This is a genomic window from Leeuwenhoekiella aestuarii (assembly GCF_004104055.1).
Taxonomy (GTDB): domain Bacteria; phylum Bacteroidota; class Bacteroidia; order Flavobacteriales; family Flavobacteriaceae; genus Leeuwenhoekiella; species Leeuwenhoekiella aestuarii.
In genome coordinates, this window is sequence record NZ_QOVJ01000001.1 from 1,037,429 (window position 1) to 1,095,099 (window position 57,671).

Below are 57,671 nucleotides of genomic sequence, written 5' to 3' on the forward strand. Positions count from 1 at the left end.
GAGCGGGACGACCCGTATTTTTCATACTGTGATACACCGGAATCTGCCCTACGTTGCGTGGCCAGCTGGCTGTTAACTTTCCGGAAGGATTGTAATCTCCAAAAACCACATCAGCAACCGCATTACCGGCTTCAATACCGGGATGCCAAACCTGTAAAATGCTTACCGCCAAATCCATTTCTTCGGTGATGACCAGTGGGCGGCCACTCATCAAGACAAGTACTACCGGTTTTCCGGTTTTTACGAGTTCGCGTATCAAATGCTTTTGACTTTCCGGAATTGTGATATCGGTGCGGCTTCCGGCTTCACCGCTCATTTCGGTGGCTTCACCTACCACAGCAACAACCACATCAGCATTGTTTGCTGCAGCTAACGCTTCAGCCAATAGGGCTTCCGGACTTTCCTGTGAGATTTCAATACGCGGACCGAATACGTTTACTTTTTTCGCGAAAGCGGAGTCATTAGAGATATTAGCACCTTTAGTGTAAGTGATTTGAGCATCTGGAGCTACATTTTTTAGTCCTTCTAAAATAGGAATTGAAAGTTGCGGGTCTCCGGTTGGTGCCCAGGTACCTAGCATATTGTTTTTGCTATTTGCAAGTGGACCAACCAATGCGATTTTAGCATTTTTAGCAAGCGGAAGCGTATTGTTTTCATTTTTAAGTAAAACGAAAGATTTACGCGCTGCCTCCCGGGCAACGACCTTGTTTGCATCGGTTAGAATATCGCGCTGAGGTCGTTTAGAATCTGAATATTTATAAGGATCCTCAAATAGGCCCAGTCTGTGTTTCGCTTCCAAAATGCGGCGGCAAGCGTTTGTAATGGTTTCTTCGGTTACTTTACCTTCTTCAACCGATTTTTTAAGGGTGGTTAAAAAGCCTTCACCTACCATATCCATATCCAAACCAGCATTTATAGAAAGTGCTGAAACGGCCTGTAGATCACCCATTCCGTGCGCGATCATCTCATTAACCGAGGTGTAGTCTGAAACTACAAAGCCGTCAAAGCCCCAACGGTCACGCAATAGCGTAGTCAATAACCATTTGTTACCACTCGCAGGAACACCGTCAACATCGTTAAACGAACTCATCACACTCTCGGCACCGGCATCAATCGCGGATTTGTAGGGAGGTAAGTATTCATTAAACATTTTTACGCGGCTCATATCGGTGGTGTTGTAATCGCGACCTCCTTCTGAAGCGCCGTAAAGCGCAAAATGTTTAACGGTAGCGATCATGGTATTTTCAGCAGTAAGATCGTCCTGCTGGTAGCCTTCTACCATAGCTTTGGCAATTTGAGAACCCAGATAGGGATCTTCACCGGCACCTTCAGCGATACGGCCCCAACGGGGATCGCGCGCAATGTCTACCATAGGTGAAAAGTTCCAGTTAATGCCATCTGCAGTAGATTCCTGAGCAGCAATCTGGGCGGTTTTCTCAATCAATTTCATATCCCAGCTGCTTGAAAGTCCCAGCGGAATTGGGAAAGTAGTTTTGTACCCGTGAATAATATCAGACCCAATAAGCAGCGGAATACCTAAGCGCGTGTTTTTTACCGCGATTTCCTGAGCCTGTCTGATTTTATCAGGACCTGAAACTCCAAAAAGACCGCCCACGTTTCCGGCTTTAATCTTTTCTTCTACGTTTTTACTTACCACAGAGCCGGTTGCGACACCGCCACCGGGAGTAAGCAAATTGAGCTGACCTATTTTTTCTTCAAGGGTCATTTTTTTTAATAAAGCCTCTACTTCAGGAATCGCCTGTCTTTTCTGACCAATCGCATGTACTGAAATACAGAGGAGTACTATTAAAATGTATCGGGAATGTATTGTCTTCATTTTCAATTTTTTTTGGACTTTCAATTTTTATTTGGTGTGACTAAAAAGCCACAAAAGGAAATCGGGCTCAGCAAAGGCCGGGTCCCAACTGTTGTGATTGGCGTTTTCGTAAACGGTAACTCTCGGTTTTGCACCTTCTTCGAGCATGGCTTCTGCCATTTGCAGGCTGTACGTTGGTTTTACCACATTGTCGTCTGCGCCATGAATTACCCAAAACGGAGTGTTTAAAGCATATTTTTGGACTTCGCTAGTGCTTCCGGCGCCGCAAATGGCAATGGCTGCAGCAAAAGTTTCCGGGTTACGCTGCACCATTTCATAAGTACCCATTCCGCCCATTGAGAGTCCGGCGATATACACTCTTGAAGTGTCAACCTTTCCTTCTTTTATGAAAGAATTTACCAGATCTGCAGCCATCTGTAAATGGGGTGTGGGTTTTTGATCGGGGTGAAAGGTGATGCCGATGGGATAGGTACTTCGGTCTACATCAACATTTGCCCAATAGGAGTCTTTAGGACACTGTGGAAAAATCACGATTGCAGGAAATGCATTGCGATTGCCAGTGTTAGTAAAAACCTGTGCTCCATGGGTAAGTTGTGTTTCATTGTCAGAACCACGTTCCCCGGCGCCGTGTAAAAACAAAACCAGTGGGTATTGTTTAGTCTCGTCGTAGTTTAACGGGTATTGAATGCGATACTGTAAACTATCACCATTGCTGTGATAGACGGCACGTTCAAAGGTATTCTGTGCCAGCATAACAGCTGAACCCAGGAACGCAATGATAAATGTAAGTTGATTTTTCATTGAATTTTATTGAGGTACGGTATAGTTGAAATTTAGTTTGTCAAGACCGGCCTGTACGCGTTCGTTTTGCATAAACAACCTCCAGAGGAGACCGCTTCGGTGATTTTCGATCATAACTAAAATTGGCCCCTGATCAATGGCTAGATAGGCTTCAGCTACTTCATAATTTTGAACCGCACTGAACGCATCATAAAATCCGGCAGGTCCCAGTAAAATATTCTTCAATTCATAAAACCTCCGTAAAGCAGCCATGGATTCTTCTGGTGTATACGGAAATGAACTTAGCGCTGCAGTTGGGGTGATTACCCCTGTGTCATTACCCGCACTGTGGGCGGTATACCCCAGACTTCCATCGCTATTGATGGTATAGCTGGCAGTTAGACCCCAAAGATCAGAACCATAACCCGGCCAGTTTTTTGGGTTTTCAACGCAATAGGCATAATTGCTCAAAGCGTGATTTACTGTAGCGGTCTCATAATTTACATAAGCATCTGATAAACCAAAAGGATTTAAACCCATATAGGAATAATGCGCCCAAAACAGCGGACCTCCGGTTTGCTCTGCTCCGGCGTGTTTCACTTCAAGCGGGTAACCGTAAACCACAGCTGAAGATTTGATACCGCCATTTTGTGCCCAACCCTGATTGTAGACTTCAGGCGCAATGGAAAAATCTTTGGAAGCAGCTGCCATAACATAGGTGATTAAGGTCTCATTATAGCCCTGTAAACTTAGATTTATGGCAAATTCATTATCAGGGCTCCAGTGCCAGTACAATACATTTTCGCCTTGTGTAAACCAATTCCACTCAATACCGTCTATGAGTTCAAAAGCTTTTTGGGCGAGAGCCTGTTCTTCGGCAGAACCGTTTTTGAAATATTCCCCAACAGTTATTAATCCTTGAGCAACAAAAGAAGTCTCTACGATGTCTGCACCATCATCTAATGTGCTAAACGGAATCACCTTTCCTGTAGTACCATTGATCCAGTGGGGCCAGGCACCGTGGAAACGGTCTGCTGTTTCCAGAAAATTGATGATTTTTGAGAGCCGATTAAAACCTTTAGTTCTTGAAATAAACTGTCTTTCAATCCCCACCAGAATTCCCATTAGTCCAAAGCCGGTCCCGCCCGAAGCAACAATATGCTGGTCCCGGGTAGGATTTGCAGGAATGTAGCGTTCTTTAGCGGCACCCGATTCGGCATTGGCATAATCCCAGAAATACTTGAATGTTTCCTCCAGCGTAAGATCTAAAATTTCTTCATCGGTCAAGTCAGGTTCTGTAGTGGGGTTCTCTCCACCATTTCCCTCGTCAGGAGTTTCATCAGGGATGTCGGCGACAGCATCGCTGCTGTCACTAGAACACCCTAATAGGCTCAATACAAATACTATGTGAATTAAATTTTTAATCCTCTTCGTTTTTTAGATACGGACTCTCAAAACCTAGTTTTCTAAGTCCGTTGAGTACTTCTTCATTTTTCATAAACAGATCCCAAAGTAAGCCGCTTCGATAGTTTTCGATCATCACCGGGATAGGACCTTGGTCAATCGCTAAATAGCGCGGTAAATACCAATCCTCTTGCAAGCTAAACGCATCATACGGACCATATTTTCCAACAAGAGAATCTAAATCGGTATACATATGGCGCAAAAAGGCTTTACTTTCTTTAGGGGTGTAAGGCATTGATGATAAGGCAGCTGTGGGGGATATGACTCCAAGGTCATTACCTGGACGATGCCCGGCATAACCATTAATAGAATAACTGGATGTCAATCCCCAAAGGTCGGGGCCATAGCCTTTAAACCCTTTTGGATTTTCAACAGCATATTCATATTGAATCTTCGCATGGTTTACATTGAGTTTCCAATAATCACCATATTGATCAGAAAGCCCTTTTGGGTTTAATCCTAAATAAGAATAATGTGCCCAGAAAAGTGGACCTACAGGAGCATCATCGTGTTCAAAATGATTTAAAACTGTATGCATTCCGTAAACGGTGGTGTCCTGAGCGATCTTACCATCAAGAGCCCAGCCTTTTTCATAAACAGCCTTTGTGATAGGGTGTGTAGGAGAAGCCGCTGCAAGAACATACATAATAAGCGCCTCGTTATAACCTCCTACGGGGAAGTTCATCTTCCAGCCTACATTAGGTGACCAGTGCCAGTAGAGCACGTCTTTACCTTGTGTATACCAGTCCCACTCAACTTCTTCCCACATTCTTTGAATTTGAGCAGCAAGCGCTTTCTCTTCTTCGCTGCCATCTTTATAGTATTCAGCAACGCTAAGTAATCCCTGAACCAGAAAAGCAGTTTCTACCAGATCGCCACCGTCATCATATTTACTGAAAGGTTTCACCTTACCGGTTGTCCCATCGAGCCAGTGTGGCCAGGCACCATGAAAACGGTCTGCATTATCTAAGAAATCAACCATTTTCTGAAAACGGACAAAAGCCGAATCTTTGGGAATGAAACCACGTTCTGCTCCGGCGAGAATTGCCATCAGGCCAAAACCGGTACCGCCTATGGTAACCACATTTTTATCATTTGATGGGTAAATGCCATCCATATGAATACGCTCAGGAGCGAGTCCGGAATTTGTATTGGCCCCATCCCAGAAATAATTAATGGTTTGTTTTTGTACCGAGTCTAGGAGACTCTCTTCATCATTAGAAGGAGAAATCTGGGAAGTGTCTTGCACTTCCCGTTTTTCTGCTTCAGAATCACGACCCTTACATCCTGGCAGGGATAGTAGGATCAACCCAATTAAAATATATCGCATAATTACTTTTTACTCGATGATCGAGATTAAAATTTATTGAATTAGTATCCCGGATTCTGTGTCATTTCAGGAGTTTGAACCAACTGATTGTTAGGGATCGGGAATAATTCGTGTTTACCGGTGATAAATGTCTTACCATCTGCTGCCATTGCAGATTCAGCCTGACCGGTACGCACAAGATCAAACCAGCGGTCGTGCTCCATAGCCAATTCCAGACGACGTTCCGTCCAGATTGCTTGACGTACGGTTCCCTGATCTGTAGAAGTTACTGCTGATAATTCAACACGAGATCTAACTAAATTGAGAGGTGCTAAAGCAGCACTGGTTTGTCCAAGTTCGTTTAAAGCTTCAGCGCGAATGAGGAGTACTTCCGCATAGCGCAACACTCTAATATTCTTGTCGCCGTCACTTTGACCAGCATTAGAAGAGGAGTACGCTTTCTCATTATAGCGTGGGTTTTCAACTCCTGCATCTACTTCACGACCGTCAAAAAGCGTTTCACCAGCAAAAATGATGGTAGCATCACGACGAATGTTGTCACCTGCTGCGTTAAACGCATCTTCTAAATTTTGAGAAGGTGTGTTGAAACCCCATCCCCAACCGCCGGTACCACGAGCACCTTGTGTTTGAGAATATTGTTGAACGCCATGCTGAGGTATTTCACCGCGCGCTTGGATTTCAAATAAAGAACCTGGTCCGTTTTCACCCATTTCTCTCCAGATATTTGCATAATCAGGATCAAGACTGTATTGATTAGAAGTGATCACATTATTGGCCATATCTGCAGCTGCTTGCCATTTTTCTTGATAGAGGTAAACTTTAGCCAATAAGCCTTGAGCTGCACCTTTAGTTGCGCGACCTAAGTCTTCTGTAGCATAATTACTTTTTACAGGAAGCGCATCAATCGCGTCTAATAAGTCTTGCTCAATATAGGCATATACTTCTTCTACTGGAGCGCGTTCTACAAGGTCAACTTCCTGAATAGGGATTGCTCCAAAAGACCGAACCAACCAAAAATAGTTAAGGGCTCTCAAGAATTTAGCCTCACCAATAACTCTAGAACCTGGCACTTGTGTTTGCCCTTCATAGTTTTGTGTGATCTCAATCGCCTGAGAAGCACGACCCACGGTTTTGTACCACTGTGTCCACATCGCGGTTACCGAACCTGAAGAAGAGGTGAAAGTCAAATCATCAAGTACTCTTTTATCTGCACCAGAATCGGTAGGCGAACTCCCTTTATCTGAGTTATCAGAAATAATTTCGGTGATTCCTAAGTAAGAGAATGCATAAGAGAAATCAGTATGCATCCCATAAACGCCGGTTAAAAACTCAACCGGTAAATAGTCGTCGCCATCTTCAGCGGTAGGATCTACAATGTCTACATCTTCAACAAAATCATCACAGCTGCTAAAGACAAGCCCGGTAAACAGGCTTAATAAGAGTGTTTTATATATAAATTTCATAGTGCTTTGTTTTTATAATTTGAAGTTTGCTCCAACAATGAACGAACGTGTATTAGGATATGCCGAAAGCTCGATACCTGTAGTATTTGTAGGGTCTCCATTTTGATTTAATTCTGGAGTAAATCCTGAATAATCGGTAAACATAAATGGGTTTTGAAGCGTTACATACACACGTGCACTGTTTATAAAAGAAGATATTTCAGGCAAGGTGTATCCTACAGTAATGTTGTTGATTCTAAAGTAAGAACCATCTTCTAAGTAATACGAAGAGGCTTCTACATCACGATCAGCTCCTGGATTCACATTGGTAGAACCCGGACCAGTCCATCTTTTGTTGAAAATTTCCTCTGAAATATTCTCTCCACCAAGTCTCGTGCTATATAATCCATTATAAACCTTGTTACCACCTACACCAAAACCAGAAACACTCAAGTCAAAGTTCTTGTAGTTTGCACCTAGATTGATCCCGTAGTTATAGGTAGGAATATATGAGCCAAAGTATTTCTTATCACGGTCATCTATAACACCATCTTCGTTTTGATCTACATAGCGTAAATGTCCGGGTGCAGCGCTACCTAAAGAAGTATTATTGTCGATCTCCTCTTGGGTTTGCCATACACCATCTGCTTCATACATCCACCACGCAAAAATAGGTTGACCTTCTGCAAGACGTTTGGTGATACGGCCGTTACCCAAGCTACCACCAATGGCACCATCATAGGCCGGTCTTACGTTTTGTACGCGGTTTTTGTTGGTTGAAAGGTTAACACCAATGTTATAAGAGAAGTCAGATCCTATTTGATCTCTCCAATTAACTAAAAATTCAAAACCAGAGTTAGAGATCTCTGCAGCCTCATCAAAGAAGTTTGCACTATATTCTGAGTTTAATAAGGGACGTACATTAAGAATTGCATTGGTATTTAAGCGGTTGTAATAATCAATAGTTCCCGAAAGTTTTCTGTTGAATAATGCAAAGTCAAAACCTGCTTCAAATTCTTCAGTGACCTCCCAAGAAAGTGGAATTGCAGGTGTTCCTAAAGCAGAACCTACAATCAAACTTTGTGTAGGACCAAAAACATAATTTGTGTTACGACTTCCAGAACCGGCGTTGATCGATTGCACATTGAATGGAATCGCCTGGTTACCCAATTTACCCCAACCTGCAAAGAATTTCAGGTTGTCTAACACGCCGTTATCTTCCATAAAGGCTTCGTTAGTCATCGTCCAACCTAAACTTACTGCTGGGAAATACCCAAAGAAGTTGTTGTCACCGGTGGCAAAATCACTGGTCCCGTCACGTCTTAGTACGGCGCGTACATAATAACGCTGATCATAGTTATATTCTACTCGACCAAAATACGACTGTAGATTGGTGCTTTGATACGTATCACCGTCTACGTTATCGTTAAATAACTGACTTGTTCTCAAGTTGAAATTACGCAGATTAGGATCTGCCTCCACATCATAAGCCTGAGACTCGGTAAATTCTCCACCTTGATAGTTCTCGCGGCTGATACCTACAGTTGCACTCAGGTTGTGCTTGTCAAACGACTTATCGTAAGTAAGGAAACTTTCAATATTCCAACGATATGATTCTGTGCGTCTTATGGTGTACGAGTTATTTGCATATTCTGTAGAAACTACACCGTCCTCATTAGGAACACGTTGTGCATCAAAAAAGGCTTCAGAACGGTTGGGGTCTGCATTTAACCACTGGTCTCTAATATCTGTAAAGCTTTTGCTTGTTGCGTAGTATTTAGTTGCACCAAAACGAGTGGTTAGCATCAAATCATCAGTAATGTCTAGTTCTGCAGCGATCTGACCTTGAAGGCTGGTTGTATTGATTTGCTGATCCTGATAATACACTTGAGAAACCGGGTTTCCGTGAGAATTTAAACGACCTAGCGTTTCGCCAGGCTGTGTAGTAAATCCTACAACTCCGGTAGATTGGTTTACAAAAGATTGTCCAAAAAGACCATTGTCATAACGCACAGGAACTAACGGAGACTGGCGATAGGCTGTACTAAAAGCTCCAAAAGGTTTAGGAGTTTCATTAGTATAAGCAACATTTAAGTTTTGTACAAAACGTAAACGGTCATTAAATAAATGATAGGTGTTGTTACTACGAATAGTACCACGGTTGTACTGCTGACCTTCTAAAATACCTTTCTCTTGATACAGGTTGTAGCTCAAGAAATAGTCTATGTTCTCTCCTGCTCCTGAAACCGAAAAACTATTGTTATTAATAGTACCCGTTTGTAGTAATTCATCATACCAGTCCGTATTATAGCGTTGATTTTGTTGAAGTAAAAAGCCTCCATTTGCAGCACTTTCTTCATTAAAATATTGCGTATACTGCTGCGCATTTGCCATCTTAACTGGATTTAATATGGTTTTAGCTCCATAATACGATTCAAAAGAGAATACTGTTTTACCTTGCTTACCACGTTTGGTAGTGATCAGAATAACACCGTTTGCAGCACGTATACCATAAATGTTGGCATAGGAAGCTCCCTTTAAAAAATCGATCGATTCAATGTCGTTCGGGTTGATGCTGGTAATATCAGACAATGGTTGGCCATCTACGATATAAAGAGGAGATCTACCTCCTTCTGCAGTACCCAGACCACGCATTAAAACAGTAGGTGTAGAACCAGGTGCATCGTTTGCGATAATATTAACACCGGCAACTTTACCTTGAACAGAGGTCAAAGCAGAAGTAGCAGGTTGCTTAGTAATCTCTTCACTATCAACAGAAACGATCGCTCCGGTAATGTCAGATTTTTTCTGATTACCATACCCTACAACAACTACTTCATCAAGTTCGCTCGACTGATCTTGCAACACTATATTATATGTAGCGTCATTAGTTATAGAAAATGTTTGAGCTTCAAAACCTAAATACGTGACACGTACTTGATCTCCGACTACAACTTCTAATGAAAAGTTTCCATCAAAATCGGTAACAGCATAGTTGTCTTTATCAACAACTTTAACTTCTGCTCCCGGTAATGGCACATCACGAGTATCTGTAATAGTACCCGTTACTGTTTTTGTATCCTGTGCTGTTACTCCAAAAGTAACGAGTGACAGAAATAACAGAAAAGTTATTTTAAGTTTCATACACACTAAAATTTGAATTGGTTTTTTATGATTTTGGGGTCAATATAGCAGAGGAATAAGTTAATATAGCTACATAAAAAATACATCAGAGTGTTAATTTATAGTAACTATCTCTAATTAAGTTATTTATAATTTATAAAATGTAATTATAACGTTTTCGTAAACTGCATTGATGTAGTGTTGAGAAAGTATTATTTAGTTAAAATAGCTATTGAAGTATAAGAATTTAATAATTTTTGATCAGGTATTTTGATAAATTCTTACCGCTTTTTAGACCTAATTTTTTACGTAATCTATACCGATGAATCTCTACTCCACGAACCGAAATTGCCATGAGTGGAGCAATTTCTTTGGTGCTTAAATTCATTTTTAAATAGGCACAGAGTTTTAAATCCTTTGAACTCAAATCAGAATGGTCTTCCAATAACTGATGAAAGAAATCATCGTTGATTTCTTTGAAAGTCGTTTCAAAAACCTTCCAGTTATCTTTTGCGTCGATGATGTGATTGATCTTGCTTTGAATGTTAGAAACCTTTTTTGGGTTGCTGCCTTTTTCTTTTACATCCTCCAGTTCATTTTTAATATCTATTAAGCTGCTGTTACGTTTTGCGGCCAGATAGGTTGTATTAGCAAGTTCTTTGCGTTTAGTATTGATCTCTTGCAGTAGTTTATTGCGTTCTGCGATTTGGGTTTTACGTTCTTGTTCTTTAACCAGACGTTCTTCAAGTTCCCTACGGTGTTTATTCAGTTTGTTTTTATTGATTACTGCAATTAGAAAGATGATTCCAAAAAGCAATAATACATAGATAACAATCATCATATTAGATAAGTACCAGGGTCTGCTGATCACAAAATCTATGGTAAGTGGCTTTTCTCCTTGTTTCCCGTTAACGAGAGGCCAAATGTTGAGTTTATAACTCCCGGACTGTAAATTCTGAAAAGATAGTGTTCCTTTTGAGTAGCCTTTATTTCCGTTAGAAAGGGTGTAATAAAATTCAGGTTTATGTAAAGATGGTGCAGCTACTTCAAAATCAATAGTTGCAGATTCATTATAATCTATTTTAAAGATTGATGCATTAATGTCTAATGTACTTTTTGAAGTAGAAACCAAACTGAGTAAGGGTTCTTGCATTTGTTCTCGAGTGCCGGCTTGTTTCAGTTGAGTAAGATTTAATCGCCCAAAACCTTCATTCAGCGTAATCAAATAAATACTATCGTTGCGCTTTATAATACGCTCATAGTTTTTTATAGATCTGCTTTCTAAAACAGGTTCATAAATGAATATACTGTCCTGAGTAAAATCTGTGTAAACAAGACCGTTTCCGTTTCGGTTTTTAAACCAATACGAGTTTTCCTGATTACTCAGTAAAGCATAAGAATTATAGGATTTTAGATCTTTAAAAAGTTCGAGATCTTTACTGATGCGGTTATAGCGATACCAATTACCGGCATTGTAAAAAGCGGTCTGACCTTCAATTTGATGTATAGTGGTTTTGTAAGCATCTAGTGATTCATGAGTTGTATAAAACTGCTGATTGCTGATTTTTAACTCCGCCAAGTCAAGATCTGCAGCATAAAAACCTTTATACGGATGTGCGGCCCAAAAGTGTGTTTTATCCTCAAAAATAATGTGTTCTACCGGTGCGCCGCCAGCTTCATAAAGCGGAAGATTTTCTAGATTTTCAGCTTGCATTTTATACCGCTTTAAGCCGTTGTATGTGCTGTTAATGTATTCCTGTGACTGAGGAATTTGCGTTAAACTAAAACTCCCCGAAGCTCCTGAAATAAGACTGAGTTGATCGTTTTTTAATTCAAACAGTCCCAGGTTGTGATTAATATATAACTGATTATTAATCGTGCTGAAACTCCATACCTGTCCTTGAGAACCGGGAATAAAAGACAGACCAGAATCTGTAATTTTATGCACCCCCGTATTGCTACCTACATAAAAAGCATCATTAAAATAGGCAATATCATAAACAGCTCCCAACTGCCCGGTGTTGTCTAAAAAATATTGAATGGGAGCATCAGGGATAATCTCATCTATGCCATTATCTAGACCCAGCCAGACTTTAGTATTTGATTTATGAAGTGATAATACGGTATTGTTTTGAAGACCGTTTTGGCGAAACTGATTTTTAAAGGTTTGTGTCTTGGGGTTGTAATATAAAATACCTCCTTTGATAGTCCCGATAATAAGGAGACTTTCATTAAAAGGCTCAATTTTGTTGAGTTCGTTTGTGTTTAAAAATTCACTTAGGTTTGGGTTCCCCCAGGGAATGAGTTGTTCATCTTTAAAACTGAATATTCCGTTGATACGTGTTCCGGCGAGTAGTTTTCCCTTGAAAGAAGTAAGCTCAATGATAGCACTAGAATTATTGGTGTTGAAAGTGACCGCTTTAAATGTTTCAGCTTGAAAACGATAAATCCTTCCATCATTAGCGCCCAGAAAAAGTTGATTTTTAAAGAAGGTCATTGCGGTAATTACAAAATCTGGCTGAAATGCGGAGATCTTGTTGTTTTCATAACGGTACAGCTTTCCGAAGGATCTAAAATAAACTGTATTTCCTACCGAATAAATTTGCCAGAACTCTTCATTTTGAAACGTAGTATCAATAAGGTGCGTAAGTGAGGTGTATTGTAAACCGCCAACGCGTGTTTTTGTCCAGTATCCAAACTCCTCATAAGAGCCGGTATAAATACGATCTCCCAGACAGAAAACAGAGCGTATGATGGTCTGGTTAGGTAATGTAAAAACTTCCCATCGCTGACCGTCAAAACGCAATAACCCTTCGTTATTCGCTGCATATAAAATACCGTCTGCATCTGTGCTCAAGCCCCAGTTTTGACTTGCCGCATTATATGTGTTACTGCTGTAATTGGTTACCGGTGGAAAAAAGTTTTGCGCATAATTTGATGTTCCGGAAAGAAGCAGGACAACGAGAATGAATCTATTTAAATATTTTGAGAACATATGTGGTAGGCTAGATACGATAACGTTTGCAAGTCTTAAAAATACCGAAGCTAAAAGCTTAACGCGTACCTTTTAATTGGATACTGTAAAAGTATTAAAAAGTAAATTGCATTGGTGTAACCTGAGCCGCATTTACACCTAAACTTACCCCAATTATTGAGTTCGTTATAAAAGTTATGCAGTAACTTCTTTTATTGCAGGAATGTTGCCCAAACGTTGTGAATTTAAAATAGCAATGACCAGCATGCCAAATAAGGTGAGCATCAGATACGGGAACGCAACCCCCTGGTCAATTAAAAAACCGATAAGCAGCGGTGCCAGTGCTGTGCTTAAAATCATACCCATAGAAAACAAACTGTTTACTGCACCCAACTTTGCGGTCCCGTAAACTTCGGCTAATACTGCAGATTTAACTGTGCCGGCAACGCCTGTGCTTATGCCGGTCATTATGAGAAAAATAAGCGCGCCTGCAATACTATCCATAAATGCAAAGGGTAGAAGTCCTAAGGCTTGAGGAATTAAGAAAAACCGATACAATTTTTTTGCGGTAAACTTATCGACCCAGAGTCCGCCAATGACAGACATAATGAACCGCGTTATTGCATATCCGGTAAAAAATGCTGCATAAAGCGATACAGACCAACCTTTTTCTTCCACAAAAGTGTACTGATATAAAAACACAGCGGTAGATGTAAAACTCAACATAAAGGTAGATGGCATCAATACAGCAAAACGCCTGTCTTTTATAATACCGCCAAAATCTTTTGCAAGCGTTTTAAAGCTGGGTTTTTTAGCTACTTGTGATTCTTTATCAAAATAACTGAGATTTCTAAAAGAAAAAACAATCAGACATAGAGTCAAAAATACTGCGCTGGTTTGCGCTGCAATTTCAAATCCAAAATCAACGATAATCGTTGTAATACAAATAGGGAAAATTGCTTCTCCCATAGGGAAACCCAGAGCAGCAACACTAAGTGCTTTCCCACGATTAGCGCCATAATAGCGTGATATAACTGTCTGACTAATATGACTCATCATACCCTGACCGGTAAGCCGTAATCCTATCATAGCAAGTATAAGCAAGCTGATGTGATAAGGTGAAAAACTCAAAATTAAACATGAAAGAATTAAACCTGTGAAATTGAGTAATACCACCGTTTTAACCGGTTTATGATCGATCGTGTGACCTACTGCAATAAGAATTACTGAAGCAATAACGGTGCCCAGCGCATAGATGCTTCCAAAAGTTCCTTCAGAAATTTCAAAAGTTTTTACCAGCTCAGGAACATAGAGTGAGATCAAAAAGGTTTGTCCAAAACTGGAAAGAAAGGTTAGCGACCAACCAAAACTTACGGTCTTAAAATTTGATCTTAAAAACTGAGCGAGACTCTTCAAGGTTTTGGTTTTACGGTTAAAATTGAAATTTTGAATCACAAAATTAAGAAACACTTTAAGCCTAAATGCTTTAGCCTGTAGCTTCTTTTCTATTTTTAAGAAATACGCATTTTTGCTATTGAAAATCAATAAGTTGATAATCAGCAATAACAAACGGAGTAAAAACCAACATTTGCACCCTTTTAAGAGAATTCAAAAATAGGGTAACGAACTTTGCAGTAAACGTTCATTTGGGTATATAGCAACCGCCTGAATGAGGATTAAAAATATCAGAATATGCATTTTATAAAATATCTAAGTATACTGGCAGTTAGCCTTATTTTCTTAAACTATAATACTATAGATCTTAAAAAGAAAAAGGATAAAGTGAAAATTGTAAAAACTTGGGAGATGCCAGATGAGCTCGAAGAAATCTCGGGAATCTCTTGGATTGATAATGGTAGAATTGCAGCTATTGAAGATGAGGATGGTGTGATCTATAGCTACGATTTGAACACATCAAAAATTACCAAAACCATTGAATTTGCAGATGATGGCGATTATGAAGGCGTTGCCGTAAACGGAAATAATGCGTATGTAATGCGTAGCGACGGTTTGCTCTTTGAAGTGCGTGATTACATGAGTGATTCGCCAAAAACGAGGACCTATCAATCCTCGATGTCTCATAAAAACAATGTAGAAAGTCTTACGCTTGATGCTAAAAACAACAGGTTGCTGACTGCTCCCAAAGATGAGGACCCCAACGATGAAGATATTAAAGGAATCTATGCTTTTGATCTTAATAAAAGATTGATGGTACCAGACTTGATCTTTAAGATTGATATGAAAGACAAAGCGCTTAAAGATTTTAAAAAGAAGAAAAGTAAACGTACGTTCAGACCTTCAGATCTGGCGATACATCCACAAACCGGAGAGATCTATATACTTGAAGGCGTAAATCCAAAATTGATGATTTTGGATGTTTCTGGAGCTATAAAAAAGGTATACGACCTCGATAGTGATGATTTTGCCCAGCCTGAAGGAATAACCTTTAGTCCAGAGGGGCGCCTCTTTATTTCTAACGAAGCCCACGGTGGTACAGCCAATATTCTGGAAGTTAAATTGAAAAATTAATCTCCGGTATCTTGTAAGTTTAATGAAAAGCTAACTTTTACTTCATTGAGATCTCATGCCAACTGTGTAAATTTAGGATATGAGAATAGGCTATAGTTTCCTTGTATTTAGTTTTATCTTAGTAAGTTCTTGCAAAGAAAAAACCACAGAATCAGTAACAATGACATCAAAAACAATACACGTTCAAGGTCACAGAGGGGAACGCGGCAACCTGCCCGAAAATTCGATTCCTGCCTTTTTAGGAGCACTTCGCAAAGGCGTAGATGTATTAGAATTAGATGTAGTGATCTCTAAAGACAAAAAGGTGGTGGTAAGCCACGAGCCGGTGATGCTCCCGCTCTATATGTCGACTCCTAAGGGAGATTCTATCCCGCAGGGTGATGCGGAAAAGTATAATTTATATGAAATGGATTATGCTGAAATCAAACAATTTGACGGCGGTTCTAAGGGTAATGTACGCTTTCCGAAGCAACAGAAGTTGAAGACTTATAAACCCTTATTAAGCGAAGTTTTTGATACAGTAGCGGCTACGATTAAAGCTGAAAATTTGAAACCGGTAAAATTTAATATCGAGATCAAATCGATACCCGAAGAATACGGTGTTTTTCAACCGGAACCTAGGGAATTTGTAGATTTAGTAATGCAGGTTATTCAGCAAAGTAAAGCTGAAGATTTGGTGAATATTCAGTCGTTTGACACCCAAATTCTTGAAGTGATGCATAACCAGTATCCCGATATTGAACTTGCCTATTTGGTTGAGAACGGAAAATTTCAAAACAACCTGAAGCAGCTTTCATTCACACCAGAGATTTACAGTCCGTATTTCAAACTGCTTGATTCGGCTGAAGTCAACAAAATTCACGAGGCAAGTTTAAAAGTGATCCCGTGGACGGTTAATGAACCGGAAGATATTGATGCCGTAATCATGCTACAGGTTGACGGAATCATTACCGATTATCCGGAGCGGGTGCTTAAAGCACTGAAACAGGAGTAGTTATACAAAAACTTTTTAGTAGTGAAGATTCAGGAATTAAAAGTATATACGCCCCATCTGACCCTGCAGCGGCTGTTTTATGAAGAAACGCTGGGACTTGAAGTATTTAACGCGACCAACGATCGCTTTTCGGTAAAGCTCGGAGAATCGATACTGGTGTTTGAGCAACGGGAGACCGCCACACCATATCATTTTGCGATGACGATTCCTGCAAATAAAGAAAAAGAAGCGCTTACCTGGCTCAAACAACGGGTTGATATTCTTAATTATGAGGGTAATACCATACAGGAGTTTAAAAACTGGAACGCAAAGGCAATCTACTTTTACGATGCAGATCAAAATATTGTCGAGTTTATTGCCCGAAATACCCTGAATAACCAAACTTCAGATGGCTTTAGTAAAGCACAATTGCTTGAAATTTCGGAAATAGGGCTTCCTACAGATGCTATTGATCAAAGCTTTATTATACTTAACAAAACGCTGGGACTTGAAGTCTACGACGGCAATTTTGAGCGTTTTTGTGCGGTGGGTGATGCAAACGGATTGATTATTCTTATCGATAAAAATTCCAGAAAATGGTTTCCTACCAATGACACGGCTTATCCTTCAGATTTTAGCCTAATCGCAAAGGTTGATAGGTCGACATTTAGAATTGAATATAAAAATGAAATTTTAAAAGCAGAACCTATAACTACAACAAGTAAACAAAACTTGTAAATGCAACACAACCTTAAATCCATCCGTCCATTTATAGGATCTAAAGACTTTAAAACATCGCGCGCGTTTTACCGCGAAATGGGTTTTGAAGAAGTCTTGATTTCTCCTAAAATGGCTTTGTTTAAAAATGGGGATTTATGCTTTTATCTTCAAGATGCCTATGTGAAAGATTGGGTAGACAATACCATGCTTTTTCTGGAAGTAGAGAATCTGAAAGCGCATTTGAAGCACCTTAAATCCTTAAATCTGCCTCAAAAGTTTGAGGCCGTACGTGTTTCAGAACTGGTACATAACGATTGGGGCTCAGAATATTTTGTACACGATCCTTCCGGAATTCTTTGGCATATAGGAAGTTTCAAATAGATCATTTCGGGTAATTTGAGTACGAGGTGGATGAAATTCTTTAATATTTAGCCAATACGATGTTAGGGCTATCCAAAAACACCGGTTCAACTCGATCTCATTAGTTAGCTTTAATAAAATTTTAAAGTCAAATGCAATGCGAATATTACTTCTTTTTTGTTCTGTACTTTTAATAAGTTCTTGTAAAGAGAATCCTAAAAATAAGGAAACACCTATTCCTCAAAGTCAGCATGCAGGTTCTGAAGTACCTGAACCTATATCCTCTCCTCAAAGGCTTACGAATATAGAAGACATAAAAAAAGAGTACAGCCGCCTTAGGCAGCTTTTAAAAACTAAAGATTTAGATTCTACTTCGTTTACCTACAATTGCAACGGTGAAAAATCAGGTACTGTAGTATTTTTTTCAGACACTACAGGACTTAAAGTGATCAGACACGCGCATAATGAATACAGCCATTTTGAAGCAGCTGATTTTTATTACCTCCGCGATGAAGTTCCGTTTTTTGTATTTTCTACAAATACAACGTGGAGCTTTAGTGGAGGTACAGCAGATGCGCCACAAACTACTGATAATGTAGTGGAAAAGCGTTTTTACCTATTAAATGGAGAACCGGTTGACTGCCTGCAGAAGCAATACAGTGTCAAATCTGATGAAGCCAATCCGATTAACCCCAATACTATAGCCAATCAAAAGACAGATTGTAAGGCAATTGAAGACTATTTAGAAACGTATAAGCTTCTTTTAAAACATCGGGAAACTACTTCAGAAATCACCTGTCTTTAAAATCTAAAAACGATTTAAAAATTAGCCTGAAAAACTTCAGATTATTTTAAGGGGGTACTTAGCTTTGTTGCTTACAAGTACCACTTCATGAAGCGCACCTTTATTAAATCAATTCTGCTGGCAGGTTTTACTATTGCTTTGGCATTGATTTATATAGTGGCTCCTGTGCAGCAAGCGGCATTACAATGGGCTCACGAATTGGATCACGAGTTCAATCATATAACTGCACAAGCACATAAGCACCATTTTATAACTGCAGAAGAATTACTTGCTGAAGCCGGTCATGATCACCGTACGTTAGAATACATCAAGCAGGTATTGGAGCCTTTTGAAGACGATCTCAAAAACGAGAAAGAACGACCTAAGCCATTTAAAATTGATAAGCATCTTCAGGTTGAGCGCTTTTCAGAATGCGTCTTAACGCATCAGATAACTACTAAAACTTCTTATGATTTAAGAATGCAAATCCACCGGCAGTTTGCCTTGAGAGACCCGGTGCCTCCTCCCGAAGTTTAAGAATATCCTCAGTTGATTTTATAATAGGTCGCTTTTGCTGTTGTTAAAAGTGACCTGTTACGTGGTGTTGTTTTAGTCCGTTTTCAGCGTTAAACCTTTTTAACGCAAAGGGATGGACAGCGCCTTTATTTAATATTCTTATACACTTTTATGAAATACATTTTTATACTTTTACTGGTGTGCTGTGCGTCTGTAAACGCTCAGGATTTAACAGGAACCATTACAGATAGGGATAAGCATGCCCTGGAGAATGTCAATATTTATAACCTGTCAAAAGGAAGTCATACCCACACCGATGCTAATGGAACTTTTGTGCTTCCTGCGCCATGGCTTCAGGATTCACTGGTGATCTCCCGTTTAGGTTTTAAAACTCAACATTTAATAGTTGACCAGGCCTTGCTTTCAGAACCTCTAGTTGTAGAGCTGGAAGAAGCCAGCACTTCATTAGATCAGGTAGTGCTTACTGCTGAGGTAAATTCATTGAGTACAGTGGTTGCGGTAGATCTTAAACTGAATCCGGTTAAATCATCACAAGAGATCTTGCGTAAAGTACCGGGACTGTTCATCGGGCAACACGCTGGGGGTGGTAAAGCAGAACAGATCTTCTTACGCGGTTTTGATATAGACCACGGTACGGATGTGGCGATTAGCGTAGATGGGATGCCGGTGAATATGGTGTCTCATGCGCATGGGCAGGGATACGCTGATCTGCATTTTGTAATCCCGGAAACCATAGAGAATATTGACTTCGGAAAAGGGGCGTATTACGCAGATAAGGGAAACTTTAATACAGCAGGTTATGTAGATTTAAGATTGAAAGAGCATTTGGATGCAAGCAGTATTTCGGTGGAAGCGGGTCAGTTCAATACTTCGCGTTTAACGGGCTTGTTCAATTTGGTTGATGAACAAAATCACACGGCGTACCTGGCTTCAGAAATGTACCTGACCGATGGGCCTTTTGACAGTCCGCAAAACTTCAACCGCTTCAATGTTTTGGGTAAATACACCTATACCAATCCTAATAAAGATAAACTCACATTGACGGCTTCTCATTTTCAAAGCAAGTGGGATGCTTCGGGACAGATTCCACAGCGCGCCGTAGATCAGGGATTGATCGGTAGGTTTGGTGCTATAGATGATACAGAGGGTGGACAAACAAGCCGGACCAACATCAACTTAAACCACTTGAAGAATCTGGAACATAATGCAGTTTTAAAAACCAATGCTTTTGTGTCTAAGTACGATTTTGAACTGTACTCTAACTTTACGTTTTTCTTAGAAGATCCGGTAAATGGAGATCAGATCAAGCAGCAGGAAGATCGTTTTATTGCAGGCTTGCAAAGTGTGTATGAACGTAAACATGTAACACTGGGGTCAGGCAGTTTAGAGTATCAGGCGGGTGTAGGATTTAGATATGATAATGTAGATCATATGAGTTTGTCACACACGCTCAACCGCCAGACAACATTAGATCGTATTGCACTTGGAGATGTAGACGAACTCAACGCATTTGCTTTTCTGAATACCGAATTCAAAACCGGGAAGTTTACCTTCAATCCGGCAGTACGTCTGGATTATTTCAAATTTGATTACTACAACAAGCTTACGGAAACGTATGACAATCAGAGCGAATCTAAAGTGGCCTTCAGTCCTAAATTCAATACGATTTTTTCACCCACCCAAAACTGGCAGCTTTCGTTGAAGACCGGTATCGGTTTTCATTCTAACGATACGCGTGTGGTGGTGGCTAACAGTGGCGAAGATATTTTGCCTGCAGCTTATAGTGTAGATTTGGGAACTATTGTAAAACCCATAGATCGTCTGGCTTTAAATGCAACCTTATGGACGCTTTTTCTGGATCAGGAATTTGTATATGTGGGTGATGCCGGTATCGTAGAGCCTAGCGGAAAGAGCCGAAGAATGGGTGTTGAAGTAGGCGCGCGGTATCAGCTGTTAGACTGGTTATACGTATATGGAGATGCCAATTATACCCATGCCAGAAGTACGGAAGAAGCTGATGGAGAAGATTACATTCCACTGGCTCCAAAGTTTACTTCAGCAGGGGGTCTGAGTGTTGACAATCGGAATGGGTTTAGCGGAACTTTAGGATACCGCTGGTTGGGTGACCGTGCCGCCAATGAAGACAATTCCATCGTGGCAGCAGGTTATTTTGTAACTGACTTTAATGTGAATTACACAATTAAGAACTGGACGCTGGGCATTATCGTTGAAAACCTGTTTGACGTGGACTGGAATGAAACCCAGTTTGCTACAGAAAGCCGACTCTTTAATGAACCGGCACCGGTAGAAGAAATCCATTTTACCCCGGGAACACCTTTTTACTTGAGAGGAAAGATCACATATAGATTTTAACTCCGGCTTAAAAAATAGCCAATCTAAAAGGCTGTTTGCGTTTTGCAAACAGCCTTTTTTAGTTGATGATTAGGATTGAAATAGGCTCAGTTCTTCTGAAATATTACTGTTCATACTTTTGCATAACCAGATATTTCAACGGGATGTCTCCGGAATTGCTGATGCCGTGCATACTGTTTGAAGGACAATACAGACTGGTATACGGGCCAACCTCTACGGTCTTACCATCCAGATAAAATTGAGCGGTTCCTTCTAAAACAAAAAAGAACTCGTCTTGTGGATGTTGATGCGGTGCATGGGTAGACTTGCCCGGGTCCACTACACTCATCTTGATCGACCTACCATCTGTAAAATCCTTGTCAGCAAACCAAAATTGATGTCCCACTTGCGTTTTTTGAACCTTTTCGGTATCGTAAGTGGTTACACAATCAGCAAAGGTATAGGTTTTGTCTTGTGGCATGTGTTGTGCAATTGTCGTTGTTGCAAAGAATATACAGGCCAAGAGGCTCAAAATTTTAAGCATGCTACTTCGGTTTAAAGACTTTTAAATTACAAAAAAAAAAGTGGCTCTATTTAAGCATAGCGAATCCGACTGTATATATGATCGCTTTTTTACGACTATATACGGGTAACATAGAGAAGCATGCAACTTAAAGATTTAAATAAGTGGAATCGTAGCTTACCCAATACCGCAAAAATGCCGGTGTTGTTTTTGGGTCACGGGAGTCCGATGAATGCGATAGAAGAAAATGAATTTGTAAGTGAATTCAAGAAACTTGGGAGAGCGTTAGCTACCCCTCGGGCAATTTTATGTATTTCGGCACATTGGGAAACGCGCGGAACTTTTATTACCGCGATGGAGCACCCACAAACCATTCACGATTTTGGGGGATTCCCACAATCTTTGTTTGATGTACAGTATCCTGCACCGGGAAGTCCGCAATTGGCATTGGAAACTCAAGAACTGGTTAAAAGCACCAACGTACATCTTGATGATAAATGGGGATTGGATCACGGGTCGTGGAGCGTGATCAAGCATATGTATCCTGAGGCAAATGTGCCCGTAGTGCAAATGAGTATCGATTATACAAAACCGGCTCAATATCATTATGATCTGGCAAAAGAACTCGCAGCTTTACGCAATAAAGGAGTACTGATCGTGGGTAGTGGTAATATGATTCACAACCTGCGCCGTGTGGCCTGGGATAAATTGAATACGCCGTTTGCATACGATTGGGCACTTGAGGCGCGGGAAAAAATGAACACCGCGATTTTAACCCACGACCATCAGACGTTAATTGACTTTAAAAAACAAGGAGCTGCTTTTGACCTTTCTATTCCTACGCCAGAGCATTATTTGCCATTGATTTATACACTTGCTTTGCAGGACGATCAAGATGAGGTGCAGTTGTTTAATGATGAACCGTTGGGCGGTTCCTTGTCTATGACCTCCCTTAAGATCGCTTAGAAAAAGTAAGCGTAAAGTGCTTGTGTTTGGCTAAATTTGAGAGATAACCTTATTACGATACTATGAGAAACTATATATTTTTTGCATTGCTGTGCGTTACAGCGCTTACACAGGCTCAGGAAGCCTTATTTAACGGCCAGCAGGTAAGTTCACCAGAAATTTACCCCGATAAATCGGTTACCTTCCGCTTGAGTGCTCCGCAGGCAGATAGTGTGTTTGTGACCGGTGACTTCCTGCCCAGTGTTAAAGTAGACACGCCGATGGGAAAAATGGATGGCCCCGGCAAAGCTTTGCTTACCAAAAATGAAGAAGGAATTTGGTCATTTACTACAGAAGCTTTACCTCCTGAGTTGTACAATTACGCTTTTATTATTGACGGCTTTAAAACAACAGATCCTGCCAATCCTTTTTTGGTCCGCGATGTGGCTTCGGTGATGAATATATTCATCGTTCCGGGCAAGCAAGCCGATTTATACCGCGTGCAGGATGTGCCGCACGGTACCGTGGTAAGCCGCTGGTATGAGTCTGATGGCTTAGAAATGGATCGCAAAATAAGCATCTACACCCCGCCGGGTTATGAAACTTCAGAAGCCAAATATCCCGTATTGTATTTACTCCACGGTGCTGGTGGGGATGAAGAAGCATGGCTCACGTTGGGGCGTACCGCTCAAATAATGGATAATCTGATCGCTGAAGGAAAGGCAAATCCTATGCTTGTGGTGATGCCTAACGGAAACGTGATTCAGGATGCAGCTCCCGGAGCGGGAAGTGCTGGATATTATACTCCGCAATTTATGGTGCCGCAAACCATGAATGGGGTGTATGAAGCCAATTTTGATGAAATCATCAACTTTGTAGAATCAAACTATCGTGTAAAAGCCGATAAAGCAAATCGAGCCATCGCCGGACTTTCGATGGGCGGGTATCACAGTTTACACATTTCGCGTTACTATCCTGATACTTTTGATTATGTCGGACTCTTTTCTGCAGCGATTATGGCGCGGGAAGATCAAAGTGGGGAAGGTGTTTATGCCGATTTTGAAGAGACGCTTAAGAAACAGATGGATAATGGCTATGAACTTTACTGGATTGGTATCGGGAAGAGCGATTTTCTTTATGAAGCCAATACGGAATACCGTGCTATGCTTGATAAGATGGGAATGCCTTATGAATATGTAGAAACCGATGGCGGTCATATCTGGCGTAACTGGAGGGTCTATCTTTCAGACTTTGTGCCGTTGTTGTTTCAGGATTAAGCATTCGATTCTTACATAACTATAAAAGCTCTTTCGTATAGAAAGGGCTTTTTGTTTTATGCGCGATTTATAATAAGTGTAATTAAAACATTTTAAGTAACTTATCGAAGTTTTAGTTATGTATTAAATATATCTTTTATGAAAACCTTTTCTTTGTTGCTCCTCTTCGTCTGTAGTTTTTCCAGCGTATTTGCCCAGTATGATAATGTTCAACCTGTAGAAATCGGGGTGGATTTTGATGCGAAATTGGGAGAGTTGAAACCCATTTGGGCGTTTTGGGGGTATGATGAGCCCAACTATACGTACATGAAGGACGGTAAAAAATTACTAACTGAAATTTCGGAGTTGAGTAAAGTTCCGGTATACGTGCGTGCTCATAGCTTGCTGGTTACGGGTGATGGAGAAGCCGCTTTAAAATGGGGTTCAACCAATGCGTATACCGAAGATGAAAACGGCAACCCCATTTACGACTGGACGATTATCGACAAGATTTTTGACACCTATATCGAACGTGGAATGAAGCCCCTGGCGCAAATAGGATTTATGCCCGAAGCCTTATCGACAAAGCCTCAGCCTTACCGACACCATTGGAAACCGGGAGCAGAATATGGTGATATTTATACCGGATGGGCCTACCCGCCAAACGATTACAGCAAGTGGGCAGAACTCGTGTACCAGTGGGTATTGCATTCGGTAGCGCGCTACGGAAAAGAGGAAGTGGAAAGCTGGTACTGGGAATTGTGGAACGAACCCAATATCGGCTACTGGCGGGGTACGACCGAAGAATACATCAAACTTTACGATTATACGGCAGATGCGGTTAAAAGAGCCTTACCAACAGCGAAAATGGGCGGACCTGAAACAACAGGGCCGGGCTGGGATAAAGCCGAAGCATTTTTACGCACCTTTTTAGACCATATCATTTCAGGTAAAAACTATGCAACCGGGGAAACAGGAGCTCCACTAGACTTTATTACCTACCACGCAAAAGGAAGCCCGAAGTTGGTTGACGGTCATATTCAGATGAACATGGGTTCGCAGCTTAACGATCTGGCTAAAGGTTTTGAGGTAGTGGCGTCGTATCCTACGTTGAAAGATTTACCCATCATTATTGGGGAGTCTGACCCCGAAGGCTGTGCGGCATGTTCGGAAGAGGATTATCCCGAAAATGCGTATAGAAACGGAACGATGTACAGCAGTTATACCGCTGCATCTTTTGCACGTAAATATGATTTGGCACGAGCGTATGGGGTAAACCTGAAAGGAGCAGTGACCTGGGGCTTTGAGTTTGAAGACCAGGCCTGGTATGCCGGATTTAGAGATATGGCGACAAACGGAGTAGATAAACCGGTACTTAATGTGTTTAGAATGTTTGGGATGATGCACGATACTCAGGTGGCCGTTACAGGAGATCTGGAATATGATTATAAAAAAGTCCGATCAAAAAGTGTACGCGAAAATCCCGATGTAAACTCCTTGGCTTCGGTAGGTGAGGATGGCGCATCGGTTATGGTTTTCAATTACCACGATCGCGACGATCTGGAGGTTGCTGCAAGTCCGGTGACTATTAATCTTAAAAACATTCCCGCTCAAAAAGTGCTGGTGAACCAATACCGCGTGGATCAGGAATTCAGTAATTCATATTCGCTCTATAAAGAAATGGGGTCACCGGAAAATCCAACACCGGAACAGATCAAAGCTTTAGAACAGGCGGGGCAGCTCCAGTTGTTTACTTCTCCGGTTTGGATGCCCGTAACAGACGGAAATCTGGAGTTAAGCTTAGATCTACCCAGACAGGGGGTGGCGTTGTTTCAGCTGGAGTTTGAAAAGTAAAAACGTTAATTCTCTTTATGAATTCACGTCGCTATTCTCATTATTGTAAACGTAAAGAAGACCTTGCCAGATGAAATGATACGATCACAAAGCCTATGCGCGACCTGGCTCATTCGCTAAAAAGGTCTAGCAGACCTTTTTTTAACACTCTGCCCTTACGTCTATTCTGAACCGAGGGTATTCATAATTCGTTTACCCTTCGGGTATGAGTAGGTATACTCTTTATTCTTTTAGCTTTCTTATACCGTCTCAAGTCTAATAGAACACCAGTACCGGCCTATCAGGAGGTTCTCGTAAAATTTGAAGTGAACGCAGCGTAGCAGGCGGTTCTGTCTGAGGCCAGCGGCCGAGTTAAGCGCTTGCAGCGGAGTGAGCAATAAATTTAGAGAAGCTCCTGTAAGCCTAGATTTTTTTGGTTCGTTTTTTCATCAATGGAAAAAATGAACAGAATTTATAAAGTAACTGTATTATTAATTTTAATACTGACTGATTCTTTGGCATCGAGGCAAAAGAACAGGAATACTGTTAGAAGTTATACCTTCTAATGAGGTGTTGATTGATTTCCTAACGGAGATTTGAGTAGTACTTCTAAATCATGTTTCGTTCATTTTCTTTGCTTCTCCAAAGAAAACGAACCAAAAGAAAAGAGCCCCTCGTTTAGGAATTTTTCGCCTTGGGGCGAAAACCGCCTTGTCAGCTCCGCGTCGCTACCGCTCCTGTCCTTCGGAGCTTCCTGTGTCTATTCTGAACCGAGGGAAGGGCATTCGTTTAACCCTTCGGGTATGAATATGTATAGTTTCATTCTTCTAACTATTTTATACTATCTAATTTCTAATAGAACGCCAGTACCGGCCTATCAGGAGGTTCTCGTCAAATTTGCGGTGAGCGTAGCGTAGCAGGCGGTTCTGTTTGAGGCCGTGGCCGAGTTAAGCGCATGCAGCGCAGGGAGCAATAAATTTAGAGAACCTCCTGTAAGCCTAGATTTTTTTGTTTCCAGCCGCATCAACTCGCTCAAAGACATGCTTTGCCGTATCAATGGAAAAAATGAACAGAAAGATGAATAGGAGTTATAGCTTCTAATGAGGTGTTGATTGATCTTCTATCGGAGATTTGAATAATTTCAACATCTATCGATGTTTTATTCTTTTTTTGGGTGATGCAAAAAAGATAGTACGATGAATATCCTGACTGTACTTCGACCAGGCTCAGCACGCACGCTTGATGTAACAATTTTTAATATTGAAGTTTTTCAATGACGATTCCTCAAAGCACCAAATCTGCAAACAACTGCTCCAGTGTTTGTTCTAGATCTTCACTAAAACCCGGATGAGTCTTTGAAGTTTGAATCACCGAACTTCGGGTAGCCGTTAACCAGCGAAAACGTTCTGCAACTTCCAGTTTTGCTATGGGGCCGCCGTTTGTATCACCGGCACAAATGGCTTTAAAAGCATTGAGGTTTTTTTCAACCTGTTCCACATCCAGTTCGGGGCAAAAGGCAGCCAGTTTGTTGGAATCTAGCTGAAATTTCATCCCAATAAAACGCGGACGTTTGCAATAGACCACCACGCCTACGTTAAAAAACTCTTCGCGCTCCACCTGGGGAACGATGCGGATTACCGCATACTCATACAAGTGCTTGTCGTGCATCGGTTGCGGTTTTGGTGAATAATTCAGAATGCGTCAAACGTGTTTTTAAGAACTGAAAGTAGACCTCACGCAATTGCTGCGGACTTTCATCTGTACCTTCCCAATGCAGCCATTCATCGGGGATGAGGTTAACAATGTTGAGTAGGATATCATTGGTAAGTACTGCTTTCAATTTTATGTTAGCTTCTTCCAATTGCGATGCCTGCGGAAGCAACACGTGATCTTTAATAAGTGCAAAGGGTGTGGCTGCACTTTTCTCCCAGTTGGTAAAACTGTGGTGAAAATACAGAGTCGCGCCGTGATCAATCAGCCAGAGTTCACGATGCCACATCAACATATTGGTATTGCGAAAGGTCCGGTCAATATTGGTCATAAAGGCATCAAACCAAACAATTTCAGAAGCCTGTTGCGCATCAACTGTAGTAACTACCGGGTCAAAATTGATTGCACCCGATAAAAAGTGCAAACCAATATTCAATCCCTGCGAGAACTTCAGCAAATCCTGAATTTCCTCATCGGCTTCGGTACGGCCAAAAGCTTCATCCAGATGGGCATAAACCACTTCCGGGACCTTAAATACCAGAACCCGACCGATCTCACAGCCCAGCAATTCGGCGATCAGGGCTTTGGGACCGTGGCCGGCACCTTTAAATTTGACGACATACTTAAAACCGTCATCGGCATCGGCAACAGCTGGTAACGATCCGCCTTCGCGCAAGGGCGTGATGTAGCGGATGACGTTTACGTGACGCAATTCGGGAGGTGTTTGCATAGCTTCAATTAAGTGTGGCAAAAGTACAGTTTTAGTGTGTTATTTTTTTAATTAAGCAAGCCATGAGTCAGATTCGAGGTTTACAGAAGTATAAAAAGCAGTTTATTGGACTTGTAAGATGGAATTTTATCTTACTGGACTATTTTTTAAACCTATGACACTAAAGGGATAGAGCGGTATTTTAGTTTATTTTTTAATCTTTACACATAAAGCATTGCATTGCTAGGTATATTTATATATGTTTACATTGTATTACTAGGTACAAATTAAAACAATGTATTTTGAAAGAAGAGTTTGTAACAAAATGGAAGTCACAAGTTAAAAAGGGAACGCTCTCTTTTATTGTGTTAAATGCCATAAGCGCTAAGGAGTTGTATGGCTATGAATTGATAGAAATTATCAAGAGCGCTACAGCTATAGAAATAGCCGAAGGTACTTTATATCCTTTAATGAATCGCTTAACTAAAGAAGGGCTTACCACTTCTAAGTGGGTAGAACAAGAATCCGGAATACCCAGAAAGTACTATATACTTACAAGCGAGGGTAAAATGACCTTAAGAGCAATGAGAAAATACTGGTACGAATTGGAAACATCAATCAAATCAATTACGAAAAATGAAATTTAAAGAAATCGTATTTACAGATGCGGAAGCACAACGCGTTTATGCTAGCTACATAAAACGCATTAGACACGTATTAAAAAACCTTTTGCCTGCTGACAGCGAAGAGATCCTTATGGAATTTAATAGCCATATTTATGAATCAATAGAAAGTAGAGGAGACGCTTCAGAACTAAAAAGCCTGCTGGATGCTACAGATAAATTGGGTGATCCCGAGCTTGTTTTAAAACCACTGGTTGCCGATAAAATGTTAGATAAGGCTACTCGCAGTTTTAATCCGTTAGATGTCTTAAAAGCATTAATGCTAAATATAACAAATGGAATCAGCTACATCATATTTGCAATTCTTTACCTGTTTTTAGGAGCTTTTATCTTTATGATTCTAGCCAAATTAGCTAACGAAGAGGTAGGGTTGTATTTTAAAAACGATCAGTTTGTAGCTCTGGGTTTTGTGAAAAACACCTCAAACTATCAGGAAGTATTAGGATATTGGTTTATTCCGTTGATGCTGCTTGCTGCTTTTCTGTTTTATATCGCCATTACCTTGTTACTACGTTTAAAAAAATCATTCCTTAAAAGAAACTAAAATGAAAACACTGTTATATATAGTACTCGTCCTTATTAGCTTTAGTGTAACCGCACAAAAACCTGTTGTTAACTCCGCTAAACTGGAGGAAATCAAATCCTATTTAAAACACTTTGAAGATAATGATGCCCTCTTAGGAAGTGTTTCTGTATTTGAAAACGATAAGGAACTACTAAACCAGTCGTTTGGTGCGATCCCAGCTTCAAGAACAACTAAGTATCAGGTAGGTTCAATCTCTAAAATGTTTACTGCTGTTCTTATAGGGCAATTAGTAGAAGAACATAAAATGGATCTCAACGAGCCTTTAGCAACCTATTTTCCGAAGATGCCTGGTGCATCCTCTATAAAATTGAGTAATCTGCTTAATCATACCAGCGGACTTCAGAATTTTGTGGTCAAACAGGATAGTTTAAAATATTGGTTAAAAAAGCCGGTGAGCCAGCAAGCTATTCTTGATGAAATCGCACGTCAGGGAGTAGCCTTTCAACCGGGAGACAGCATCAGCTATTCAAATTCCGGATATTATTTGCTGACTCGTATCCTTGAACAGAAGTATAAAAAACCCTATGAAACTATCCTTGAAGAAAGGATTACCAGGCCGTTTGGACTTGAAAATACCTTTAGTTTAAATGGTAAAACAGAATATGAAGACACAGCGATTTCTTATGAAAAGAAAGACAATAAGTGGGTGAAATTGGAGGAGTTTTATTTTCCGAATGTTCAGGGAGTAGGAGATATCATCAGTACATTGTCTGATCTCAATTCTTTTATGAGCGCTCTTTTTAACAACGAGATTCTTAAAGAAGAAACACTTAAAAGGATGTTGCCGAAGGATGACGACTGGTTTGGGCTTGGGATTATGAAGGCCCCATTTTACAACCATATCGCTTACGGTCATGGCGGTGATACCTACGGGACGCACACGGTTACCTCCTACCATCCGGAAAGCAAATTGGGAATTACCTATGTGATTAATGGAGAAGGATATCCTACAAATAACTTTGCAATAGGATTATTGAGTATTATTTATGATAAAGACTATAGCTTGCCGGAGCTTACAGAATATACGCCTGATAAATTGTATTACGACGCGTATACAGGAACGTATTCCAGTCCTGAATTGCCTATTGCAATTACTGTTTATCAAAAAGAAGGTGCTTTAATGGCTCAGGGAGAAGGGCAGTCTCCATTTACATTAACTCCAAAATCTAAACATACCTTTGCGTATTTGAAGGCAGGAATACATATTACATTTGACCCCGATGCCGAAACATTTCTTTTTAAGCAGGGTGGGCAGCAGTTCGAGTTGAAAAAGAAATAAGAAATCACGTCTCTGATATAAAAATCGCTTAATTTGTAGCTGTCTAAGACTAGAATCTATGAAAAAACAACTCCTGCTCTCCATTCTAATCCTCCTGGTGACCACCATCACATTTGCTCAAAACATCACCGGCGATTGGTATGGCGCTCTAAAAGTACAGGGTATCGAGTTGCCGTTGATTTTTCATATTACTGAAACCGATTCTGCCTACACTGCAACAATGGACAGTCCTGATCAGAAAGGTTTTGGGATTCCGGTTACGACCACACATTTTATTAGTGATACCTTAAAACTAGAACTAAAAAATTTAGGAGCAACTTATAAAGGCGTACTGGCTGACCAACGCATCAGCGGTACGTTTATACAAATGGGAAACAGCTTTCCACTTGACTTGGGACGGGAAGCATTACAAAAAGAACCGCTTAAGCGACCTCAGGAGCCTCAAGCGCCTTTTCCGTATGCAACTGAAGAGGTCGTCTTTCACAATGAGACAGCAGCCATCGATCTGGGAGGAACACTTACCTTACCGGAGGGCGACGGGAATTTCCCGGCTGTGATACTCATAAGTGGAAGCGGACCCCAGGACCGAAACGAAGAAATTCTGGGACACAAGCCGTTTCTGGTGATTGCAGATTACCTCACCCGCCATGGGATTGCGGTTCTGCGCTATGACGATCGGGGTGTTGGGAAGTCAAAAGGTTTCTTTTCTTTGGCAAACTCTGCAGACTTTGCGACCGATGTGGAGGCGGCAATGGCGTATTTAAAAACACGTCAAGAGATTGATTCAGCTAAAATAGGTTTGGTAGGGCACAGTGAGGGCGGACTCATTGCTCCAATGGTTGCAGCAGATTCTAAAGATGTGGGGTTTATTGTTTTGCTGGCAGGAACAGGAATACGTGGAGACCTATTGCTTTTAAAGCAGGAAGAATTGATCGCCCGTGCCTCTGGTTTATCGGAAGAACGCATCGCAAAATCAAAACTTAGAAATAAGGAACTTTTCTTTTTGGTTCGGCAATTTGAGAATCAGGATGCTTTGAAAGAAGTATTGGCAGATCAAATCAATGCATATATTGATGAAGGAGATAGGGAAGATTTTCCTGAAGGAATGAATCAGGAAGCTTACGTGAATCAACAGGTAAGTAAACTTGCCAATCCCTGGATGATGTATTTCTTAAAACACAACCCAGCAGCAGATTTACAAAAGGTGACCTGCCCTGTGCTTGCGGTAAACGGGTCAACAGATTTACAGGTGCCGGCAACCGAAAACCTTTCGGCAATTAAAGCCGCTCTGGAGCAGGGAGGCAATCAGGATGTATCCATTAAAGAATATACCGGTCTCAATCATTTGTTTCAAGAAAGCGAAACGGGCGCTCCGGGTGAATACGGAGTAATCGAGCAAACTTTTTCGCCCTTGGTCTTAAAAGAAATAACCGACTGGATTTTACAAAAAACAAATTAATTCTAAATTTTAAACAACAACCTACCTATGCGTTATCTTATCGTACTGATGCTCCTTATCGTTTCCTGTAAACCTTCCACCGAGAAAAAGGCTGATGTAATGTCTGCCGAAGAAACGGAATCCGTATCAACTTCTGAACCCGATAGCCTAAGCCAGCAAAACGAACCCGTTTTGGAGTCTGCTGCAGACAAAAAACGAGCACTACTGCAAGGCACCTGGTACAGCACTGAAGATCCCAAGTCTTATCTGAAAGTGAAGGATGATCAATTAATTATGGGCTACGAAGGCATAGAAAGTGCTACAAAAAATTATGCACTGAACCTTGCAGATCAGTTGCCTGATGACCAACCGTCTAATCCCGATACGCAGTATCTGATTTTAAAACAGGGTGAAGAAACGATGACGTATGCGATTGATAACCTCACTGAAGATAGCTTGAAGCTGTTATTCTTACCCCGGGGCAATTTCTTAAGCTTCAGCAAAACAAAATAAGACTGGTTTAAAATGGAGGTAAAAGAGATCGTTTCCGCAACATGGCTTCACGCACATTTAGGAAATGAAAAGCTGATCATTTTAGACGCCAGTCTCGCTCAAACAGCAACCGGTAAAACCCCGGCCAGTTCAACGGAAACCATTCCAAACGCACGGTATTTTGACCTGAAGCATGTGTATTCAGATGCTTCGAGTGTTTTTCCCAATACGCTCCCTGCTCCTGCGGCTTTTGAAGAAGAAGTGCGAAAGCTGGGCATTGATACCGATTCCATACTGGTAGTTTTTGATAATCTGGGCGTGTATTCGAGTCCGCGGGTATTGTGGCTTTTTCAGAGTATGGGACACCAAAAGATCGCGGTGCTTGATGGCGGTTTACCGGAATGGAAGGCTCAGGGTTTTGAGGTGGAAGAGCGTAGGCCATCACCTCTTAAATCGGGTAATTTTAAAGCCCGGTTCAATCCAGAGCTGCTGGCGACCTACGAAGCGGTACTTGCAAATACCTTAAACAAAACCTTTACGCTTGTCGATGCCCGTTCAGCAGGTCGGTTTAACGGAACCGCCCCTGAACCGCGTAAGCAGCTCCAAAGCGGGAGTATTCCTAATTCGGTCAACATCCCCTACGAACGGGTTTTGACTGATGGAAAATTCAAAAGCAAAGAAGCGCTTCAGGAAGTTTTTAAACCTACCGCAGATGCAGAGAATCTGGTATTCAGTTGTGGTTCGGGGTTGACTGCGTGTATCGTGATGCTGGCAGCAGTACGTGCCGGTAGATCAAGTAAACGCCTGTATGACGGTTCGTGGACCGAGTGGGCCGAACTGCAAAACCTGACGCTTGATGCAGAGTAGCTAAAGCAGGGTAGAGCAGGATAAGTTTGTTGCGCTAATCTCCTATTTTGTGCTATCAATACATCTTATGAAAAAGCCGCTATACATCTGCTCTGTTATTTTGAGTTACTGGGTTATCTTCTTTTCAAGCACGATAAACGCAGCTTACGCTCAGAACACCATTACAAACGATTCTTTTTGGAACACCGTTACTGGAAAACCCATCTATTCTCAAGGAGGTGGAATCTTTCAGTTTAAAGACCCGCAGAGCGGAAAGCTACACTATTACTGGTATGGGGTGCATTATAAAGAAGCCGAAGCCTACCGCCACGATCCGTCAGTGACCTATGAGCGCAATCACTTTGAAGGGGTCACCTGTTATACGTCTACAGATCTGGTCAATTGGAAATTTGAAAAACATGTACTCACCAAAGAAGCAGTAAACTACGATAAGCGACCTACCTGGCTGGGGCGTATGGGGGTCGCGTATGTTGCAGAATTGGAACAATACGCCTTGTTCATTCAGCACGGAAAGAACGTACTGATTGCCCTGGCAGATTCACCCCTGGGCGATTTTAAAGTGCATCGGCATATAGATATGACAGACCGAATTGGCACCCCCAATACCGGAGATCAAACGGTATTTACCGATCCCGATACGGGAAAATCTTATTTGGTATATTCCTACGGGCAGGGACGTAACAAGATCTACCTTTCCGAAATTGGCGTACGCGATGGAAATGTTGATTTGCTGGATGTAAAAGAGATCTTTAGAGGGGCCAGCCGCGAGGGGAATTGTATGTTTAAATACAACGGGAAGTACTACATGACTGCGTCCAATATTTACGGCTGGGACGGTTCGTTTGCCTATTACCTGGTAGCTGACGATATCTACGGACCGTATAAACCCATCAACGAAATGCAGATAATGCCCGGCAGCGAGCAGGATTATGCACATGTTTCCCAAACTGGTTTTTTCTATACCATCCCGGGGAGCGAACAAGAGACGGTACTGTTTTGTGGAGACCGATGGGCGGAGTTTGCCGGTAACGGCCTGGGATACAACCAATGGGTGCCGCTTTCTTTTGAGGGCGAGATTCCGTATTTCAACTCGTTAAGCGCGTGGAATCTGGACGAAGAAACCGGAATCTGGAGCGTGGCTAAAACCAATAATTTTATCAAAAACGGCAGTTTTGAAGCCGACCGCCGGTATATTCCCAGCAACAACAAACCGGTACAGGAACAGCTCCTGGGTTGGAACACAGAGATCTTAAAAGGCAACTCCATTTCCACCACAGATCCCGATTCCCCGGTATTGAATTACTTCAATACCCGTGAAGATCGCAAACAGGTTGTAGGTGAAAAAAGTCTGTATCTCAGTGACACCGTACCGTTTGAACGCGTGGTCTCTCAGGAAATCACGGCATCACCTTACGTTGAACTCCCGGACGGGAATTACACCTTAAGCGCCAAAATCAGGAATACAGCGGGCTTTACGAAGCTAAACCTTTTTGCAACCAGTGGCGGCAATTCAAAAACCGCTGATCTTACTTTAGAAACTCCAGAGTGGACGCGCATCAGTATCACGAATATTCCCATTAAAAATGGAAAAGTAAAAGTGGGTATCGAAGCGCAGGCTGCCGCAGGTGCTTATGCAATCTTGGATGAGATCAGCTTAGTCAAGGAATAATCTTTTTTCTTATCGAACGCAGTCGAGATACAGCCTTTGTTCATTTTTTCATTGATTCATCAAAGCTTACATGAGCTTCTCTAAATTTTTTGCTCCCTGCACTGCATGCGCTTAACTGAGCCGGCGCAGCGACCACAATTAAAACTATTTGTATGCGAGCGAGCTATTAATTTCTATTCTTCTTCTCTTTCTTTTTTGCATCGCCCAAAAAAGAAACAAAAAACGCTAGGCTCACAAGACGGTATCTAAATTTATCGTTCGCTGCACTGCATGCGCTTAACTCGGCCGCTCTGGCAGCCTCAAACAGAACCGCCTGCGACGTTCCGCTCACATCAAATTTCACGATACCTTCTTGTAGGCCGTTCTTCAAGTAATAATAAACACTTAGATGATATTCATACCGAAGGGTTTAGTTTCCTTTTGGTCAGTATACCGACAGCACCCCCTTAAGAATTCCTGAAGTTATGCTGAACCGAGGGAATTTCGATTTTGTTTAAACCTTTAGGTAGGAGAATTTTCAATAGAATGGTAAAACGGCCTACTTTTTAGATCTGTAGTAAAACAAGCGGGCGCCGCAGCGGTGGGCAGTGGAGGATAGCCTAGCGCAGCGGTTTGCTATCCGCAGGCAAAGGCGTTTGCGTAGTTTTCAAAGATGTAAAAATAAGCCTAGATTTTTTTGGTTCGTTTTTTCATCGATGGAAAAAATGAACAAGCATGATTAGAAGTAAATCTTACTCAAATCTCCGATAGGAGATCGATCTCTAACTGCAGAAACCTGATGTTTACAGTGCATCAGTACGGAGTAGAAAAGAATTGAGAGCTTCCTAAAAATCGATGTAGTAAAAATGACTATATTTAAGAACCAAACGATATCGAGAAATATTAATACAACTATAATGAGCGACAATCCAAGACGTAAATTTTTAAAACAAACCACTTTAGCCACTGCTGGACTGGGACTTTCCGGGTCCCTGTTAGCCAATCCGGTATCTTTTTTTGGTGCCAATGACCGTATGAATTTTGGCCTGATTGGCTGTAACGGCATGGGTTGGTCTAATATGCAGGCGCATTTAAAACTGCCTAACGTAAACTGTGTCGCCCTGGCCGATATCGATCAGCGGGTGCTCGACCGCCGGGCGGGCGAACTCCAAAAAATGACGGGTAAAGCCCCCAAATTATATACCGATTACCGTAAACTTTTAGAAAACAAAGATATTGATGCGGTGATCATCGGTACGCCCGATCACTGGCACTGTTTGAATATGGTAGATGCCGTACAGGCAGGCAAACACGTGTATGTAGAAAAACCCCTGGCAAACAGTATCGAAGAGTGTAACGTGATGCTCAAAGCCGCCAATGCTTCAGACCGCATGATCCAGGTGGGCCAGTGGCAGCGTAGCGGTCAGCAGTATGCCGATGCGATTGACTATGTGCAATCGGGTAAATTGGGACAAATACGTCTGGTAAAGTGCTGGGCGTACCAGGGGTGGATGAACCCGGTACCCGAAAAGCCAAACACGCCTCCTCCTCCCGGAGTGGATTATGCCATGTGGTTGGGCCCCGCGCCCGAGCGCCCGTTTAATGAAAACCGCTTTCATTTCAACTTCAGATGGTTTTGGGATTATGCAGGCGGACTGATGACCGACTGGGGAGTGCACGAACTCGACATCGCTCTGTTTGCGATGGGTGCCAAAGCTCCTAAGTCTATTTTGGCTTCTGGTGGAAAGTTGGCGTATCCTGATGATGCTTCTGAAACGCCGGATACCTTACAAACCGTATATGAGTTTGACGGCTTCAACCTGTTGTGGGAACATGCTACCGGTATTGATGGCGGTCCTTACGGCCGTACTGAAGGCATCGCTTTTATCGGAAATAACGGTACGCTGGTAGTAAACCGGGGCGGTTGGGAAGTGATTCCGGAAGGAGAACGCAAAGACAACGAGTGGGTGACTAAGTTAGATCGTGTAGAACTGAGAAAACCGGAAGGCAATGCCCTGGATAATCACGCGAAAAGCTTTGTAACCGCTATACGTGACAACGATGCGTCTAAACTGGCGTGTGGCGTAGAAACCGGAAGTATTGCAGCGATCACTGCACATATGGGTAACATCGCCTACAAAACCGGAAACAAGATCTATTGGGATGCAGCAAGCGGTTCGTTTAACAATACCGAGGCCGATGCTTTGGTACAGGCACAGTACCACAACGGCTGGAAGTTACCAACAGTCTAAACAGGTTTAAAACAGCTAACGGCGAGCGCCTTTTACATCCATATCCAGCAGGTAAACCCCTTGCTGGGCAGTGATAAAAAGCGTTCGCCTTTTCGTACCCCCAAAGGTTACATTGGCCGTCCAGTCTCTAGGAATAGCGATGTGTTCAAGTTGCGTTCCGGCTTTGTCGTAAACGGTCACCCCTTTACCGGTAAGGTATACATTGCCGCGACTGTCTAGCGTCATCCCGTCTGAACCCTGATCTGTAAACAGTTTTTTATTGATCAAACCCCCGTTGTCAGCAATCTCAAAAACATAGGTTTTATCGGCACCAATATCAGCTACGTACAGGGTTTTGCCATCAGGAGTGCCTATGATACCGTTGGGTTTTACCAGATCGTCAGCAACGATACGCAGTTCCCCCTCAGGTGTTAGCGCATAGACCCGTTCCGCTTCAAGTTCTTTTTCCGTGCGGTCCCAGTAGTCACGCTGGTAATACGGATCGGTAAAATACAGGATACCGTTGGGTGCGATCCAGATATCGTTAGGGCCGTTAAGACGTTTGTCTTCAAAAGAGGCTACCAACACCTTCACGTCTTTATCGGGTGAAATGCTCCAGATTTCAGATTGATTATCGGCAGCTGCCAAAAGATTTCCGTTGGTATCAAAATAGAGTCCGTTGGCACGACCTGCAGGTTCCATAAATACCGAAAGAGTACCGTCTTGCGCATCCCATTTGTATATGCGGTCGTTGGGTTGGTCTGTAAAATACACATTGCCTGCAGCGTCCGCAGCAGGTCCTTCGGTAAAACTGAAGGTATCGGCCAGCAACTGCGGTTCCCTACCCGGTTTTACGAGTTGGTTCTGCGAAGCGCACGAACTCAGCAGCACAGCAAGTACTGCAACTAAGGAAATTTTAACCATCGAAAACGAATTTGTTTAAAGATAGTATAAACGGACTGTTTTCTGGGAGGCGGGTCCATTTTCACCCGTTACCCATGGGTGTTTATTACGGTGGTTTATTAAGACAGGTGCTTTATGAATGTTTTTTATTTATACGTTTATCGATTGATAAACAAGGATATATAGCAGGCTGATTTTGAGTGTTTCTTTCAAATAAGAAAAAAAAATACAGGTTTATTTTATAGGTTTTAGTTACATTTAAAAGAACCTATTTATTTAGTCCAATGACTTACGAAACTAAAAGATGCCCATTTTGTGCTGAAGGTATAAATAGAGATGCCATTAAGTGTAAGCATTGTGGAGAGATGTTGTATGCAAATACGCAAGCAACACATACCGCTCAAAATCATACGGTTGTAATGCGGTACAGAAGATGGAGTCCGGGTGTTGCGGCTCTTCTTAGTTTTTTTATACCCGGAGTCGGTCAAATGTACAAAGGAGACGTGGGTACTGGTATAGCCTGGCTAATAGTTACGTATATAGGTTACTTTTTGTTTATAATACCTGGACTGATTTTGCATCTGATATGCATTATTACCGCGGCTTCCGGAGACCCTTATAAATAGCAGGGCCTGCTTCCAGATTTATACAATTCTACTTGAGTTATACACTGGCGACCTGGCAAACCCACTAAAAGAACGCATATTTAAAATAACAGATGCTGTGTACTTGTTGACTTCAATAGGTAAAGCTCAGTTTCAGATCTTGATGGGAACACGCCCTTTTTCTAAAAAAAGAATCCTATTTTTAAGCCGCGAGAGACCAACCGCGATTTTTAAAATACGCTTTTATGAAACGTTTACTGTTGTCCGTACTTACGGGCCTTGGTCTCTTTAGTTCGTGTTCTCAACCCGAACCGGTATCAAAACCCAACATTATTTTAGTATTTATAGACGATATGGGTTGGGGGGATTTTTCGTCCTTTGGCAATACCGATGCAGCCACTCCCAATATCGACCGGCTCGCTTCTGAAGGAATCAGTTTTGAGCAGTTCTATGTGAATTCGCCCATTTGTTCTCCATCTCGGGTAGCCATTAGCACCGGGACGTATCCGCAACGGTGGAATATCGATTCGTATTTAGATAACAGACGCGTAAATGAACAACGGGGTATGGCCAACTGGCTAAACCCGGAAGCACCGATGCTTGCACGCAGCCTGAAGAATGCCGGGTACACTACCGGTCATTTTGGTAAGTGGCATATGGGCGGACAAAGGGATGTAAAGGAAGCGCCACCAATTACCGATTACGGTTTTGATGAATCGCTAACCAATTTTGAAGGGATGGGAGCTAAACTGCTTCCGCTTACCAAAGACGAGACCGGGAAAGTAGGCCGCATTTGGGAAGATGCTGTTAATCTGGGATCTCCGATTACCTGGATGCAACGCTCGGAGATCACCACCGGCTTTGTAGATGCAGCGATACAGTTTATAGGAGAGAAAAGTAAAGCAGATAAACCCTTCTATGTAAATGTCTGGCCAGACGATGTGCACAGTCCGTACTGGCCTCCATTTGAAGCATATGGAGTGGCTAAAGAGCAAGGTAAACGCGGACTCTACCTTGCGGTGTTGGAAGCGATGGATAAGCAATTGGGTAAACTCTTTGAGTATATTGAGGCAGACGAGAAGTTACGCGATAATACGCTGATCCTGATCTGCTCAGACAACGGTCCTGAATTGGGTGCCGGGAGCGCGGCGCATTTAAAAGGGTATAAAACCCATTTGTTCGAAGGCGGTATCCGTTCGTCGCTTGTCGTTTGGGGACCTGGCTTTATCAAAAAAGAAGCACAGGGAACCCGCAATGCCGCATCGGTGTTTTCTGCAATAGACCTAACGCCTTCCTTGCTAGCATTTACGGGAGCCGAAGCACCTGAAAATGCGAATTATGACGGTGAAAATGTAATAGAAACCCTCCTGGGAGAAGCCCGGAAATCCCGGCAAGCTCCTATTTTTTACAGCAGACCTCCGGATCGAAAAAACTATTACGGCTTTAAAAACCTACCGGATTTGGCCGTACGCGTGGGGGACTGGAAACTGCTTTGTGATTATGACGGCAGCCGCCCGCAGTTGTATAACCTCATCAAAGACCCTTCTGAAACCACAAATCGTGCTGCCGAACAACCCGAACGCACCGCAGCGCTAACGCAACAAGTATTGGCGTGGTATAAGAAAATGCCTTAACCGAATCCTCCTGATAGGCCATTACTAACGTTTTATCAGACTTGAGGCGGTAGACTATAGCTACGAATAAAACTCTACGTATCCATACCCGAAGGGTTTAGTTTCCTTTTGGTCAGTATAACGACAGCATCTCGTTAAAATTCCTGAAGCTATTCTGGAGCGAGTGAATTTCGATTTCGTTTAAACCTTTGGCTATGAGAATTTTCAATAGAATGATAAAACGGCCTACTTTTTAGATCTGTAGTAAAACAAGCGGGCGCCGCAGCGTTGGGCAGTGGAGGATAGCCTAGCGCAGCGTTTTGCTATCCGCAGGCAAAGGCGTTTGCGTAGTTTTCAAAGATGTAAAAATAAGCCTAGATTTTTTTGGTTCGTTTTTTCATCGATGGAAAAAATGAACAGAACATGATTAGAAGTAAGCACTACTCAAATCTCCGTTAGGAGATCAAACAACACCTCATTAGAAGATATAATTGCTATTCATCTTCCTGTTCTTTTGTCTTGATACGGCAAAGCATGTCTTTGAGCGAGTTGGTGCGGCTGGAAACCAAAAAATCAAGGCTCACAAGACGGTATCTAAATTTTTCGTTTGCTGCACTGCATGCGCTTAACTCGGCCGCTCTGGCGGCCTCAAACAGAACCGCCTGCGACGTTCCGCTCACATCAAATTTCACGCTACCTTCTTGTAGGCCGTTCTTCAAGTAATAACAAACACTTAGATGATATTTATACCGAGGGGTAAACGAATGCCCTACCCTCGGTTCAGAATAGGCGTAGGACGTTCCGAAAGTATATTAGTTTGTTCTTAGTAAAAATTTTAAAAGCGGCATATAGAAAAGATCTCGTAAAATTTGAAGTGAGGCTTCGTAAAATTTACTGCTGTTTGACCCGCAGGGGAGTTCAGTAAATTTAGAAGCTGAACGATAAATTTAGAGATCGTTTCTTAAGCCTAGACTTTTTTGATTCTTTTTTGGGCGATGCAAAAAAGAATGAAACATGATCAGAAATAAATCTTACTCAAATCTCCTTTAACAACTTCAAAAGCTCCCGCAACATAAAAATCACGCGAGCTAAACCAAGCCCAAATAGTTCACAACCCATATTACCAATACCAATACACCCCCTCGAAAATCCTGTGATGTAGCAAATAAAAACAAGTAAAAAACCGATGTTTTTGGGCTGAGAAACAGCCCTGTTTTACGGAGTTTGTTCGGGTGTCCTTCGGGTATCCTTCGAGAGTGGTTCGGAAAAAGGGGGTGTTTTCCGAACAATCCCCGAACAAAACCGGGAGAACACCCGAATAAAGGGAGTTTTAGGCCGGATTATGATTGTAAATAATATCGTTAAAGATTTTAGCGTAATAAAGCCTACAGAATGAGTGTGGTGTAGCTGGTGAACCCAAGCGGTAAACACCCTGCCCAACCTAAAAAAGCCTATTTAAAAGAGAAAACCGGATGCATGGTTTCGCTGTTGCTTTAGGATGGCGCTTTGGGATCGGGTTTTTAACCAGGATGAGTTGGTAATGCAGGGGGGGGTCCCCTTTTTTTAGTTTTAAATCAGAGGATTATGGAATTCCTTATTTTTTAGTGGAGGGGTTTCGGTAGATTTATATCTTGGATCGAATTGATTGTTAACTGAAGTTGTTATGAGATAACATATAATTTTTTTAACTGATATAACAATTTATGTATGAATAAAAAAACGAACATCAAATGATAGATTTTGAAATCAGTGAAGTAAGAAAGTTTACAAAAATGATGGCACCAACAGCTGACTTCGACTCTACATTCACTTTTTACTATGACGAGACTAATAACATTAAAAAGTTCTACGTCAGAGAAAACGACTTCAATTACACATTTACAGCAAATTTTATCCTAGGCGGTTTAGCTCACGAAGGAAACGCTCCGGACGTACAATCTTTAATTGATAGCTTTAAGCTGCAAAAAACAGCAACAGAAGTTAAGTTCAAGCATATAGCTAAAGGGACTTTTCTTGACTGTTTGAAATCCAATAAACTTACTCTGTTTTTTGATTTTACTCTAAACAGCAACTTATTTGTTCACTACTCAAGTCTAAACATTTTGTATTGGGCTATTGTGGATATTGTTGATTCAGCAGTTGCAAATTCAGAAGCAGCAATGAAAGCAGGACCGCAATTCATTAATCAGCTAAAAAACGATTTATACAAGTTATCAAGACTTGAAATTGATTCAGTGATAGCCTTGTTTTTTAATTTTGAGTATCCTAACATTAAAAAAGAAAAAGTAATTCCATTTATAGAAGCTTTGACCTCTTTATTTGAACCATATCTTGAAACACAGGAATTTCACTTTGGCTTAGAATCGTTGAGACAAATTCTTAAAAAAGCAAAGAAAAAAGGTTCATTGCCGTTTGTGATGGACGAAGAAGATTACATTTTGCTAAAGGATTTATCTCAGTTTTACCTTAGACCAATATATCTATTCAAAAACTCAACACACATTTTTGATAATGAAGATTCAATTTCCGAGACACTTCAGGAATTTAAAATACTTGACGGAGAACAAGAAATAAATAATTACTCATTTGTTGATTCCAAGACAAGTCAGTTGATTCAACTTTCAGACGTATTTGTCGGAATAATGGGTAAACTTTCTAACTACCTGAACACTCATTCAAGAGAAGAAATTGAAACTGACTTCAACTCGTTAACTGAAACCCAAATGCAAAATGTTGATTTACTTATTGATCTTATAGATAAATCACATAACAAGAATGTTGCTTTCTTGCACTCCACTGACAGTAATGAAGCAATGAGTAAAATGAATAAGATTAGAAAGAAAAGAAATAAAAATCGCACATAATAAAGCATATAGCTTATGGTGGGTGAACGATTACCAGCAAGGTTTTACCTCGTAGCCAGTTTTTGTTATGGTGGACAGGAAATTCTTTGAAAGCGCCACAAGCTATATGCAAACCGTTGCTTGTAAGTTCCAACTTAATACTAATAATGAAAATAATTAAAAAAATAAGGCTTCTAAACTTTAAGAAGTTCAAAACATTTGAAGTTAGTTTTGATGATGAAATAAATCTTCTTATTGGAGATAATGAGTCAGGTAAAAGTACTATTCTGACTGCTTTAGACTTAGTAATGAGGGGAAGTAGAACTAAAGTAGAAACAATTGGGTTAGACTCTCTATTCAACACCAATGTCATTGCTGGTTTTCTGAATTCTGATAGAAACCTTAACAAGTTGCCTGAATTAAGAGTTGAATTATATCTAAATGAACAAAACAATGAAATAACTAACGGAAACAATAATCTAGATAAAAAGCCTAATGATGGCATTAGGCTAGTTTGTAAACCGAACGATGATTACAGTGAATCCATAAAGGATGTACTTAAAAAAACAGAGTGTCTTTTCCCTTTCGAGTATTATTCAATATCATTTACAACATTTAATGACATTCCATATAATGGTTACAATAAGCATTTGAAACATATTCTAATAGACAACTCGTTAACTAGTAATGAGTATGCTATGAAAGAATATGTCAAGGATATTTATAATAGTAAAATATTAAATACTAAAGAGAAGTTTCAACACCAACACGAGTATAGAAATCATAAGGAGGAGTTTAAAAATAAAGCTTTTAAGGCAATCAACGAACGTTTGGATAATGACTATAAATTTGCTATAAAATCTAACTCCAAATCAAATGTCGAGAGTGATTTAACCATCTACGAAGGAGATATTTCTATTGATAATAAGGGAAAAGGAAAACAATCCATCATAAAAACTTCACTTGCATTAAGTAAATCTGGAGAAGATTTTGATGTTGTTTTGCTAGAAGAACCAGAAAATCATTTGAGCCATAGCAATATGAAAAAGCTCATTGAAGAAGTCATAAAATCGACAGGGAAACAAATTTTTGTAGCAACTCATAGTGATTTAATAAGTACTAGGCTAGATTTAAGAAAATCAATATTACTTAACAGTAGTTCGAAGAATAGAATCAAATTAGCAGATTTACCAGAAGACACCTCAAAATTTTTTATAAAAGCACCAGACAATAATATCTTAGAGTTCATCCTATCTGATAAAGTAATTCTTGTAGAAGGAGATGCCGAGTTTATTTTACTAGAAGCACTCTATATAAAAAAGATGAAGAAAAGTCTTGTGGAAAATAATATACACGTTATTTCCGTTGGAGGAACAAGTTTTCCTAGATATCTAGATTTGGCGGTTCTTTTGGATATAAAAACAGCTGTAATAACTGATAACGATAAAAATTATGAAGAAAATATTGCAAGCAGATATTCTAAATATAGCAAGAGTAACATAGGAATTTTTGCAGATAAAAATGATAACAGATATACGTTTGAAGTATGCATCTATCAAGATAATATCGACATATGCGAGGACTTATTTTCGGCTAAAAGAAGAAAATTAACTGTACAAGAATATATGCTTAAAGACAAAGCTGAAGTAGCATATCAATTGTTAGAGAATAAATCTAGCGAATTGAATATTCCACAATACATAGATAGAGCATTTGAATGGATAAACGACTAATTTTAGCAGTAGCAGGTTCAGGAAAGACTTATCATGTCGTAAAAGAACTTGATTTAAAAAAAAGGTATCTTTTAGTCACTTACACAATTAATGGTATAGAAAGTATCAAGAATGAGGTTGTAAATCAGTTTGGCTATATACCTAAAAACATTAAAATAAAAAACTATTTTTCTTTCCTATATTCATTTTGTTATAAACCTTTCTTTGCTGATGAACATAATGTTAAAGGAATAACTTGGAATTACCCTAAGAGCTTTTTTGATAATTCCTATTTTACAAAAAATAATTACTTATATCACAATAGAATTTCAAAACTTTTATTAGATAAGCAACATATTCAAGATGTTAAAGCAAGAGTTGAAAAATACTATGATTATGTTTTATTCGATGAGATACAAGATTTTGGAGGTAATGATTTTAATTTTTTGTTAGCACTAGCAAAATCAAACGTAAAATTTTTATTAGTCGGTGACTTTTTTCAACACACTTTTGACACAAGTAGAGACAAAAAAACGAATCAATCTTTACACAGTAGTCTTGACAAATTTAAAGAACGATTTATATCATCAGGCTTTGATTTCGATAATTCAACTTTAATTAAAAGTCGCAGATGTAGTAAGACTACTTGTGATTTCATCAAGACTAGAATAGGGATAGAAATAGAATCTATTTCTGAGAGAGCTACAGAATGTGAGTTAATAGAAGATAAAGATAAAGCAAGAAAAATTTTTGATAATGACAACATTGTTAAATTGTTTTTAACAAGACACTATAATTATAAATGTTATTCTGATAATTGGGGAGCTTGTAAAGGTCTCGGCTATGAAAATGTTTGTGTTGTTATAAATGACGACCTTTTAAAGAAAATTAAGTTAGGAGGTATAATATGTTTTAAATCAAATATCACTCGGAATAAATTTTATGTTGCTTGTTCAAGGACAAAGAATAATCTATATTTTGTTCCCAATAAATTGATAAAGAATTACAAATAAAAAACTATTCCTAATCTTGGCTATATGTAATTGCTTGTTCTCGTAAACTTGTGATGATTAATATATAAAAAAAAGTCCTTTCCAAACAGATAGGGCTTTGTATTTTTAACAAAATTGAACAAGAACATTCTTCCGGTTTATTACTAGTCTTTCAGTAGTTTTAAGTGCATCAATCATCCCATCAATCTATGAAGCGTTTAAGCCTTTGTCTTTCCGTAAGTCTGGCAGTGCTGTGCAGCAGTTGGGTAAAGTGTAAGACCGAGACTGAGGTTACCGATCCCGCGCGTCTGTAGCTAGCAATAATCAAGATTTTTTATTCAATTCAAATGAAAAGCTTCTTACTATCCATTTTTCTAATTACTGCATTGAGATGTTCTTCTGTAAAAGAGCAAAATAAATTACTTGGAAATTGGTATTCCAATAGTGATGACAACTACGGTTTATTAGAATTTCAATTTTATAAAGATTCACTTGTTGTTTATGAGATACTCGGAAAATCTTCCGCTGATTGGAAAATTAAAAATGATAAAATTCACCTAACTCGCATAAACGGATTTAGTGATAATAACCAATTAACCTATTCTTATCATTTAGAAGAATCAAACCAATTATTGAGTCTAGACCTTGTAGGGGATAGCATAATTAAACTGCCTAAATTAAGAAAAGCAAAGAATGCATTTGATTTTTTCAAGAAAACAATCAATCTAGAAATTGAACTGCCTCAAAGTACTGGTGAACTGAAAATGATAAGTCAGCAAAATCGCTTAAACTTTAATATTTATGCCGGTTATAAAAGTGATACGTTAATTGTCAAAACAGACCAATCTTCCGGACTGCACGATTTGGAAAAAGAGTTCAAAAGTTATGTGAATACTTTGAGAGATGAGTTGAAGCCCTGGATAAAATTTAACCTTGTAGCCGATAAAAATATCACTCAAACTCAGATGGATTCTATAAAGAGCCGCATTAGAGAATCATTTGTTACTCCAATCTATAGAACTTATAAAAATGAGGAAATTGATTACAAGAGTACTATTAACTGGTTTGGTAAAATTGAAGACGACTAATAATAATAGGAGCCTTGTCAGCACAAACTATAATCTGGAACTTCGTAATTTGTATTTGGTTTGGGGTTTGCACAAGGCATTTTTTCAATCTGAAGCGATCTGCAATCAGTTCAGCTTGACATAACCTCGTATTTTGTAGTTTCTGTTTTGAATTTTAATACGCACTTCGACAAGCTCAGTGTGACAGGCTTGCTTTGGCAAAACTCAGCACAGGTGATTTGACCGATAAGCGGTTCTCAACTTTGCTCGCCCAACCTTGAATTTTAAATAAAGAATTTCTGATATAAGGATGCAATACTAAAACACCCCCCTCTCCCGCTAGTCTGTGACTGGTGTCACGAGCCACAACACAGGACTCTATTTGGTCTTTAGGGATTAATTTTAGCAATTTATTCAACAGAGTCAAGATTAGTAATTTGGATGCTCTTAGTTCTCTATGCTGGATTAATTTTGCTCTTGGAATTCTTTTCGGCCGGTATTGATAACGCAGCACATTTGGGCGGACTCATTGGCGGCTTTATCCTAGGAGTTTTATTGATCGCTTTTGATAAAGAAAACCTGATAAAAAATGCAGGTTAGCCGGTCAATTCTTTGGTAATTTATGTAAAGCAAATGAGTAAAAATCAAATCTTTCAAATCTTCACGATCATTGCCGTAATAGGAATGATATGCTGGTATATCACGGACTATTTTGGAGGGATGATAATACATTTATTTCAGTATGCGTATATAATTATTCCGATAGTACTATTGTATTTCATAACGGTAATAACAACTCTGATAAAGCTTTCAAAAAGTGGGATCAGGGAAAACAAGGTGGTTTTTGGCGCTCATTTATTTTTTATCATTTTCATTCTTTCCACAAGTTTTATAGAATCAGATATGTTTAAATCTAAAGTTGTGCTGAGGGGTGTTTTAAAAGATGACCTGTTTCATTACACCTTAACCCTTCGTGAAGATGGATCCTGCGAAAATGAGATACAAGGATTTCTTGGTTTTAAAAAAATATATTATGGTAATTATAAAATGAACGTCAATAGAATTATTTTCAGTAAGAAACCTTACGATAACGACTTTTTACCGGACACTTTATATTTGGATAAGGCAGAAAATGCTATTTTTCTATATAAAAATGCTGAAGAAAAGCAATTGCTCAACCACTTTGAGTTGATTGAAAACAACTAACGTGGCTTCGAAAAATATCAATGCGACGCAAATTAAAACAAAGCATATTAGCATCATATTCCCCGGATCCCGCCAGTCTGCGACTGGTGGCACGAGCTATAACACCGGAGGCTCAGCTAAAACCGGTTTAAGTGCTTAACGCTAACCCCTAAATCTTAATAAAACGTCACTACCTAAACAGCTTTCCCGCTAGTTTGGTCGTTAGGCTGGCATTATAAACGTATTTAATACATTTTTTTCTGGTTTGATTGTCAGTCTTTTAGTATTTTTAATAGTTCATCAATCAAAAATCATAATGAAATCTTTAAAAGCCTTCCTGTTACTTATAGCTGCCGCCCTGCTCAGTACCAGTTGCGGTTTTGATGTAAGCTATCAATCTTCCGCAAAAACCTCCACAAACTCCAGTAAAGCGCTCGAAGAGGTTGGTGACCCGGACCCCGAAGTCCGTATGCGCTCGGTAAGCAAAATGAGCTCCAGCCCGGCATTAACTGAAATCGCCAAAACGGACAAAAATCCTGAAGTACGAAAACTTGCCGTGAGTAAGATCAGTTTCAGTCCGGCACTTACGGATATTGCGAAAACCGATAAAGACCCCGAGGTGCGTAAACTGGCGGTGAGTAAACTGGATTTTGGGCCTGCATTGACCGACATTGCCAAAACGGATAAGGATCCTGAAGTGCGCAAACTGGCGGTGAGTAAGATCAGCTTCAGTCCGGCACTTACGGATATTGCAAAAACGGACAAGAATCCCGAGGTGCGTAAGCTGGCGGTAAGTAAACTGAATTTTGGTCCTGCATTGACCGACATCGCCAAAACGGATAAGGATCCTGAGATACGTAAGTTCGCAGTAAGTAAGATCAGTTTCAGTCCGGCGCTCCTTGATATTGCTAAAACCGATAAAGACCCCGGAGTACGCATTGCAGCACTAGAACGCTTAAGCGACTTAAACTAAGCAGTTATGAACGTTACATGGTTTAAAACGCTTCTTGGCGTAAGCCTGCTGGCACTTATGATGCATTCTTGCAAAATAGAAACCAGTAACGATGCGGCACAAGACTACGCTACCGCAGACTTGTTAGGCACGTGGAATGTTAAAACGACAGCGCATAAGCATCCGGATATCCAATCGGTAAAACTGGTAAACGATTCTGTAGCAGAAGTGGTTATTAAAGACCTTTGGGGGAAGCAGCAGCAGGTTTCCGGAACATGGGAACGCAACGTGAAACAAGCAGTAGGTCCGATGGAGTTCTCGTTCGATTTTAAACTTTCGTATCATTACGATCATCAGTATACCTTAATGGGCAAGATCGAGGAAGCAGACGATACCATGACGATCTCGGTAGGAGATCTGGTACTGGAAAAAAGCTAGAATAAACTTCATCCAACAAGACCGTTACCGGGAACGTGTTTCAGAGTATCACAGGTAACTCCTATCAAACAGCATGACCTATTTTAAATCTTCAGCTTTGAAGTTTTTTGCCCTTCCGGTTATCAACTCTATTTTTTTTAAGCTTATTTACTACTACGATCAATGTCAGCTTTTTACATTGGTGACAATTCCTTAATAAATCTGACCTCCCTGCAGCCATATTGTGCTTAAACACTACTTTCTATAAGCAATAACTTATCCAACTATACAATTCATTAATTTTTCGAACTATCAGAATGGCGTATAATGGCATAAAATGACGTATTCAATTTCTGGCATTGACGTCTTAATAATTCGACTTAAATGATAGATTTGAAAAAAAAACAGATTAAACATATGGAACTTTCTGATCGTCTAAAAAAATTAAGAATAGATAATGGTTTTTCTCAAGAGGAATTGAGCGAAAAATCAGGTTTAGGTTTACGTACAATACAAAGAATAGAAAATGGGGAAAGTAGTCCCAGAGATGACACGTTACGTTTATTAACTAAAACCCTAAACGTACCGAATGACTATTTTAAAGAAGATGAAAATACATATAAAGATGAAAAAATAAGACGTGGTTTTCGAGTTCCTTGGTATATAATAAGTCTCACAATTATTAGTAGTTCATTAGGTGTTATTTTAGGACTTACAATAGTATTATCTATCAAACATTTGTTAAACGATGCAGTCTCTTCAATTTTATTAGTAACAATCGCAGTACTGTTTACTGGAATTGGTCTACTAATTGGAAGTTTACTTGAAAAAAAATACAATAAATAGTAATCCCAAATCATATAAAATGAAGCTATTAAAAATAGTATTTACAACTGTAATTTTTCCTTTACTATTAACCTCATGCGAACAAAAACACAATTTAACTGCCGAGTTGGATGGTCTGAAAAATGATACCATTTTTGTTGAATATGCCACTGTACCCAATTACTTTATAGGTAATAGTCCAAACCGGGATACAATCTATGCTCAAAATGGAAAATTCGTTTATGACATTCCAAGTAAAGAATCCTATTTTGTTGGCTTTTATCCGAAACAAAGTCAATTTACAAGGCTCAGTGGAGAGCCTTTTAGGGCAAATCAAAATTATATAGTAACCTTGATAGAGCCCAATGATAATATACAAGTAAGTGGCAAATTGAATGAATATTATGCCTCATATGATGCTAGAGGTTCGGCTTTTAATGAAGAATATAGTGAGTTGAGAAAAAGCTACATTGAGAAATCATCAAAAGGAGCAGAATTAGAATTAAAAATTGATTCCTTATCTGCAAATAATTCAAGTTCAGAAAAAATAAACAAACTTTTCCAAGAAAGAAATAGTTTTAATAGACTTTCAACTAAAGCAGAACTTAACTATATAGAAAATAATCCAAGGAAAAACATTTCAGCATTCTTTCTAACTAAACAAAATCCAGAAACTTTTGAAAAGTATTATTCAAACTTACCAATAGAAGTGAAAAGTGGAATTTTTAGGGTTGGATTAGATGCTAAAATGGAAAGAATTAAAAAATCCAAAAAAATTGATGAGGCCAGATCAGAAATAGTCGAAGGAGTATCTGCACCAAACTTTAAACTTTTATCTGTAACAGGCGAAAAGGTTGAGCTATTTTCTATAAGGGATAAATATATTGTTCTTGATTTTTGGGGTAGTTGGTGTCCACCTTGTATTAAAGGATTTCCTAAAATGAAAGAATACTATTCAAGATATAAAAATGATGTTGAATTTATTGGAATAGCCTGTAACGATACCGAGAAGAAATGGAAAGAAACAGTTAATAACTTTGATTTAAAGTGGGTTCAATTAATTAATAGCGACGCAGTAGTAGAAAAGGACATCTCTGTTAAATATGGTATTAAAAATTATCCAACTAAAATAATATTGAACAAAAAGAAAATAATAGTTGGAATCTTTATGGGAGAGAGTGAAGAATTTTATGCCGCATTAAATGACCTGTTACAATGAAAAAATACAGCTCTGGCTTCTACTATCTAAAGGTTGCTAATTAACCGATAACCCGTTTCCGTAGTTCTCGCTTTTTTAAATAGCGTAAGGAGAAAAAGACGATAACCGCCAGAGGTAAGGCGATCATCATATAGCGCAACGCCATATCCAGCGTGGTATTGATGGCTCCGGAGGCTGAGATCGCATAACTCCCCATCGAGGTGATGATGTAGAGCAAACCGCCCATGAGTCCGCCTGCGATGCCGGCATTCCCCGGAAAGAAGATCATATTCTGCGTAAAATAGTTGGTAAACAAAAAACCCGAGCAGATGTGAATGAGAAAGGCAAACCCAACGAGCACCATCAGATGGTCCAGATTAAAACCCAACGTGATAAAAATAGCGATGATCACCAACTGAATAAGGGACACCCGCCCGATCTTTTTATGGAAATCCACAGGAGTAAAGCGTTTGCTGAGAATGCCGCCTATCATCCAGGCAAAGCCCAAGATCAAGGTGCAATACCCGATCACGACCGGACTGTATTCAAAATGCTGTTCTACCACAAAAGGCCCGGCGATGTTGAACACCATCACGACCGAATATGCAAAGCCCAAAATAAGAATCCCTAAGATAAAACCGGGGTTTTTAAGCATCGCCAGATACAGCAACGAGGTTTTTCTCAGATTGAATTTCTTGTAGTTGCGTATGGTTTCCCCGCTAAAGATAAACTCACCCACGAGCAAGACGGCTGCATAGAGCGCCAGAAAGTAAAAATTAGACTGCCAGCCCAGACTTTCTTCTAAGAAACCGCCCAGAAAAGGCGCGATGATGGGGCCGCACGACCAGACAATAGTAAAGAAACTCAGGTAGTGTTTACGCGCTTTGTCATCATAGAGATCTACAAAATAGGCGCGTTTAGCCACCACAATAAAGGCTGTAGCGATTCCCTGTACGATACGCAGCAAACTGATCACCAAAACTTCTGAAGTAAACGTTACCGCCAGACTGCTGAGCAGCAAGACCACCAAAGAGATTAACATGGGTTTACGCCGCCCTACGCTATCGGCAACAGGACCTACAAAGAGTTGAGAAAATCCGTAACTGAGAAAAAAACAGGTAAGCGTAAGCTGTATGCTTTGTTCAGAAACGTTGAGGTTGCGCGCCATCGACGGAAAGGACGGCAGGTAAATATCAGTCATAAACCCTGACAGGGGAATGGACATAAAGGTGAGTATCGTCGCTATTTTTTTGCGCTGGAGTGAAGCGTCGCGTAAATGCATAGGGGAGGGTATTGACAATTAGGGGTGCAAAACTACTACATAAAAAAAGAAGAATAGGTGGATGGCTCCGCAAGCTTTGTATTCTTTAGTCCAAGCGGCTTGCATAGTGTTGGCGCTCAGCGCCCGGCTTGCTTGTGGATTTTACCACGAGCCAAAAAGCCCTTTCATTGCTGAAAGGGCTTTTTTCCTTCTTCATAGTTCAGCCTTAATGGCTGTTTGTTTTTAAAAGTTCCGGGAACTTTTCTTTAAATCGGTTGATTCTCGGTATCGAAACCTTTTGGATGTATGGGTTTTCGGGGTGTTGTACCTCGTAGTTCTGGTGATAGCCTTCTGCTTCCCAGAATTTTTCAAAAGGTTTTACCTCCGCAGCAACCGGTTCGCTCAGTTTTTGAGCTAAAGCTGCTTTCTTTTCTTCTATAATGTTCTTTTCAGCATCATTCTGATAAAAGATAATAGAGCGGTATTGCGATCCGTGATCAGGCCCCTGACCGTTCACTTGTGTGGGGTTTTGCGAACCAAAGTACACATCCACCAGCTGACTGAAGCTGATGACTTCAGGATCGTAAATTACTTTTACCGCTTCGGCGTGACCCGTTTTACCGGTGTTGCTGTCTTCGTAAGTCGGGTTTTTGGTATGACCCCCGGCATATCCTGAGATCGCTTCATCAACCCCTTTTACGCTTTCATAAACCGCTTCTACACACCAGAAACATCCGCTGGCAAAATAAGCCGTAGCCCGATCCTGATTTTGGGTAGCTTCAGCATCGCGTTGCTCAGGCTCCGCCATGGCTTCTGATGCAGTGCCGTCTGTATTCAAGGCCAGTTCAGGGGTGGTTGCTACCGCTGCGCTGTCTGTATGTTTAGGAGCATTATCACAGCTCGTAAAGAATAAGCTCAAGGCTATCATTCCCGCTAGTAATGCTGATAAGATGATTCTATTTTTCATAGCACGTTTTACCTATAAACGCAATTCCTCTTGCGTTGGTTTTATAGACGCAAAGTTGCAGCTAAACTTTCTTAAGACCATGCTAATTTTTTCTGCTTTTTGATAAACTATTGATAAAGTACATGAAGAGGCTTTTTCTTTTTTGAATCCGAAGGATTTAGTTTCCTTTTGGTCCGTATAACGACAGCATCCCGTTAAGAATTCCTGAAGCCTTGGAAGGAATTTAGGAATGCTGTTGAGGTTCTTACTAAAGATTCAAAAATCAGTTTGGTACTGGTGTTCTATTAGACTTGAGACGGTAGAAGATAGCTACAAGAATAAAAATATACCTATCCAGAAGGCGTCATTTCTTTTCTGCATCCGACGACCGCAGGGAGAGGAATGCATTACTTGAGGTTAAGTATAAAAGCTCAAACGACGAAGGAGTTTCTCAAGCAAATCGACGACAGGAGATTCACGAGCTCCCGTAAACTAACAATCACGCGAGTAAAGAAAATGAATGAAACATGGTAAAGAAGTAAGCACTACTCAAATCTCTGATAGGAGATCAAACAACACCTCATTAGAAATCTAACTTCTAAGCGTGTTTCTGTTCTTTTGTCTTGATACAAAAGAACCAAAAGATCAAGGCTTACATGAGGTTCTCTAAATTTTATGTTCCCTCCGCTGCATGCGCTTAACTCGGCCGTTGGCCTCAAACAGAAGCGCCTGCTACGCTACACTCCCTGCAAATTTGACGAGAACCTCCTGATAGGCCGTTACTGGCGTTCTATTAGACTTGAGACGGTAGAAGATAGCTACAAGAATAAAAATATACCTATCCAAAAGGCGTCATTTCTTTTCTGCATCCGACGACCGCAGGGAGAGGAATGCATTACTTGAGGTTAAGTATAAAAGCTCAAACGACGAAGGAGTTTCTCAAGCAAATCGACGACAGGAGATTCACGAGCTCCCGTAAACTAACAATCACGCGAGTAAAGAAAATGAACAGAACATGATTAGAACTAGGCATTACTCAAATCTCTGATAGGAGATCAAACAACACCTCATTAGAAGTAAATAATATGAAAACCAAAACTACTTTGCATAAAACCCATCAGGTTTGGCATCTTTGCTCAGAGTCGCATGCTCAAATAAAACGGTGTTCCGCGGTTGGGTAACAGCGCCGTTTTCGGTAGCATACCAACTGATGCTTTTGGGCAATAGCATGCCGTTAACCGGGGTCCATGCTGCATAAGAAATATAACTGATGCGGTCTGATTTTTTGGCAGCGCCAAAAGTAGCCGTATAGCCCAACCAACGCATCTGGTAGGTTTTGGAGTCGTAGTATAAATAATACTCGTCATTAGCAGAAGAACCAATGTTGGCTTCAAAACTTATTTTAATACCGGGATAGCTGGTGTCTGCTACCTGAAGGGCTTCAGTCTCTTCATAAATAATGCCCGGATCTGCCAGTACAAAAGGCATCGCATAAAAGTAGAACATCAGGTTGTGGTAAAACTCCGGATTGCCGGTATACGTAGAATCCGGATCGGAAAGCCAGACTTCCTGACCGTCATAACCCAACGTTGCCGTGCCGATCTCCAACCGGTCTTTTCGGGTATGCAGGTCGATGGTGTGTGTTTCTTTTTGGTCCTCTCCTTTAACAAGCGTATAGCTCAAGGTTTGAAAACTATTCCAGTTTTTCAAGGAGCCGTGGGCATCCAGCACTTGAGCAAAGTTATCGGGATAAACGGTTGCGGTTTCTGTTTCCTCAGGAACAGCGGCTGTCTTCTTCGTTTTAGAATTGCAGGAAACGATACCGATAAACAGCGCTAGAAGAATAATTTTTTTCATAAGAAACGATGGGTTGTAAGTGGTTTTAGTCTGTAGGAGCAGCAAATGCTTACAGGAGGAGGTAGTATTGAGATATTAGACTTGAGATGATAGAACTAGGCATTACTCAAATCTCTGATAGGAGATCAATCAACACCTCATTAGAAATCTAACTTCTAAGCGTGTTTCTGTTCTTTTGTCTTGATACGGCAAAGCATGTCTTTGAGCGAGTTGGTGCGGCTGGAAACCAAAAGATCAAGGCTTACATGAGGTTCTCTAAATTTTATGTTCCTCCGCTGCATGCGCTTAACTCGGCCGTTGGCCTCAAACAGAACCGCCTGCTACGCTACGCTTCCTGCAAATTTGACGAGAACCTCCTGATAGGCCAGTACTGACGTTCTATTAGACTTGAGACGGTAGAAGATAGCTACAAGAATAAAACCATACCTATTCATACCCGAAGAGTTAAACGAATGATTATTTTCAATTAAAGAAAACTACGTTAATGGACTATAAATACTATTCTTTAGCCCTCTTTTCTTCAGTATAGCAAGAAGTCCCCGTTAAGAATTTTCGAAGCCTTGGAGAAAATTTAGGGGACTACTTGTGGTTTTGCCCCTTAGGGCAAAAATACCTAAGAAAAGGCTCTTTTCTTTTGGTTCGTTTTCTTTGGAGAAGCAAAGAAAATGAACAGAACATGATTAGAAGTAAGTCTTACTCAAGTCTCCGTTAGGAGAACAATCAACACCTCATTAGAAATCTAACTTCTAAGCGTGTTTCTGTTCTTTTGCCTTGATGCCAAAGAACCAAAAGATCAAGGCTTACATGAGCTTCTCTAAATTTATTGCTCACTCCGCTGCATGCGCTTAACTCGGCCACGGGCCTCAAACAGAACCGCCTGCTACGCTACGCTTCCTGCAAATTTGACGAGAACCTCCTGATAGGCCGGTACTGGCGTTCTGTTAAACTTGAGATGATAGAAGAAAGCTAAAAGAATAAAGAGAATACCTGTTCATACCGAAGGGTTCAATTTCCTTTTGGTCTGTATAGCAAGAGTATACCGTTAAGAATTCCTGAAGCTATTCTGGACCGAGGGAATTTCGATCTTGTATAAACCTTTGGCTATGAGAATTTTCAATAGAATGATAGAACGGCCTACTTTTTAGATCTGTAGTAAAACAAGCGGGCGCCGCAGCGATGGGCAGTGGAGGATAGCCTAGCGCAGCGGTTTGTTATCCGCAGGCAAAGGCGTTTGCGTAGTTTTCAAAGATGTAAAAATAAGCCTAGATTTTTTTGGTTCGTTTTTTCATCGATGGAAAAAATGAACAAACATAATTAGAACTAGGAATTACTCAAATCTCTGATAGGAGATCAATCAACACCTCATTAGAACTAGGCATTCCTCAATTCGAAAGAACATCAACGTAAATCACACCAAAACATCAAACCCCTTACTGCAACTCCTCTAAATAGTCCCTAAACTCCTTGGTATCATAATCGGCCATACCCAGATGGGTGAGGGCGAGTTTTCCTTCAGCATTGATCACAAGAGTTGTGGGCAGGCTGCCGGTGTTGTACATCTCGGGCAGGTCGTAGGCAATGCGGTAAATGGGAAAGTCAAAGCCTTTTTTAGCTTTAAAAGCCTTAGCTTTTTCAAAATCGGTATCAAAAGAGACCAGTACAAAGTTCACCTCGTCCTTTTTATCGGCATACAGATTCGCAATACCTGGCATTTCAGCGATACAAGGCGGACACCACGTTGCCCAGAAGTTGATGAAATACGGCTTATGCGGCATTGCATCCAGAGAAACCAGTTGGCCCTCTTCATCAAAAAACTGCACATCCAGATCAGCGGGATCTCCCGGTTCAACGGCGGTACTGTTTGCACCTTTTACCCGGGTTTTTCCTTCG

General features: G+C 40.6%; 47 protein-coding genes (2 of these 47 running past the window's edge). 30 read left to right on the forward strand and 17 right to left on the reverse strand.

The genetic code is table 11. The features are described 5' to 3' along the window. The 8 genes from bglX to DSM03_RS04715 all read right to left on the reverse strand — a co-directional run. Nucleotides 1-1,837, reverse strand: partial view of a beta-glucosidase BglX gene (gene bglX / locus DSM03_RS04680; RefSeq protein WP_128759835.1) — the 5' portion only. 440 nt of this gene lie to the left of the window's left edge; the window shows 1,837 of its 2,277 coding nt (coding positions 1-1,837); the start codon lies at nt 1,835-1,837; the stop codon falls past the left edge of the window. Nucleotides 1,838-1,864: 27 nt separating this feature from the next. Further along, complete coding sequence (locus DSM03_RS04685; protein WP_128759836.1) at nt 1,865-2,638, reverse strand: carboxylesterase family protein; 774 nt, start codon at nt 2,636-2,638, stop codon at nt 1,865-1,867. Nucleotides 2,639-2,644: 6 nt separating this feature from the next. Beyond that, nucleotides 2,645-4,042, reverse strand: a complete 1,398-nt coding sequence (locus DSM03_RS04690) for a glucoamylase family protein (protein ID WP_201740413.1) — start codon at nt 4,040-4,042, stop codon at nt 2,645-2,647. Beyond that, nucleotides 4,038-5,411 (reverse strand): glucoamylase family protein, encoded by a 1,374-nt coding sequence (locus tag DSM03_RS04695; RefSeq protein WP_128759837.1) that lies wholly within the window; start codon nt 5,409-5,411, stop codon nt 4,038-4,040. Before DSM03_RS04695 ends, DSM03_RS04690 begins: the two co-directional genes overlap by 5 nt. A 41-nt stretch (nt 5,412-5,452) precedes the next feature. Beyond that, a complete protein-coding gene (locus tag DSM03_RS04700) occupies nt 5,453-6,874 on the reverse strand; it encodes a RagB/SusD family nutrient uptake outer membrane protein (protein WP_128759838.1) in 1,422 nt (473 codons plus the stop codon). Between the two features lie 12 nt (nt 6,875-6,886). Next, the gene (locus DSM03_RS04705; protein WP_128759839.1) at nt 6,887-9,997 is read right to left on the reverse strand and encodes a SusC/RagA family TonB-linked outer membrane protein; all 3,111 of its coding nucleotides are present in this window, start codon (nt 9,995-9,997) and stop codon (nt 6,887-6,889) included. A 226-nt stretch (nt 9,998-10,223) separates the two neighbouring features. Further along, nucleotides 10,224-12,971, reverse strand: coding sequence for a LuxR C-terminal-related transcriptional regulator (locus DSM03_RS04710; RefSeq protein ID WP_128759840.1), 2,748 nt, complete (start codon nt 12,969-12,971; stop codon nt 10,224-10,226). A gap of 174 nt (nt 12,972-13,145) precedes the next feature. Next, a complete protein-coding gene (locus DSM03_RS04715) occupies nt 13,146-14,513 on the reverse strand; it encodes an MFS transporter (protein WP_338068054.1) in 1,368 nt (455 codons plus the stop codon). Nucleotides 14,514-14,642: 129 nt separating this feature from the next. Between DSM03_RS04715 and DSM03_RS04720 the strand changes: the two genes are divergently transcribed. The 7 genes from DSM03_RS04720 to DSM03_RS04750 all read left to right on the forward strand — a co-directional run bounded on the left by DSM03_RS04720 (nt 14,643) and on the right by DSM03_RS04750 (nt 21,226). Next, nucleotides 14,643-15,479, forward strand: coding sequence for an SdiA-regulated domain-containing protein (locus DSM03_RS04720; RefSeq protein WP_128759842.1), 837 nt, complete (start codon nt 14,643-14,645; stop codon nt 15,477-15,479). A 160-nt stretch (nt 15,480-15,639) separates the two neighbouring features. Next, nucleotides 15,640-16,473 (forward strand): glycerophosphodiester phosphodiesterase family protein, encoded by an 834-nt coding sequence (locus tag DSM03_RS04725; protein WP_236638710.1) that lies wholly within the window; start codon nt 15,640-15,642, stop codon nt 16,471-16,473. A gap of 21 nt (nt 16,474-16,494) precedes the next feature. Further along, entirely contained in the window at nt 16,495-17,190 is a 696-nt protein-coding gene (locus DSM03_RS04730) for a VOC family protein (RefSeq protein ID WP_128759844.1), read from the forward strand. Continuing rightward, nucleotides 17,191-17,553 (forward strand): VOC family protein, encoded by a 363-nt coding sequence (locus DSM03_RS04735; RefSeq protein ID WP_128759845.1) that lies wholly within the window; start codon nt 17,191-17,193, stop codon nt 17,551-17,553. Nucleotides 17,554-17,689: 136 nt separating this feature from the next. Then, nucleotides 17,690-18,337, forward strand: a complete 648-nt coding sequence (locus tag DSM03_RS04740; protein WP_128759846.1) for a hypothetical protein — start codon at nt 17,690-17,692, stop codon at nt 18,335-18,337. 87 nt (nt 18,338-18,424) lie between these two features. Next, on the forward strand, nt 18,425-18,853 hold the full coding sequence (locus tag DSM03_RS04745; protein WP_128759847.1) for a hypothetical protein: 429 nt from the start codon (nt 18,425-18,427) through the stop codon (nt 18,851-18,853). A 150-nt stretch (nt 18,854-19,003) separates the two neighbouring features. Continuing rightward, nucleotides 19,004-21,226: a TonB-dependent receptor gene (locus tag DSM03_RS04750; protein ID WP_128759848.1), complete on the forward strand. Its 2,223-nt coding sequence runs from the start codon at nt 19,004-19,006 to the stop codon at nt 21,224-21,226. Nucleotides 21,227-21,329: 103 nt separating this feature from the next. On the opposite strand, the gene DSM03_RS04755 is transcribed toward DSM03_RS04750, so the two are convergent. Further along, nucleotides 21,330-21,749: a cupin domain-containing protein gene (locus DSM03_RS04755; protein ID WP_236638712.1), complete on the reverse strand. Its 420-nt coding sequence runs from the start codon at nt 21,747-21,749 to the stop codon at nt 21,330-21,332. Between the two features lie 120 nt (nt 21,750-21,869). On the opposite strand from DSM03_RS04755, the gene ygiD reads away from it, so the two are divergent. The 3 genes from ygiD to DSM03_RS04770 all read left to right on the forward strand — a co-directional run bounded on the left by ygiD (nt 21,870) and on the right by DSM03_RS04770 (nt 25,783). Continuing rightward, nucleotides 21,870-22,694, forward strand: coding sequence for a 4,5-DOPA-extradiol-dioxygenase (ygiD, locus tag DSM03_RS04760; protein ID WP_128759849.1), 825 nt, complete (start codon nt 21,870-21,872; stop codon nt 22,692-22,694). A 62-nt stretch (nt 22,695-22,756) separates the two neighbouring features. Further along, the gene (locus DSM03_RS04765; RefSeq protein ID WP_128759850.1) at nt 22,757-23,950 is read left to right on the forward strand and encodes an esterase; all 1,194 of its coding nucleotides are present in this window, start codon (nt 22,757-22,759) and stop codon (nt 23,948-23,950) included. A gap of 138 nt (nt 23,951-24,088) precedes the next feature. Then, nucleotides 24,089-25,783, forward strand: coding sequence for a GH39 family glycosyl hydrolase (locus DSM03_RS04770; RefSeq protein WP_128759851.1), 1,695 nt, complete (start codon nt 24,089-24,091; stop codon nt 25,781-25,783). Nucleotides 25,784-27,046: 1,263 nt separating this feature from the next. On the opposite strand, the gene DSM03_RS04775 is transcribed toward DSM03_RS04770, so the two are convergent. Both DSM03_RS04775 and DSM03_RS04780 read right to left on the reverse strand, forming a co-directional pair. Beyond that, nucleotides 27,047-27,430, reverse strand: coding sequence for a DUF3037 domain-containing protein (locus DSM03_RS04775; RefSeq protein WP_128759852.1), 384 nt, complete (start codon nt 27,428-27,430; stop codon nt 27,047-27,049). Then, nucleotides 27,408-28,202 (reverse strand): HipA family kinase, encoded by a 795-nt coding sequence (locus DSM03_RS04780; protein ID WP_128760108.1) that lies wholly within the window; start codon nt 28,200-28,202, stop codon nt 27,408-27,410. Before DSM03_RS04780 ends, DSM03_RS04775 begins: the two co-directional genes overlap by 23 nt. Nucleotides 28,203-28,483: 281 nt before the next feature. On the opposite strand from DSM03_RS04780, the gene DSM03_RS04785 reads away from it, so the two are divergent. From DSM03_RS04785 to DSM03_RS04820, 8 genes are all read left to right on the forward strand, one after another. After that, nucleotides 28,484-28,828: a PadR family transcriptional regulator gene (locus DSM03_RS04785; protein ID WP_128759853.1), complete on the forward strand. Its 345-nt coding sequence runs from the start codon at nt 28,484-28,486 to the stop codon at nt 28,826-28,828. Beyond that, complete coding sequence (locus DSM03_RS04790) at nt 28,818-29,408, forward strand: HAAS signaling domain-containing protein (RefSeq protein WP_128759854.1); 591 nt, start codon at nt 28,818-28,820, stop codon at nt 29,406-29,408. Before DSM03_RS04785 ends, DSM03_RS04790 begins: the two co-directional genes overlap by 11 nt. Nucleotide 29,409: 1 nt before the next feature. Further along, nucleotides 29,410-30,729, forward strand: a complete 1,320-nt coding sequence (locus DSM03_RS04795; protein ID WP_128759855.1) for a serine hydrolase domain-containing protein — start codon at nt 29,410-29,412, stop codon at nt 30,727-30,729. Between the two features lie 58 nt (nt 30,730-30,787). Further along, nucleotides 30,788-32,188, forward strand: a complete 1,401-nt coding sequence (locus DSM03_RS04800; protein WP_128759856.1) for an alpha/beta hydrolase family protein — start codon at nt 30,788-30,790, stop codon at nt 32,186-32,188. A 99-nt stretch (nt 32,189-32,287) separates the two neighbouring features. Then, nucleotides 32,288-32,680, forward strand: coding sequence for a hypothetical protein (locus DSM03_RS04805; protein ID WP_128763060.1), 393 nt, complete (start codon nt 32,288-32,290; stop codon nt 32,678-32,680). A gap of 12 nt (nt 32,681-32,692) precedes the next feature. Continuing rightward, on the forward strand, nt 32,693-33,526 hold the full coding sequence (locus DSM03_RS04810) for a sulfurtransferase (RefSeq protein ID WP_128759858.1): 834 nt from the start codon (nt 32,693-32,695) through the stop codon (nt 33,524-33,526). A gap of 67 nt (nt 33,527-33,593) precedes the next feature. Further along, complete coding sequence (locus tag DSM03_RS04815) at nt 33,594-35,195, forward strand: family 43 glycosylhydrolase (protein WP_128759859.1); 1,602 nt, start codon at nt 33,594-33,596, stop codon at nt 35,193-35,195. Between the two features lie 896 nt (nt 35,196-36,091). Continuing rightward, entirely contained in the window at nt 36,092-37,426 is a 1,335-nt protein-coding gene (locus tag DSM03_RS04820; protein ID WP_128759860.1) for a Gfo/Idh/MocA family protein, read from the forward strand. A gap of 15 nt (nt 37,427-37,441) precedes the next feature. Here the strand turns inward: DSM03_RS04820 and DSM03_RS04825 are convergent, their stop codons facing one another. Continuing rightward, nucleotides 37,442-38,329, reverse strand: a complete 888-nt coding sequence (locus DSM03_RS04825) for an SMP-30/gluconolactonase/LRE family protein (protein WP_128759861.1) — start codon at nt 38,327-38,329, stop codon at nt 37,442-37,444. A 263-nt stretch (nt 38,330-38,592) separates the two neighbouring features. On the opposite strand from DSM03_RS04825, the gene DSM03_RS04830 reads away from it, so the two are divergent. Both DSM03_RS04830 and DSM03_RS04835 read left to right on the forward strand, forming a co-directional pair. Next, entirely contained in the window at nt 38,593-38,934 is a 342-nt protein-coding gene (locus tag DSM03_RS04830) for a TM2 domain-containing protein (RefSeq protein ID WP_128759862.1), read from the forward strand. Between the two features lie 224 nt (nt 38,935-39,158). Further along, nucleotides 39,159-40,547 (forward strand): sulfatase family protein, encoded by a 1,389-nt coding sequence (locus DSM03_RS04835; protein ID WP_128759863.1) that lies wholly within the window; start codon nt 39,159-39,161, stop codon nt 40,545-40,547. Between the two features lie 473 nt (nt 40,548-41,020). Here DSM03_RS04835 and DSM03_RS04840 read toward each other — a convergent pair whose 3' ends face one another. Further along, complete coding sequence (locus DSM03_RS04840; protein WP_128763061.1) at nt 41,021-41,218, reverse strand: hypothetical protein; 198 nt, start codon at nt 41,216-41,218, stop codon at nt 41,021-41,023. A gap of 1,038 nt (nt 41,219-42,256) precedes the next feature. Between DSM03_RS04840 and DSM03_RS04845 the strand changes: the two genes are divergently transcribed. The 10 genes from DSM03_RS04845 to DSM03_RS04890 all read left to right on the forward strand — a co-directional run bounded on the left by DSM03_RS04845 (nt 42,257) and on the right by DSM03_RS04890 (nt 51,738). After that, entirely contained in the window at nt 42,257-43,390 is a 1,134-nt protein-coding gene (locus DSM03_RS04845; RefSeq protein ID WP_128759865.1) for a DUF3800 domain-containing protein, read from the forward strand. Nucleotides 43,391-43,536: 146 nt separating this feature from the next. Continuing rightward, nucleotides 43,537-45,102, forward strand: coding sequence for an ATP-dependent nuclease (locus DSM03_RS04850; RefSeq protein ID WP_128759866.1), 1,566 nt, complete (start codon nt 43,537-43,539; stop codon nt 45,100-45,102). Next, nucleotides 45,087-46,094 (forward strand): DNA helicase UvrD, encoded by a 1,008-nt coding sequence (locus DSM03_RS04855; RefSeq protein ID WP_128759867.1) that lies wholly within the window; start codon nt 45,087-45,089, stop codon nt 46,092-46,094. The genes DSM03_RS04850 and DSM03_RS04855 overlap by 16 nt, the downstream gene beginning before the upstream one ends. A gap of 326 nt (nt 46,095-46,420) precedes the next feature. Then, nucleotides 46,421-47,161 carry a hypothetical protein gene (locus DSM03_RS04860; protein WP_128759868.1) on the forward strand — a complete coding sequence of 247 codons (741 nt, stop codon included), beginning with the start codon at nt 46,421-46,423 and terminating at the stop codon, nt 47,159-47,161. A 414-nt stretch (nt 47,162-47,575) separates the two neighbouring features. Continuing rightward, complete coding sequence (locus tag DSM03_RS04865; RefSeq protein WP_338068057.1) at nt 47,576-47,740, forward strand: rhomboid family intramembrane serine protease; 165 nt, start codon at nt 47,576-47,578, stop codon at nt 47,738-47,740. Nucleotides 47,741-48,043: 303 nt separating this feature from the next. After that, the gene (locus tag DSM03_RS04870; protein WP_128759870.1) at nt 48,044-48,346 is read left to right on the forward strand and encodes a hypothetical protein; all 303 of its coding nucleotides are present in this window, start codon (nt 48,044-48,046) and stop codon (nt 48,344-48,346) included. A gap of 244 nt (nt 48,347-48,590) precedes the next feature. Then, nucleotides 48,591-49,298, forward strand: a complete 708-nt coding sequence (locus tag DSM03_RS04875) for a HEAT repeat domain-containing protein (protein WP_128759871.1) — start codon at nt 48,591-48,593, stop codon at nt 49,296-49,298. 6 nt (nt 49,299-49,304) lie between these two features. Further along, nucleotides 49,305-49,715, forward strand: coding sequence for a hypothetical protein (locus tag DSM03_RS04880; RefSeq protein WP_128759872.1), 411 nt, complete (start codon nt 49,305-49,307; stop codon nt 49,713-49,715). Between the two features lie 372 nt (nt 49,716-50,087). Next, complete coding sequence (locus tag DSM03_RS04885) at nt 50,088-50,540, forward strand: helix-turn-helix domain-containing protein (RefSeq protein WP_161568050.1); 453 nt, start codon at nt 50,088-50,090, stop codon at nt 50,538-50,540. A gap of 19 nt (nt 50,541-50,559) precedes the next feature. Beyond that, on the forward strand, nt 50,560-51,738 hold the full coding sequence (locus DSM03_RS04890; protein WP_128759874.1) for a TlpA family protein disulfide reductase: 1,179 nt from the start codon (nt 50,560-50,562) through the stop codon (nt 51,736-51,738). 40 nt (nt 51,739-51,778) lie between these two features. Here the strand turns inward: DSM03_RS04890 and DSM03_RS04895 are convergent, their stop codons facing one another. The 4 genes from DSM03_RS04895 to DSM03_RS04910 all read right to left on the reverse strand — a co-directional run. Then, the gene (locus tag DSM03_RS04895) at nt 51,779-52,999 is read right to left on the reverse strand and encodes an MFS transporter (protein ID WP_128759875.1); all 1,221 of its coding nucleotides are present in this window, start codon (nt 52,997-52,999) and stop codon (nt 51,779-51,781) included. Between the two features lie 205 nt (nt 53,000-53,204). Beyond that, the gene (gene msrA, locus DSM03_RS04900) at nt 53,205-53,786 is read right to left on the reverse strand and encodes a peptide-methionine (S)-S-oxide reductase MsrA (RefSeq protein WP_236638728.1); all 582 of its coding nucleotides are present in this window, start codon (nt 53,784-53,786) and stop codon (nt 53,205-53,207) included. Between the two features lie 1,236 nt (nt 53,787-55,022). Then, nucleotides 55,023-55,781 carry a DUF6503 family protein gene (locus DSM03_RS04905; protein WP_128759876.1) on the reverse strand — a complete coding sequence of 253 codons (759 nt, stop codon included), beginning with the start codon at nt 55,779-55,781 and terminating at the stop codon, nt 55,023-55,025. A gap of 1,430 nt (nt 55,782-57,211) precedes the next feature. After that, nucleotides 57,212-57,671, reverse strand: the 3' portion of a protein-coding gene (locus tag DSM03_RS04910) for a TlpA family protein disulfide reductase (RefSeq protein ID WP_201740405.1). The gene runs 224 nt beyond the window's last position; 460 of the gene's 684 nt are visible here — the last part of the coding sequence; its start codon lies off the right edge, out of view; the stop codon is at nt 57,212-57,214.

What these genes read in the sequence shown, in the direction of transcription:
- DSM03_RS04685 (WP_128759836.1), bottom strand. Translation starts at nt 2,638, where the DNA reads ATGAAAAATCAACTTACATTTATCATTGCGTTCCTGGGTTCAGCTGTT.
- DSM03_RS04695 (WP_128759837.1), bottom strand. Translation starts at nt 5,411, where the DNA reads ATGCGATATATTTTAATTGGGTTGATCCTACTATCCCTGCCAGGATGT.
- DSM03_RS04700 (WP_128759838.1), bottom strand. Translation starts at nt 6,874, where the DNA reads ATGAAATTTATATATAAAACACTCTTATTAAGCCTGTTTACCGGGCTT.
- DSM03_RS04705 (WP_128759839.1), bottom strand. Translation starts at nt 9,997, where the DNA reads ATGAAACTTAAAATAACTTTTCTGTTATTTCTGTCACTCGTTACTTTT.
- DSM03_RS04710 (WP_128759840.1), bottom strand. Translation starts at nt 12,971, where the DNA reads ATGTTCTCAAAATATTTAAATAGATTCATTCTCGTTGTCCTGCTTCTT.
- DSM03_RS04720 (WP_128759842.1), top strand. Translation starts at nt 14,643, where the DNA reads ATGCATTTTATAAAATATCTAAGTATACTGGCAGTTAGCCTTATTTTC.
- DSM03_RS04725 (WP_236638710.1), top strand. Translation starts at nt 15,640, where the DNA reads ATGACATCAAAAACAATACACGTTCAAGGTCACAGAGGGGAACGCGGC.
- DSM03_RS04735 (WP_128759845.1), top strand. Translation starts at nt 17,191, where the DNA reads ATGCAACACAACCTTAAATCCATCCGTCCATTTATAGGATCTAAAGAC.
- DSM03_RS04740 (WP_128759846.1), top strand. Translation starts at nt 17,690, where the DNA reads ATGCGAATATTACTTCTTTTTTGTTCTGTACTTTTAATAAGTTCTTGT.
- DSM03_RS04745 (WP_128759847.1), top strand. Translation starts at nt 18,425, where the DNA reads ATGAAGCGCACCTTTATTAAATCAATTCTGCTGGCAGGTTTTACTATT.
- DSM03_RS04750 (WP_128759848.1), top strand. Translation starts at nt 19,004, where the DNA reads ATGAAATACATTTTTATACTTTTACTGGTGTGCTGTGCGTCTGTAAAC.
- DSM03_RS04755 (WP_236638712.1), bottom strand. Translation starts at nt 21,749, where the DNA reads ATGCTTAAAATTTTGAGCCTCTTGGCCTGTATATTCTTTGCAACAACG.
- ygiD (WP_128759849.1), top strand. Translation starts at nt 21,870, where the DNA reads ATGCAACTTAAAGATTTAAATAAGTGGAATCGTAGCTTACCCAATACC.
- DSM03_RS04765 (WP_128759850.1), top strand. Translation starts at nt 22,757, where the DNA reads ATGAGAAACTATATATTTTTTGCATTGCTGTGCGTTACAGCGCTTACA.
- DSM03_RS04770 (WP_128759851.1), top strand. Translation starts at nt 24,089, where the DNA reads ATGAAAACCTTTTCTTTGTTGCTCCTCTTCGTCTGTAGTTTTTCCAGC.
- DSM03_RS04775 (WP_128759852.1), bottom strand. Translation starts at nt 27,430, where the DNA reads ATGCACGACAAGCACTTGTATGAGTATGCGGTAATCCGCATCGTTCCC.
- DSM03_RS04780 (WP_128760108.1), bottom strand. Translation starts at nt 28,202, where the DNA reads ATGCAAACACCTCCCGAATTGCGTCACGTAAACGTCATCCGCTACATC.
- DSM03_RS04790 (WP_128759854.1), top strand. Translation starts at nt 28,818, where the DNA reads ATGAAATTTAAAGAAATCGTATTTACAGATGCGGAAGCACAACGCGTT.
- DSM03_RS04795 (WP_128759855.1), top strand. Translation starts at nt 29,410, where the DNA reads ATGAAAACACTGTTATATATAGTACTCGTCCTTATTAGCTTTAGTGTA.
- DSM03_RS04800 (WP_128759856.1), top strand. Translation starts at nt 30,788, where the DNA reads ATGAAAAAACAACTCCTGCTCTCCATTCTAATCCTCCTGGTGACCACC.
- DSM03_RS04805 (WP_128763060.1), top strand. Translation starts at nt 32,288, where the DNA reads ATGTCTGCCGAAGAAACGGAATCCGTATCAACTTCTGAACCCGATAGC.
- DSM03_RS04810 (WP_128759858.1), top strand. Translation starts at nt 32,693, where the DNA reads ATGGAGGTAAAAGAGATCGTTTCCGCAACATGGCTTCACGCACATTTA.
- DSM03_RS04815 (WP_128759859.1), top strand. Translation starts at nt 33,594, where the DNA reads ATGAAAAAGCCGCTATACATCTGCTCTGTTATTTTGAGTTACTGGGTT.
- DSM03_RS04820 (WP_128759860.1), top strand. Translation starts at nt 36,092, where the DNA reads ATGAGCGACAATCCAAGACGTAAATTTTTAAAACAAACCACTTTAGCC.
- DSM03_RS04825 (WP_128759861.1), bottom strand. Translation starts at nt 38,329, where the DNA reads ATGGTTAAAATTTCCTTAGTTGCAGTACTTGCTGTGCTGCTGAGTTCG.
- DSM03_RS04830 (WP_128759862.1), top strand. Translation starts at nt 38,593, where the DNA reads ATGACTTACGAAACTAAAAGATGCCCATTTTGTGCTGAAGGTATAAAT.
- DSM03_RS04835 (WP_128759863.1), top strand. Translation starts at nt 39,159, where the DNA reads ATGAAACGTTTACTGTTGTCCGTACTTACGGGCCTTGGTCTCTTTAGT.
- DSM03_RS04845 (WP_128759865.1), top strand. Translation starts at nt 42,257, where the DNA reads ATGATAGATTTTGAAATCAGTGAAGTAAGAAAGTTTACAAAAATGATG.
- DSM03_RS04850 (WP_128759866.1), top strand. Translation starts at nt 43,537, where the DNA reads ATGAAAATAATTAAAAAAATAAGGCTTCTAAACTTTAAGAAGTTCAAA.
- DSM03_RS04855 (WP_128759867.1), top strand. Translation starts at nt 45,087, where the DNA reads ATGGATAAACGACTAATTTTAGCAGTAGCAGGTTCAGGAAAGACTTAT.
- DSM03_RS04860 (WP_128759868.1), top strand. Translation starts at nt 46,421, where the DNA reads ATGAAAAGCTTCTTACTATCCATTTTTCTAATTACTGCATTGAGATGT.
- DSM03_RS04870 (WP_128759870.1), top strand. Translation starts at nt 48,044, where the DNA reads ATGTTTAAATCTAAAGTTGTGCTGAGGGGTGTTTTAAAAGATGACCTG.
- DSM03_RS04880 (WP_128759872.1), top strand. Translation starts at nt 49,305, where the DNA reads ATGAACGTTACATGGTTTAAAACGCTTCTTGGCGTAAGCCTGCTGGCA.
- DSM03_RS04890 (WP_128759874.1), top strand. Translation starts at nt 50,560, where the DNA reads ATGAAGCTATTAAAAATAGTATTTACAACTGTAATTTTTCCTTTACTA.
- DSM03_RS04895 (WP_128759875.1), bottom strand. Translation starts at nt 52,999, where the DNA reads ATGCATTTACGCGACGCTTCACTCCAGCGCAAAAAAATAGCGACGATA.
- msrA (WP_236638728.1), bottom strand. Translation starts at nt 53,786, where the DNA reads ATGGCGGAGCCTGAGCAACGCGATGCTGAAGCTACCCAAAATCAGGAT.
- DSM03_RS04905 (WP_128759876.1), bottom strand. Translation starts at nt 55,781, where the DNA reads ATGAAAAAAATTATTCTTCTAGCGCTGTTTATCGGTATCGTTTCCTGC.